This window comes from Leucobacter sp. gxy201 (assembly GCF_051043335.1).
GTDB lineage: Bacteria > Actinomycetota > Actinomycetes > Actinomycetales > Microbacteriaceae > Leucobacter.
The window spans coordinates 335,949-393,472 of sequence record NZ_JAMXWS010000004.1; the positions used below are offsets into that span (position 1 = coordinate 335,949).

48 protein-coding genes and 1 tRNA gene (2 of these 49 cut by a window edge) are annotated in these 57,524 nt (G+C 71.9%); 34 read left to right on the forward strand and 15 right to left on the reverse strand.

All coding sequences use genetic code 11. The features are described 5' to 3' along the window. A protein-coding gene (locus tag NHL51_RS08915; protein WP_434143132.1) for a pyridine nucleotide-disulfide oxidoreductase crosses the window boundary here: on the forward strand, positions 1-1,283 show its 3' portion. The gene continues 94 nt to the left of window position 1, outside the view; only the last 1,283 of its 1,377 coding nucleotides appear in the window; its start codon lies beyond the left edge, outside the window; its stop codon occupies positions 1,281-1,283. 3 nt (positions 1,284-1,286) lie between these two features. Here NHL51_RS08915 and NHL51_RS08920 read toward each other — a convergent pair whose 3' ends face one another. Continuing rightward, positions 1,287-2,213, reverse strand: a complete 927-nt coding sequence (locus NHL51_RS08920; protein WP_434143133.1) for a LysR family transcriptional regulator — start codon at positions 2,211-2,213, stop codon at positions 1,287-1,289. An 82-nt stretch (positions 2,214-2,295) separates the two neighbouring features. On the opposite strand from NHL51_RS08920, the gene NHL51_RS08925 reads away from it, so the two are divergent. Beyond that, complete coding sequence (locus tag NHL51_RS08925) at positions 2,296-3,348, forward strand: YeiH family protein (RefSeq protein ID WP_434143134.1); 1,053 nt, start codon at positions 2,296-2,298, stop codon at positions 3,346-3,348. An 18-nt stretch (positions 3,349-3,366) separates the two neighbouring features. Here the strand turns inward: NHL51_RS08925 and NHL51_RS08930 are convergent, their stop codons facing one another. After that, positions 3,367-4,212 carry a Sir2 family NAD-dependent protein deacetylase gene (locus NHL51_RS08930; protein WP_434143135.1) on the reverse strand — a complete coding sequence of 282 codons (846 nt, stop codon included), beginning with the start codon at positions 4,210-4,212 and terminating at the stop codon, positions 3,367-3,369. 69 nt (positions 4,213-4,281) lie between these two features. Here NHL51_RS08930 and NHL51_RS08935 point away from each other — a divergent pair, with 69 nt between their 5' ends. The 3 genes from NHL51_RS08935 to NHL51_RS08945 are packed head-to-tail and all read left to right on the forward strand — an operon-like array spanning position 4,282 to position 6,896. Further along, entirely contained in the window at positions 4,282-5,523 is a 1,242-nt protein-coding gene (locus NHL51_RS08935; protein WP_434143136.1) for a CynX/NimT family MFS transporter, read from the forward strand. Positions 5,524-5,559: 36 nt separating this feature from the next. After that, on the forward strand, positions 5,560-6,114 hold the full coding sequence (gene pyrE, locus NHL51_RS08940; RefSeq protein ID WP_434143137.1) for an orotate phosphoribosyltransferase: 555 nt from the start codon (positions 5,560-5,562) through the stop codon (positions 6,112-6,114). Beyond that, positions 6,111-6,896, forward strand: coding sequence for a sulfite exporter TauE/SafE family protein (locus NHL51_RS08945; protein WP_434143138.1), 786 nt, complete (start codon positions 6,111-6,113; stop codon positions 6,894-6,896). Before pyrE ends, NHL51_RS08945 begins: the two co-directional genes overlap by 4 nt. Positions 6,897-6,935: 39 nt before the next feature. Here NHL51_RS08945 and NHL51_RS08950 read toward each other — a convergent pair whose 3' ends face one another. Continuing rightward, positions 6,936-7,730 (reverse strand): HAD-IIA family hydrolase, encoded by a 795-nt coding sequence (locus tag NHL51_RS08950; RefSeq protein ID WP_434143139.1) that lies wholly within the window; start codon positions 7,728-7,730, stop codon positions 6,936-6,938. Between the two features lie 66 nt (positions 7,731-7,796). Here NHL51_RS08950 and pgm point away from each other — a divergent pair, with 66 nt between their 5' ends. Beyond that, entirely contained in the window at positions 7,797-9,428 is a 1,632-nt protein-coding gene (gene pgm, locus NHL51_RS08955; RefSeq protein WP_434143140.1) for a phosphoglucomutase (alpha-D-glucose-1,6-bisphosphate-dependent), read from the forward strand. 31 nt (positions 9,429-9,459) lie between these two features. Here pgm and NHL51_RS08960 read toward each other — a convergent pair whose 3' ends face one another. The 5 genes from NHL51_RS08960 to fepB are packed head-to-tail and all read right to left on the reverse strand — an operon-like array spanning position 9,460 to position 14,285. Next, complete coding sequence (locus NHL51_RS08960; protein ID WP_434143141.1) at positions 9,460-10,290, reverse strand: siderophore-interacting protein; 831 nt, start codon at positions 10,288-10,290, stop codon at positions 9,460-9,462. Between the two features lie 10 nt (positions 10,291-10,300). Continuing rightward, positions 10,301-11,176: an ABC transporter ATP-binding protein gene (locus NHL51_RS08965; protein ID WP_434143142.1), complete on the reverse strand. Its 876-nt coding sequence runs from the start codon at positions 11,174-11,176 to the stop codon at positions 10,301-10,303. Positions 11,177-11,186: 10 nt separating this feature from the next. Then, positions 11,187-12,230, reverse strand: coding sequence for a FecCD family ABC transporter permease (locus NHL51_RS08970; RefSeq protein WP_434143143.1), 1,044 nt, complete (start codon positions 12,228-12,230; stop codon positions 11,187-11,189). Then, positions 12,227-13,279: a FecCD family ABC transporter permease gene (locus NHL51_RS08975; RefSeq protein ID WP_434143144.1), complete on the reverse strand. Its 1,053-nt coding sequence runs from the start codon at positions 13,277-13,279 to the stop codon at positions 12,227-12,229. Before NHL51_RS08975 ends, NHL51_RS08970 begins: the two co-directional genes overlap by 4 nt. Positions 13,280-13,283: 4 nt before the next feature. Beyond that, complete coding sequence (gene fepB, locus NHL51_RS08980) at positions 13,284-14,285, reverse strand: Fe2+-enterobactin ABC transporter substrate-binding protein (protein WP_434143145.1); 1,002 nt, start codon at positions 14,283-14,285, stop codon at positions 13,284-13,286. Between the two features lie 87 nt (positions 14,286-14,372). Here fepB and NHL51_RS08985 point away from each other — a divergent pair, with 87 nt between their 5' ends. Both NHL51_RS08985 and pheA read left to right on the forward strand, forming a co-directional pair. Then, positions 14,373-15,869 (forward strand): helix-turn-helix domain-containing protein, encoded by a 1,497-nt coding sequence (locus tag NHL51_RS08985; RefSeq protein ID WP_434143146.1) that lies wholly within the window; start codon positions 14,373-14,375, stop codon positions 15,867-15,869. Between the two features lie 10 nt (positions 15,870-15,879). Beyond that, entirely contained in the window at positions 15,880-16,881 is a 1,002-nt protein-coding gene (gene pheA, locus NHL51_RS08990; RefSeq protein WP_434143147.1) for a prephenate dehydratase, read from the forward strand. A gap of 43 nt (positions 16,882-16,924) precedes the next feature. Here pheA and NHL51_RS08995 read toward each other — a convergent pair whose 3' ends face one another. Next, the gene (locus NHL51_RS08995; RefSeq protein WP_434143148.1) at positions 16,925-17,926 is read right to left on the reverse strand and encodes a diacylglycerol/lipid kinase family protein; all 1,002 of its coding nucleotides are present in this window, start codon (positions 17,924-17,926) and stop codon (positions 16,925-16,927) included. Between the two features lie 52 nt (positions 17,927-17,978). Between NHL51_RS08995 and serS the strand changes: the two genes are divergently transcribed. The 16 genes from serS (at position 17,979) to NHL51_RS09075 (ending at position 40,345) form a co-directional block, all read left to right on the forward strand. Next, complete coding sequence (gene serS / locus NHL51_RS09000) at positions 17,979-19,286, forward strand: serine--tRNA ligase (protein WP_434143149.1); 1,308 nt, start codon at positions 17,979-17,981, stop codon at positions 19,284-19,286. 4 nt (positions 19,287-19,290) lie between these two features. Next, entirely contained in the window at positions 19,291-20,151 is an 861-nt protein-coding gene (locus NHL51_RS09005; protein WP_434143150.1) for an HAD family hydrolase, read from the forward strand. An 84-nt stretch (positions 20,152-20,235) separates the two neighbouring features. Then, positions 20,236-20,326: transfer RNA gene (locus NHL51_RS09010), tRNA-Ser, on the forward strand. A gap of 291 nt (positions 20,327-20,617) precedes the next feature. Beyond that, a complete protein-coding gene (rplK, locus tag NHL51_RS09015; RefSeq protein WP_434143151.1) occupies positions 20,618-21,049 on the forward strand; it encodes a 50S ribosomal protein L11 in 432 nt (143 codons plus the stop codon). Between the two features lie 12 nt (positions 21,050-21,061). Then, positions 21,062-21,751, forward strand: a complete 690-nt coding sequence (gene rplA / locus NHL51_RS09020; RefSeq protein ID WP_434143152.1) for a 50S ribosomal protein L1 — start codon at positions 21,062-21,064, stop codon at positions 21,749-21,751. A gap of 150 nt (positions 21,752-21,901) precedes the next feature. After that, entirely contained in the window at positions 21,902-23,032 is a 1,131-nt protein-coding gene (locus tag NHL51_RS09025; protein ID WP_434143153.1) for a serine/threonine-protein kinase, read from the forward strand. Continuing rightward, positions 23,032-29,070, forward strand: a complete 6,039-nt coding sequence (locus tag NHL51_RS09030) for an Ig-like domain-containing protein (RefSeq protein ID WP_434143154.1) — start codon at positions 23,032-23,034, stop codon at positions 29,068-29,070. Before NHL51_RS09025 ends, NHL51_RS09030 begins: the two co-directional genes overlap by 1 nt. Positions 29,071-29,177: 107 nt before the next feature. Then, entirely contained in the window at positions 29,178-30,176 is a 999-nt protein-coding gene (locus tag NHL51_RS09035) for an AAA family ATPase (RefSeq protein WP_434143155.1), read from the forward strand. Then, positions 30,173-31,594, forward strand: coding sequence for a DUF58 domain-containing protein (locus tag NHL51_RS09040; RefSeq protein ID WP_434143156.1), 1,422 nt, complete (start codon positions 30,173-30,175; stop codon positions 31,592-31,594). The genes NHL51_RS09035 and NHL51_RS09040 overlap by 4 nt, the downstream gene beginning before the upstream one ends. Then, a complete protein-coding gene (locus NHL51_RS09045) occupies positions 31,591-34,008 on the forward strand; it encodes a transglutaminase domain-containing protein (protein WP_434143157.1) in 2,418 nt (805 codons plus the stop codon). The genes NHL51_RS09040 and NHL51_RS09045 overlap by 4 nt, the downstream gene beginning before the upstream one ends. Further along, complete coding sequence (locus tag NHL51_RS09050; protein WP_434143158.1) at positions 34,005-34,856, forward strand: PP2C family protein-serine/threonine phosphatase; 852 nt, start codon at positions 34,005-34,007, stop codon at positions 34,854-34,856. The genes NHL51_RS09045 and NHL51_RS09050 overlap by 4 nt, the downstream gene beginning before the upstream one ends. Then, positions 34,853-35,596, forward strand: a complete 744-nt coding sequence (locus tag NHL51_RS09055) for a hypothetical protein (protein WP_434143159.1) — start codon at positions 34,853-34,855, stop codon at positions 35,594-35,596. The genes NHL51_RS09050 and NHL51_RS09055 overlap by 4 nt, the downstream gene beginning before the upstream one ends. A gap of 72 nt (positions 35,597-35,668) precedes the next feature. Continuing rightward, positions 35,669-37,276, forward strand: coding sequence for a DUF5684 domain-containing protein (locus NHL51_RS09060; protein ID WP_434143160.1), 1,608 nt, complete (start codon positions 35,669-35,671; stop codon positions 37,274-37,276). Between the two features lie 133 nt (positions 37,277-37,409). Further along, positions 37,410-38,888: a protein adenylyltransferase SelO gene (locus tag NHL51_RS09065; protein ID WP_434143161.1), complete on the forward strand. Its 1,479-nt coding sequence runs from the start codon at positions 37,410-37,412 to the stop codon at positions 38,886-38,888. Between the two features lie 151 nt (positions 38,889-39,039). Beyond that, on the forward strand, positions 39,040-39,597 hold the full coding sequence (locus tag NHL51_RS09070) for a PACE efflux transporter (RefSeq protein ID WP_434143162.1): 558 nt from the start codon (positions 39,040-39,042) through the stop codon (positions 39,595-39,597). Between the two features lie 103 nt (positions 39,598-39,700). After that, positions 39,701-40,345 (forward strand): SDR family oxidoreductase, encoded by a 645-nt coding sequence (locus NHL51_RS09075; RefSeq protein ID WP_434143163.1) that lies wholly within the window; start codon positions 39,701-39,703, stop codon positions 40,343-40,345. Between the two features lie 62 nt (positions 40,346-40,407). Here NHL51_RS09075 and NHL51_RS09080 read toward each other — a convergent pair whose 3' ends face one another. The 3 genes from NHL51_RS09080 to NHL51_RS09090 all read right to left on the reverse strand — a co-directional run bounded on the left by NHL51_RS09080 (position 40,408) and on the right by NHL51_RS09090 (position 44,802). Beyond that, on the reverse strand, positions 40,408-40,956 hold the full coding sequence (locus NHL51_RS09080) for a type 1 glutamine amidotransferase domain-containing protein (RefSeq protein WP_434143164.1): 549 nt from the start codon (positions 40,954-40,956) through the stop codon (positions 40,408-40,410). Between the two features lie 136 nt (positions 40,957-41,092). Then, positions 41,093-41,902 (reverse strand): purine-nucleoside phosphorylase, encoded by an 810-nt coding sequence (locus tag NHL51_RS09085; protein WP_434143165.1) that lies wholly within the window; start codon positions 41,900-41,902, stop codon positions 41,093-41,095. A 65-nt stretch (positions 41,903-41,967) separates the two neighbouring features. Beyond that, complete coding sequence (locus tag NHL51_RS09090) at positions 41,968-44,802, reverse strand: aminotransferase class I/II-fold pyridoxal phosphate-dependent enzyme (protein WP_434143166.1); 2,835 nt, start codon at positions 44,800-44,802, stop codon at positions 41,968-41,970. 190 nt (positions 44,803-44,992) lie between these two features. Here NHL51_RS09090 and NHL51_RS09095 point away from each other — a divergent pair, with 190 nt between their 5' ends. From NHL51_RS09095 to NHL51_RS09105, 3 genes are all read left to right on the forward strand, one after another. Further along, on the forward strand, positions 44,993-45,418 hold the full coding sequence (locus NHL51_RS09095; protein ID WP_434143167.1) for a hypothetical protein: 426 nt from the start codon (positions 44,993-44,995) through the stop codon (positions 45,416-45,418). A gap of 88 nt (positions 45,419-45,506) precedes the next feature. Further along, positions 45,507-46,946: an NAD(P)H-quinone dehydrogenase gene (locus tag NHL51_RS09100; protein WP_434143168.1), complete on the forward strand. Its 1,440-nt coding sequence runs from the start codon at positions 45,507-45,509 to the stop codon at positions 46,944-46,946. Positions 46,947-46,968: 22 nt separating this feature from the next. Beyond that, complete coding sequence (locus tag NHL51_RS09105) at positions 46,969-47,358, forward strand: cupredoxin domain-containing protein (protein ID WP_434143169.1); 390 nt, start codon at positions 46,969-46,971, stop codon at positions 47,356-47,358. Between the two features lie 145 nt (positions 47,359-47,503). Here NHL51_RS09105 and NHL51_RS09110 read toward each other — a convergent pair whose 3' ends face one another. After that, a complete protein-coding gene (locus NHL51_RS09110; protein ID WP_434143170.1) occupies positions 47,504-48,826 on the reverse strand; it encodes a class I SAM-dependent RNA methyltransferase in 1,323 nt (440 codons plus the stop codon). Positions 48,827-48,858: 32 nt separating this feature from the next. On the opposite strand from NHL51_RS09110, the gene NHL51_RS09115 reads away from it, so the two are divergent. The 4 genes from NHL51_RS09115 (at position 48,859) to NHL51_RS09130 (ending at position 51,843) form a co-directional block, all read left to right on the forward strand. After that, the gene (locus NHL51_RS09115; protein WP_434143171.1) at positions 48,859-49,446 is read left to right on the forward strand and encodes a TetR family transcriptional regulator; all 588 of its coding nucleotides are present in this window, start codon (positions 48,859-48,861) and stop codon (positions 49,444-49,446) included. 65 nt (positions 49,447-49,511) lie between these two features. Continuing rightward, on the forward strand, positions 49,512-50,336 hold the full coding sequence (locus tag NHL51_RS09120) for an ABC transporter ATP-binding protein (RefSeq protein WP_434143172.1): 825 nt from the start codon (positions 49,512-49,514) through the stop codon (positions 50,334-50,336). Beyond that, entirely contained in the window at positions 50,333-51,067 is a 735-nt protein-coding gene (locus NHL51_RS09125; protein WP_434143173.1) for an ABC transporter permease, read from the forward strand. Before NHL51_RS09120 ends, NHL51_RS09125 begins: the two co-directional genes overlap by 4 nt. Before the next feature lie 128 nt (positions 51,068-51,195). Further along, positions 51,196-51,843, forward strand: a complete 648-nt coding sequence (locus NHL51_RS09130; protein WP_434143174.1) for a Maf family protein — start codon at positions 51,196-51,198, stop codon at positions 51,841-51,843. Between the two features lie 58 nt (positions 51,844-51,901). On the opposite strand, the gene NHL51_RS09135 is transcribed toward NHL51_RS09130, so the two are convergent. Next, positions 51,902-53,581, reverse strand: a complete 1,680-nt coding sequence (locus NHL51_RS09135; protein ID WP_434143175.1) for a PucR family transcriptional regulator — start codon at positions 53,579-53,581, stop codon at positions 51,902-51,904. A gap of 167 nt (positions 53,582-53,748) precedes the next feature. Here NHL51_RS09135 and NHL51_RS09140 point away from each other — a divergent pair, with 167 nt between their 5' ends. Together NHL51_RS09140 and NHL51_RS09145 are read left to right on the forward strand one after the other, a co-directional pair. After that, complete coding sequence (locus NHL51_RS09140; RefSeq protein ID WP_434143176.1) at positions 53,749-55,233, forward strand: CoA-acylating methylmalonate-semialdehyde dehydrogenase; 1,485 nt, start codon at positions 53,749-53,751, stop codon at positions 55,231-55,233. A 107-nt stretch (positions 55,234-55,340) separates the two neighbouring features. Continuing rightward, entirely contained in the window at positions 55,341-56,732 is a 1,392-nt protein-coding gene (locus tag NHL51_RS09145; protein ID WP_434143177.1) for an aspartate aminotransferase family protein, read from the forward strand. A 114-nt stretch (positions 56,733-56,846) separates the two neighbouring features. Here NHL51_RS09145 and NHL51_RS09150 read toward each other — a convergent pair whose 3' ends face one another. Then, complete coding sequence (locus tag NHL51_RS09150; protein WP_434143178.1) at positions 56,847-57,299, reverse strand: VOC family protein; 453 nt, start codon at positions 57,297-57,299, stop codon at positions 56,847-56,849. A gap of 162 nt (positions 57,300-57,461) precedes the next feature. On the opposite strand from NHL51_RS09150, the gene NHL51_RS09155 reads away from it, so the two are divergent. Further along, a protein-coding gene (locus tag NHL51_RS09155; RefSeq protein WP_434143179.1) for a MarR family winged helix-turn-helix transcriptional regulator crosses the window boundary here: on the forward strand, positions 57,462-57,524 show its beginning. Its footprint extends 396 nt past the window's final position; the window shows 63 of its 459 coding nt (coding positions 1-63); its start codon is at positions 57,462-57,464; its stop codon lies beyond the right edge, outside the window.

Sequence of the window (57,524 nt, forward strand, 5' to 3'; positions counted from 1 at the left end):
AGATCGACCTGTTCGAGCAGCTGCCCGCCCCCTACGGCCTGGTGCGCTACGGCGTCTCGCCCGACCACCCGCGCATCAAGGGCATCATCACCGCCCTGCGCCAGGTGCTCGACAGCGGCACGGTCAACTACTACGGCAACGTGCGCTACGGCGTCGACATCACGCTCGCCGACCTCAAGCGGCACTACCACGCGGTCGTGTTCTCGACGGGCGCGATCCGCGATGCCGCGCTCGAGGTGCCGGGCATCGACGCCGCATCGTCGTACGGCGCCGCCGACTTCGTGAGCTGGTTCGACGGCCACCCCGACGTGCCCCGCACCTGGCCGCTCGAGGCCGCGTCGGTCGGCGTCATCGGCAACGGCAACGTCGCCCTCGATGTCTCGCGCATGCTCATCAAGCACGCCGACGACCTGCTGCCCACGGAGATTCCCGACAACGTCTACCAGGGGCTGAAGGCGAACCCGATCGAAGAGCTGCACCTCTTCGGCCGCCGCGGCCCGAAGTACGTCAAGTTCACGCCGCTCGAGCTGCGCGAGCTCGGCGAGGTGCGCGATGTCGACATGGTCGTCGACGAACGCGACTTCGACGTCGACGACTCCTACGCCGACGAGACGCTCGCGAAGAGCAAGCAGGTGCTCGTCATGACCCGCATCATGGACAAGTGGCGCGCCGAGCAGCGGCAGCGGGAGGCCGGCGAGGTCGCGCCCGCGAGCCGCCGCCTGCACCTGCACTTCTGGTCGAAGCCCGTCGAGGTCGTGACCGAGAACGGCCGTGTCGCGGGGCTCAAGATCGAGCGAACCGCGCCCGACGGGGGCGGCGGCATCGTCGACACGGGCGAGTTCGAGGTCGTGCCGATGCAGGCCCTCTACCGCGCCGTCGGCTACTTCGGGTCGCCGCTCGACGAGATCCCGTTCGACGAGAACCGGGGCGTCATCCCGAACGATCGCGGCCGGGTCGTCGACCTCGAGGGCGAACCGATCGCCGGCGTCTTCGCGACCGGGTGGATCAAGCGCGGCCCCATCGGCCTCATCGGCCACACGAAGTCGGATGCGATGGAGACGCTCGAGCAGATCATCGCCGATCGCGCCGACTGGTGGCAGCCGACCGCCCCCGAGCCGTCGGCCGTTCCCGAGCTGCTGCACGCGCGCGAGGTGCCCTACACGACGATCGAGGGCTGGCATCGCCTCGACGAGCACGAGCTCGGCCTCGGCGACGAGGCCGGCCGCGAGCGCATCAAGGTCGTATCGCGCGAGGAGATGACGCGCATCTCGCGCGGAGAATAGCGTTCAGGCGTCGCGCCCGTGCGCTGCCGCGACCTCGACGAGCTGCCTGCGCGCCCCGATGAGGTCGCGCGCATCGCCGCGCCAGATCGCCACGAGGGGTCGGCGCACGGCGGCGGGCCCGATGGGCACGGCGACGATGCGCCCCAACCGGGCGTCGTCGAGCACGGTGAGCTCGCTGAGCACGGCCGGTGCGACGCCGCGTGCGACCGCCGAGCGCACGGCCGCCTCGGTCGCGAGCGACATGAGGGGCGGGGCGGCCTCGGCGCCGAGTCGTTCTCGCACGGCGCGCTCGAACGCCGCGCGGGTGCCGCTGCCGGCCTCGCGGGTGACGAGCGGGGCCCGGGCGAGCTCGTCGACGGGGATCATCGCGCGCCCCGCCCACTCGTGCTGCGGTGCCACCGCGACGACCATGCGATCGTGCCGCACGATGGCGTGAGCGAGACCGCGCGGGGCCTCCGGCTGCTCGATGAAACCGAGGTCGGCGTCGCCGCCCCGCACGAGCGCGATGACCTGCTCGCTGTTCGCGGTGCGCAGCTCGACCTGCACGGTCGTGCGGCCCGCGCCCAGACGGGCGCCGCGCAGCTCCACGATCCAGTCGGGCAGCAGGTGCGCGGCGATCGTCTGGCTCGCGGCGACCCTGAGGGCTGCGGCGCCGCTCTCGCCGCGCAGCTCGGCGATAGCGGCGTCGAGGCGCGCGGCCGCGGCGAGCACTTCGTGCGCCCCGGCGAGCACGGCGTCGCCGGCGGCGGTCGGGGCGACGCCGGCGGGGGAGCGGTGCACGAGTTCGAGACCGATGAGGCGTTCGAGACCGCGCAGTCGGGCCGACACCGCCTGCTGGCTGAGACCGAGGTCGCGGGCGGCCGCCGAGAGGCTGCCCGTGCGCACGGCGCACTCGAGCACGCGGAGTTCGGCGAGGGAGGGGCTGGGCACGAACCCACGATACAACCTCTGCTTGTACCCTCCAAGCGCATACCCGGTATCGGGCGCCCGCGCCGTGCAGCAGACTGAAGGCATGCAATTCGCCCCCGCCGTCACCCTGCCCGCACGACTCCTGCAGCGCGGGGCCGAGGTCTGGCCCGGATTCCTGCTCTGCGCGGCCATCGCGGCCGTCGCGACCGCCATCGGCGCAGCGGCGCCGGTCGTGGGGTCGGCGATCCCTGCCGTCGTCATCGGCGTGCTCATCGCGGTGGTGCGCCGGCCCGCGGGCCGCTTCGCCCCGGGCGTCGCCTACTCGGGCAAGTTCGTGCTGCAGCTCGCGGTCGTGCTGCTCGGCGCGCAGCTCTCGCTCGCGAGCATCGTCGAGGTCGGCGCCGAATCGCTGCCGGTCATGCTGAGCACGCTCGCGGTCTGCCTGCTCGCCGCCTGGCTCATCGGCCGGGCGCTCGGCGTCGACCGCGATATCCGCACCCTCATCGGCGTCGGCACCGGCATCTGCGGCGCGTCGGCGATCGCGGCGACCGCCCCCGTCATCAAGGCCCGCAGCTCCGACATCTCGTACGCGATCTCGACCGTGTTCCTCTTCAATATCATCGCGGTCATCGTCTTCCCGGCCGTCGGCCATGCGCTCGGTATGACGCCGCACGCCTTCGGGCTCTTCGCCGGCACCGCCGTCAACGACACCAGCTCGGTCGTCGCCGCGGCGAGCGTGTTCAGCGCCTCGGCCCTCGGCTTCGCGGTCGTCGTGAAGCTCGTGCGCACGCTCATGATCATCCCGATCACGGTGACGCTCGCGGTGCTCGAGGCGCGGCGCTCGGGCGAGGGCACGGGCTCCGGCGAGGCCTGGAGCGCCCGCCGCATCCTGAAGCTCGTACCGTGGTTCCTCCTCGGCTTCGTGCTCGTCGCCTGCGTCGGCTCGACCGGCGTCCTCTCCGAACCCGTCGTCGACGCCGCGACCCGGGTGAGCGTCTTCCTCGTCGCGACGGCGCTCGCCGGCATCGGTCTCTCGACCGACCTGCGCGCCATTCGTACGGCCGGCTTCCGGCCGCTGCTGCTCGGCGGCATCCTCTCGGTGCTCGTCGCGACGACCGCGCTCGGCGTGATGGCGCTCACGGGCCACATCGGCTGAGCCGGGCGGCCCGGCGGCTCAGCCCAGGGCGCTCGCGAGCGCAGTCAGCGTCTCGCTCGCGCCGCCGTCGATGCGCACGGCGAGGGCGGCCCGCGCGTCGACCGCCGTCGGCCCGCGATTGATGACGGCGAGAGGGATCCCTCGTCGTTCGGCCCGGTTCACGAGCCGGATGCCGGTGTTCACTGCGAGCGAGGTGCCCGCGAGCAGCAGCGCGTGCGCGCCGTCGACCAGGGCCTCGGCGCTCGCGAAGACGGGCCGCGGCACGAGCTCGCCGAAGTAGACGACGTCGGGGCGCAGCACGCCGCCGCACACGGGGCACGACGGCACCGCGACGCCCGCGACCTCTGCGACGAGCGCGTCGCCGTCGGGCGCGATCTCGGCGCCCGCATGCCGCTCGGCGAACCCCGGGTTCAGCGCGTCGAACCACGCGAGCACCTCGGCGCGGCCCCAGCGGCGGTCGCACGCGGTGCAGCGGATCGTCGCCCCGTTGCCGTGCAGCTCGACGACCGTGCGCGAGCCCGCGCGGCGGTGCAGATCGTCGACGTTCTGCGTGATGACGCCCTCGATGCGGCCCGCCGCCTCGAGATGGGCGAGCGCGGTATGCCCGGCGTTCGGGGCGACGTGCGCGGTCGCCAGAGACCCGACCCTGGCACCCGCCCAGAACCGGCGGCGGTACTGCTCGTCGTCCATGAACTGGGCGATGCTCATCGGGGTGCGCGGCGGCGTGCCCGCGCCGCGGTAGTCGGGGATGCCCGAGTCGGTCGAGACGCCCGCCCCCGTGAGCACGGCTACCGGGCCCGCCTCGAAGAGCGCTGCGAGCCGAGCGATGCCGTCCTCCGAGCCGCCGCCGATGCCCTGGTCCATGCGATCCCCTTCCCGCGCTCCACGCTACCGGTGCGCGGGCCCGCGCTGACACGCGATACGCTGGCACTCATGACTTCCGCAGCCCGACCCGCTCCCTCGGGCGGTGATGCACCGCTGCGCATGGGATTCGCGCTCGCCGGAGTGCTGCTGCTCGCCATGAACCTCCGTGCCGGCATCACCTCGGTCGGCCCCGTGCTCGGCGATATCCAGCACGACCTCGGCATCTCCGGCAGCGCGGCCTCCTTCCTCATCAGCCTCCCGGTCGTCGGCTTCGCGATCTTCTCGCCGCTCGCGCCGCTGCTCGCCAGGCGGATCGGCCTCGAATGGACGCTCGGCGGCGCGCTGCTCGTGCTCACCGGCGCGATCGTGCTGCGCTCGGTGCCCATCCCGGGTGCCATCTGGGGAGGCACCGCGTTGCTGGGCGCAGCTGTCGCGACGCTGAACGTACTCATCCCTGCGCTCGTGAAACGGGAGTACCCGCATCGGGTCGGGCTCATGACGGGCGTCTATTCGGCCGCCCAGAGCACGCTCGCAGCGGTGGCTGCAGGGCTCGCCGTGCCCATCGCCGGTGCAAGCCAGTTCGGCTGGCGGCTCTCACTCGGAGTCTGGGCCGGTCTCGGGCTCATCGGCTTCGCCGTGTTCCTGCCGACCCTGAGGCGACGAGTGCGCGTACCCACTGGCTCTCCAGCCGCAGCGGCGCCAGCCCCGCGCACGGGGCCACCGATGTGGCGCTCGGCCCTCGCCTGGCAGGTGACGCTCTTCCTCGGCCTGCAATCCACGATCTACTACACGGTGATCACCTGGTGGCCGACGATCGAACGCGACCTCGGGTACAGCTCCGTCGCGGCGGGATGGCACCAGTTCGCCTTCCAGTGCTGCGGCATCATCGGCAGCCTCAGCGCGGCCGCCCTGCTGCACCGGCTGCCCAGTCAGAGCGCGATCGCGGCCGCCGCCGCGATCCTGCCGATCATCGGCCTCGCCGGCGTGCTGCTGATGCCGCAGCTCGCCCTGCTGTGGGTGGCATTGATCGGGCTGTCGGGCGGGATCGCCATCACGACGGCGCTGTCTCTGTTCGGCCTGCGCACCCGCGACCATCATCAGGCGGCGTCGCTGTCGGGCCTGGCGCAGTCGATCGGCTACCTGCTCGCGGCGGCGGGGCCGGTGGCCGTCGGCGCGATGCACGACGCGACAGGATCCTGGAAGCCGGGGCTCGTGCTCGTTCTTGCGAACGCCTGCGGAATGCTGGTCTTCGGCACCCTCGCCGGGCGCGATCGCTTCGTCGGCGAAACCGGGCGGCCGGCCCAGCGGTGAGTCGGCCGGCGCACCCCGTCATCTAGAATCGGTGACATGACTTCGGCACGCGAACAGCTCATCGACCTCATCACCTCGGAGGCCGTGTTCCACGGCGACTTCACCCTCACCAGCGGCAAGAAGGCGACGTACTACATCGACCTGCGCAAGCTCTCGCTCGACCACCGCGCGGCCCCGCTCATCGGTCAGGTGATGCTCGACCTCATCGGCGACGTCGACGGCGTGGTCGCCGTCGGCGGCCTCACGATGGGCGCCGACCCGATCGCCTCGGCGATCATGCACCAGGGCGTCGCCCGCGGCGAGGTGTACGACTCGTTCGTCGTGCGCAAGGAGCCGAAGGATCACGGCCGCGGCCGCCAGGTCGAGGGCCCCGACCTCGCCGGGAAGCGCGTGATCGTCGTCGAAGACACCTCGACGACCGGCGGCTCACCGCTGCAGGCCATCGAGGCGCTCGAGAAGGTCGGCGCCGAGATCGCGGCCGTCGCCGTCGTGGTCGACCGCCAGGCGCCCGCCAAGGAGCGCATCGAAGCGGCCGGCTACGAGTACCGCTACGCGATCGGCCTCGCGGATCTGGGGCTCGACCCGCAGTGACTGCCGCCGCGGTGCCCGGGCGCGCGCCCGCCGTGTTCCCGCTGATCCTCGTCGGGGTCGCGGGCGGTCTGCTCTCGGGCCTGTTCGGAATCGGCGGCGGCACGATCATCGTGCCCGCGCTCGCCATCTGGCTGTCGATGCCGCAGAAGCTCTCGGCGGGCACCTCGGTCGCGGCGATCCTGCCGACGGCCGTCGTGGGCGCGACGACCTACGCGATCCAGGGGCACGTCGACTGGATCGCAGCGCTCTGCCTCGCGGTCGGCGTCGTCATCGGCGCCCAGATCGGCAGCCATCTGCTCGCGAAGCTGCCGCTCGGCGCGATCCAGTGGGGCTTCATGGCGTTCCTCGCCGTGATCATCGTGAGCCTGTGGTTCGTGGTGCCGCAGCGCGGCGACCAGATCGAGCTCACGGCGCTCACGATCTCGATGCTCGTGCTCACCGGCCTGCTGACCGGCGTCATGTCGGGCATCCTCGGTATCGGCGGCGGCGCCGTCGTCGTGCCCGTGCTCATGTTCTTCTTCGGCGCGGACGACCTCGCCGCGAAGGGCACGTCGCTGCTCATGATGATCCCGGGGTCGATCTCGGGCACGCTCGGCAACCTCCGGCGGAAGAACGTCGACCTGCGCGCCGCGGCCCTCGTCGGCGTCGCCGCCTGCCTGTTCGTGCCGGTCGGAAACCTCTTCGCGGTCGTCATCGACCCGTTCTGGGGCAACGTCGCCTTCTCGGCCTACCTCGCGTTCGTCCTCGGGCAGATGCTCGTGCGCAGGCTGCGGAACCAGTAGAGGCGTCGCCGGTGCGCTCGATCCCTGTCGAGGCCCTGGTTACGCCTCCGGCAGCAGCTCCGCCACCGAACCGAGCACCTCGTCGGGGCGGAACGGGAACTTCTCGATCTCGCGCTGGTCGGCGATCCCTGTCATCACCAGCACGGTGTGCAGCCCGGCCTCCATGCCCGCGACGATGTCGGTGTCCATGCGGTCGCCGATCATGCCCGTGTTGTGCGAGTGCGCGCCGATCTTGTTGAGCGCCGAGCGGAACATCATCGGATTCGGCTTGCCGACGACGTAGGGCGTCTTGCCCGTCGCCGTCGTGATGAGCGCGTTGATCGCCCCCGTCGCGGGCAGCGGACCCTCCGCGCTCGGCCCGGTCGCGTCGGGGTTCGTCGAGATGAAGCGGGCGCCCCGGTCGATGAGCCGGATCGCCTTGGTGATCGCCTCGAACGAGTAGCTGCGGGTCTCGCCGACGACCACGAAGTCGGGGTTCGACTCGGTCATGATGTAGCCGGCGTCGTGCAACGCGGTGTGCAGCCCCGCCTCGCCGACGACGTAGGCCGTGCCGCCGGGCTGCTGCTGCTTCAGGAACGCGGCGGTCGCGAGCGCGCTCGTCCAGATGCGATCCTCGGGCACCTCGATGCCGCTCGCCGCGAGCCGGGCCGAGAGATCGCGGGCCGTGAAGATCGAATTGTTGGTGAGCACGAGGTACGGGATCTCGTGCGACTTCCAATGGGCGAGCAGCTCGGCCGCGCCGGGGATCGCGTGCTCCTCGTGCACGAGCACCCCGTCCATATCGGTGAGCCAGCATTCGATGGCGGAACGGCGTTCGCGTGCGCTTTCAGTCATGCCTCCAGCGTATCGCCGCAGTGTGAACGGCGGGAGTCCTGCGCCGCGCCCTGGCAGACTAGGGGTATGCATGAGAGAGCGGGCAAGCCGGTTCCGGCCGATGAACTGATCGATGTCGAGGCGCTGCTGGCCGCGTACGCGGAAGTCGTGCCCGACCCGTCGGTCGCCGCGCAGCGCGTCGTGTTCGGCACTTCGGGCCATCGCGGGTCATCGCTGCAGGCGTCGTTCAACGACGCGCACATCGCCGCGATCAGTCTCGCGATCGCCGAGTACCGCGCCGAGCAGGGCATCCGCGGCCCGCTCTTCATCGGCTCCGATACGCACCCGCTGTCGGCCCCGGCGGAGGAGACGGCGCGCGAGGTGCTGGTCGCGGCGGGAGTGCAGGTGCTCGCCGCCGCGGGCACGGGCGACGAGATCTTCGTGCCCACCCCGGCGCTCAGCCACGCCATCCTGAGCCATAACCGCGATCGCGCGGCCGATGACCCCGACCGCGCCGACGGCATCGTGATCACACCGAGCCACAACCCGCCGGCCGACGGCGGCTTCAAATACAACCCGCCGCACGGCGGCCCGGCCGACACCGGCGCGACGAACCGCATCGCTGCCCGCGCGAACGAGCTGCTCGCATCGGGCGCCGGGATCGCCCGCGGCTCGGCGGCGGAGGCCGGCCACTACGACTTCCTCGGCGGCTACGTCGAGTCGCTCGGCGAGGCCATCGATATCGACGCGATCAGGCGGGCCGGCGTGCGCTTCGCCGCGCACCCGCTCGGCGGGGCGAGCGTCGCCTACTGGGCGGCGATCCGCGACCGCTACGACCTCGATCTCACCGTGCTCGGCCCGGGCGTCGACCCGCAGTGGGGGTTCATGCACCTCGACTGGGACGGCAAGGTGCGCATGGACCCGTCGTCGGCGCACGTCATGTCGACCGTCGACGAGTACCGCTCGCTGTACCCGCTCGTCACCGGCAACGACGCCGACGCCGACCGCCACGGCATCGTGACGGGCGACGCCGGCCTCATGAACCCGAACCACTACCTCGCGGTCGCGATCGACTATCTGCTCTCGCACCGCCCCGACTGGCCGGTCTCGGCGGGGATCGGCAAGACGCTCGTCTCGTCGGGCATGATCGACCGCGTCGTCGCCGCGCACGACCGCGAGCTGCTCGAAGTGCCGGTCGGGTTCAAATGGTTCGTGCCCGGCCTCGCCGACGGCTCCGTCGTGTTCGGCGGCGAGGAGAGCGCCGGGGCCTCGTTCCTGCGCTTCGACGGCACCGCGTGGAGCACCGACAAGGACGGCATCCTGCTCGCCCTGCTCGCCGCCGAGATCATCGCGGTCACCGGCCAATCGCCGTCGGAGCGCTACCGGGAGCTCGTCGAGCGGTTCGGCGCCCCCGCATATGCGCGCATCGACGCGCCCGCGACGCCCGAGCAGAAGGCGCGCCTCGGCGCCCTCGCGCCCGAGGACGTCACCGACACCGAGCTCGCGGGTGATCCGATCACCGCGATCCTCACGACGGCTCCGGGGAACGGCGCCGCGATCGGCGGTCTCAAGGTGCAGACCGAGCACGCCTGGTTCGCCGCGCGCCCCTCGGGCACCGAAGACGTCATGAAGGTGTACGCCGAGTCGTTCCGCGGCCCCGAGCACCTCGCGCTGGTGCAGGAGGCCGCGCAGGCGCTCGTCGCCCGCGTGCTCGGCTGAGCCGAGCGCGAAGGAGGCGCCGACCCCGTCGTCAGATCGGGAGCGCGAGATCGTCGAGCTCGGTCACCGTGCCTCCCGACGCCAGGACCTTCTCGTACGCGGCGAGCCGTTCAGCGTCGATCTGCGTATTGGTGGCGCCCCGTTTCCAGTAGCCGAAGACCGCGACGTCCTCCTTCGCGAGGCCCGCCTCGGTGCGGAAGAACCGCCGCACCTCGCGCATCTCATCGCGTTCTCCAGCGCCCCAGACCACGGCGGCAGACGGGTCCGCGATGTCGGCGAGCTGGGGGCCGAACCCGAAGCCGGGCCGGATCCGGCGGAGCGGCAGCCCGGGCAGCTGCGGCAGCTCCGCGAACGCCGTCGCGTCGTCGGTCGCGACCCAGCCCCGCCCGGTCAGCGACTCGTCCGCCTGCTGCAGGATCGCGTACAGCGCGGGAAGCGAGGTCGCATCCGCGAAGATCAGAGCCTCCCGTCCGTCGAGGTCGGGGATCGTGAAGTGGGGGCGCGGGCCGCCGAACCGCACGGCGTCCCCGATCTGCAGCGTCTCGAGCCAGCGCATCATCGGGCTCGCAGCACCGTGCCGCACCACGTCGACTTCCACGGTGCCCGCCACGGGGTCGGCCGAGCGCACCGTGTAGACCCGGGAGGTCGCCTCGAAGCGGTCGTCGAGGTAGAACCGCAGCGCCGTGTTCGGTCGCTCCCAGAGCGGCTCTGCGGCGAGGTCGGGGATGCGGAGCACGACCCGGACGAGAAACGGGGATATCTCGTGCAGCTCGTGCACCGCAGCGGTGCCCAGCACCAGGCCGCGATTGTGGTCGTCGGACTGGATCGCGGCGGATCGGTGCAGCGGGGTCTGGGAAGGCATGGGTTCTCCTCTAATCTGTCGGGGTTGGTCGAGCCGCGCGCCGGTCGCGCGGGATGATGAGCGGCCGCCCGGTCTCGGGGTCGGGGATGATTCGCGCGTCGAGGTCGAAGACGGTGCGCAGCAGCTCGACCGTGATGACCTCGTCGGGCGCGCCCTGCGCGACGATCGCTCCGTCGCGCATCGCCACGACATGAGATGCGTACCTGCCCGCGAGATTCAGGTCGTGCAGCACCGCCACCAGCGTGCGACCCTCCTCGTGCAGGCGGGCGCACAGATCCAGCACGTCGATCTGATGGGCCACGTCGAGGTACGTGGTGGGCTCGTCGAGCAGCAGGATCGGGGTCTCCTGCGCGAGCGCCATCGCGAGCCAGGCCCGCTGCCGCTGCCCGCCGCTCAGCTCCTCGACGAGACGGTCGGCGTGAGCGGTCATGCCGACCTCGTCGAGCGCGGCCGCGACGGCGCGCTCGTCATCGCGGCTCCACTGCCGCAGCAGCGCCTGGTGGGGGGTTCTGCCGCGCGCGACGAGGTCGGCCACGGTGATCGCGGCCGGCGTGGTCGGCGCCTGCGCGAGCGTGCCGACGCGGCGCGCGATCTGCTTGGCGCGCAGAGCGGCGAGATCCCTCCCGTCGAGCCGCACCGATCCGCGACTCGGGCGGATCATGCGCGAGAGCGATCTCAGCAGCGTCGACTTGCCGCAGCCGTTCGGCCCGATGATCACCGTGAACCCCCCGGTCGGTACTGCGAGATCCAGTCGGGAGACGACCTCGTGCCCGCCATAGCCGACGGTGAGGCCCCGCGCCGACAGGATCGCGGGCGCGGGGCTGCGGTCGGGCGGGACGGTCGCGTCCGCGATCGGAGGGGAGGCGGTGAGAGCATGTTCAGCCATGAGGGTCCGTTCAGATGCGGCGGGCCAGCAGCCACAGCAGGTAGAGGCCGCCGAGCACGCTCGTGACGAGCCCCACGGGTGTGCGCAGCCCGACATCGAGGTCCTGCGAGAGGAGGTCGGCGCCCGCGAGCAGCGCGGCGCCGATGAGGGCGGAGAGCCCGATCAGCACGCCCGGCACCGGCGCGAGGCGGCGGGCGATCTGTCCGGCGGCGAAGGCGATGAAGGCGATGGGGCCCGTCGCAGCGGTCGCGGCCGCGGCGGCGGCGACCGCGACGATCACGGCGACGAATCGGGTGCGCTCGACCTGCACGCCCACGCCGTGCGCGCTGTCGTCGCCCATCTCGATGAGCGCGAGATCGCGGCCGAGCCGCAGCAGCACCGGGCCGACCACGGCCAGCGCCGCGAGGGTCGCCCAGACGTGCGGCCAACCGCGGCCCGTGAGCGAGCCGGAGCTCCAGAGCTGCGCGAGCAGCGCATCGTCGATGTCGGCGCGCGCGATGAGCAGCGCCGATATCGCGCTGACGACCGCGCCCACCCCGATGCCGACGAGCACGAGACGCAGCCCGCCCGTGATCCCGTCCCGCCGGGCGAGGAGGTAGACGATCAGCGCCGTGATGATGCCGCCCAGCACCGCCGCGACCGCTGTGGCGATCATGCCGCCGCCGATCACGACGATCTGGAACACCGCAGCGGTCGCGGCCCCCGAGGTGAATCCGATGATGTCGGGGGAGCCGAGCGGATTGCGCGAGAGCGACTGGAAGGCGGCTCCGCTCATTCCGAGAAGCGCGCCGACGAGCGCGGCGGTGAGCGCGCGCGGCAGACGTCGCCCCAGCACCGAGCGGGTGAGCGACGGACGCGCCTCACCCGTGACGACCGCCGACAGATCGGAGAAGCCGAGCCGTTGCGAACCGATCAGCAGCGACGCTGTGACGATCGCGAGCAGTACGAGGAGCAGGATCGCGCCGACGAGCATCACCCGGGGCCGCACGCGCAGCGACAGCGGGCCGACGCGCAGCACCCGGCCGCTCGGAACGGGGAGCGCAGCCGCGCTCACAGCGATGCCACCCGTCGCGAACGCACGAGAGCGATGAAGAGCGGGCCGCCGAAGAGTGCGGCTGCGATGCCCGTCTGCAACTCGGACGGCGCGACGATGGCGCGGCCCGCCGTATCGGCGGCCACGAGCAGCGCCGCGCCGACGAGGGTCGCCGCAGGGATGAGGCGGCGGTGCTCGTTGCCGGTGAAGCGGCGCGAGATGTGCGCAGCGCCGAGGCCGATGAAGCCGATGGGCCCGGCCGCCGCCGTGGCCGATCCGGCGAGCAGCACGACCGCGAGGGCGGTTCCCGCTCGACCGGCGGCGACGCGCGTGCCGAGCGCCGCGGCCGTCTCGTCGCCCAGGCTGATCGCGTTGAGCGGGCCGATCAGCACCAGGGCGGCGAGGATGCCGGCCGCGATGAAGGGCAGCACGGTGAGGATCACCTCTGCCCCGCGCCCCTGGAGCGAGCCGACCACCCAGTACCGGTAGGTGTTGAAGGAGGTCTCGTTGCTGATCAGGATCATCTGGGCGACGGCGCCGAGCACGATGCTCACGGCGGTGCCCGCCAGCGCGACCCGCACGGGGGTCGCTGCGCTGCGCCGCGCCGATCCGAGGAGGTAGACCACCACCGCGGCGGCGGCCGCTCCGAGGAACGCGAACCAGATGTAGCCGCTGATGCCCGTCACCCCCAGATAGGCGATGGCGATGGTCACGAGCAGTGATGCTCCCGCGTTCACACCGAGGATTCCGGGGTCGGCCAGCGGGTTGCGGGTGACCGACTGCATGAGCGCGCCGGCGAGGCCGAGGGCTGCGCCGACGATGATCCCGAGGGCGACTCGGGGCAGTCTCGACTGCACGACGACGAGGTGGGCATCGTCGGCGGGATCGTACGCCGTCAGCGCCGCGACCACCGTCGCGGGGTCGATCCAGTTCGAGCCGAGTCCCAGGCCGAGCACCGCCGACACCGCGAGCGTGATCCCCGCGACGGCGATCAGCGCCGCGGTGCCGCGGGCCGGAGCGGGGCGGTGCTCGCTCGCCGCCCCGCTCTCGGCTCGAACCGTCAGGGCCATCGGCTCAGCCCGCGAAGGTGTCGACGAGCAGCTCGACGGTCAGCTTGGCGCTGTAGTAGTCGAGGCGGAACGACTGGGTGCCGAGGGAGAAGACACGATCGTTCGCGACCGCGGGCTGATTGGCGAGCAGCGGATCCGCCACGAAGTCGGCGACCGGATCGCCGCCGCCCATGGCGACCGCGAGAATGGTCTCGGCTCCGGCGAGGCCCGCCGCAGAGTTCTCGCTGGTGACCACGTCGACGCCCCGACCGCTCTGGTCATCGGCGCGGTACTCGGCTGCGACCGGCTCGTAGGTGAAGCCGAGCGATGCGAGGAGCTCGGCCTGGGGGCTGTCGGCGGTGAAGGCCCACGAACCGTCGGCTCCCATGTAGACGAGGGCGGTGACGGGCTGCTCGGGCAGCGAGATCTGCTGCGCCTGCTCGGCGACCCAGTCGTCGTACTCGGCGATGCGCTCGGCGGCCTCGGCCTCCATGCCCGTGATCTCGCCGAGCTCGGTGGTGAGCTCCTGCCAGGTGATGCTGCTGTAGTCGAGCATCACGGTGGGTGCGATCTCCGAGAGCTGCTCGTAGGCGTCGCCCGTGGCGTCGCCGCCGTTCGACGAGCCGATGATGAGGTCGGGCTCGAATGCGTCGACGGCGTCGATGTCGAGGGTGAGGTTCGTGTAGGCGACCTCGACGCCGCGCTCCTCGGCGGTCTCGGCCCACTGAGTGAAGAAGCCCTGGTCGTCGGTGAGCGGGGTCACGGTTGCAGCGCCGGAGGCGACGAGCGGTGCGTCGATCGCCAGCAGGCTTCCGGTGATCGAGGGCGAGGTGGAGACGATGCGCAGCGGCTTCTCGGGGATCTCGGCGGTGCCGAGCTCGTGCTCCACGGAGCGGGGCCAGCCCGCGGTGTCGGCCGAGCCTGTGGCGGTGTCGGATGCGGGGGCGGCCTCGCCGGATGCGCCGCATCCGGCGAGCAGGGCTGCGACAGCAGCGGCGACGATGAGGGCAGACAGGTGTCTCGCCATGCGGGGACCTCCGGGCGGTGTGGGGTTCTGGGCGCGGTCGGATCACCGCGCGGTACTATCAAGTTAGCCAACCCTTGCCTACATCTGTTGATTGAGAACGACACCGTGTTACCACCCCGAGCGACGCGACTTCCGGAGCCCCTGCTGTACGCCGTCCTGCGCGGTTCGGCGAGGATCATCGCGAACGGCGACCGCCACCTGGTCCGGAGCGGGACCGCGCTCTGGGCTCCCGCCGGAACGACGGTCGACGTGCGCGCTTCGTCGGAGGCGATCGTCGTCCCCGTGCCCGCCGCATCGACCGGACCCGTTCGGCCCGCGATCGTCGACGTGGCTCCGGCGCACCTCCCCGGCCTCCTCCACGAATTCGCTCGCGCGCTCGGCCACCTGGATGCGGCGCACGCGGACGCGGCCCGCTCCGAGCCGGGCGTGCGGGTGCGCGACGCGACGCGGAGCTGCGTCGGCCACGGCCTCTGGGCCCCGCCCGCCCCGGCGTCGCCCGAACTCCAGGACCTCGCCGAGATGCTGGCCGACGACCCCGACCTCGATCTCGCGAGCGCGGTCGAAGCCGCCGTCACCGGGTGGAGCGTGCGCACCGCGCAGCGCCGCTTCGCGGCCGAGACGGGGCTCACATTGAGCGCTTGGGTGCGCCGTGCGCGGGCCAGAACGGCGGCGGAGCTGCTCGCCGAAGGGCGCGACATCGAGTGGGTGGCCCACCGGGTCGGGTATCGCAGCAGCGCCGCGTTCGTGCGCGGCTTCGCCGAGGTCGTGGGAACGACCCCGGGGCGATGGCGTCGCTCCCCGGACGCCGAGGAGCCCGTGTCCGAACTCGTCGTCTCCCCGGCGTGGCGTCGTCGGGCCCACCGCACCTGGGCCCGCGTGAACGGCGGGCACGTCGCAGTCTGGGTCGCCATCGGATCCGCAACGATCGCGATCGGCGGGCGTGAGCTGCGCCTCCGCGCCGGAGAGGCCGTCGTGCTGCCCGCGGGAGTGCGCAACGACATCGGCATCGAGCCGGGGTCGCTGCTGCTCCCCGTCGGGTTCCGCTCCGGGCGCACCGGGGCGATCGGCGTGCCGATCGCCGCCGCCCAGGTGGGCGGCATCGACTCCTGGCACATGGTGTCCGCCATGCTCGACGCATACACCGACCGGGGCGGCGCAGACCCCTCGCGAGGATTCGACGCGGTGCTGCGGGGGTCGACGCGTGCCGATGTCGGAGACGACGACACGGGGCTCGCCGCGCTCGCGAGCCTCATCGCCCTCGAGCCCCATCTCACCATCGAAGCAGCCGGGCGCCGACTGGGGCGAGACGAGCGAGACCTGCACAGAATCGTGCGCGAGCGCAGCGGTGAGAACCCGGCCGCGTGGTCGCGGATGGTGCGGATGACCCGGGCCCGCAGCCGCCTCGGGCTCGGGGAGACGGCGACCGAAGTGTCGCGGGAGCTCGGCTACGCGCACCTTCCCGCATTCTCGCGGGCCTTCCGCGCGGCGCACGGGACCGCCCCTGTCTCGGTCGGATGCCGGGCACCCTCGGCACTGCTCCCCGTCCGTTCGGCGCAGCGCGTGCTCGCACCGCACGAGCGGTAGTCTGGTGTGCATGTCGCCCAGCCCCGAAGCACCCCGTCGCTACTCGTACCTCGGGCCGGCCGGCACCTTCACCGAGGCCGCGCTGAAGCAGGTGACCGAGGCCGAAGGGCAGGAGTGGAACCCCGTCTCGAACCTCGGCGAAGCGCTGAACGACGTCGTCACCGGCTTCAGCGACGCCGCGATGATCGCGATCGAGAACTCGATCGACGGCGGGGTCACGGTGGCGCAGGACGCGCTCGCGACCATCCCCGGGCTGCGCATCGTCGGCGAATACCTCGTGCCCGTGAACTTCGTGCTCGTCGCCCGACCCGGCACGCGCCTCGAAGACATCGCCGTCGTCTCGGGCCATCCCGTCGCCTACGGGCAGTGCCGCGCCTGGCTCGACGACCAGGTGCCCCGCCACCAGCACCTCCCCGCCGCCTCGAACGTGCAGGCCGTGGTCGACCTCTTCGAATCGAACGCCGAGATCGACGCGGCGATCGCCCCGCCCGGCATCGAGGCGCACCACGACGTCGAGGTGCTCGCCTCGGGCCTCGCCGAGAACCCCGACGCGGTCACCCGCTTCGTGCTCGTCAGCCGCGTGGTGGCGGTCGGCGAACCGACCGGGGCCGACAAGACCTCGCTCATCGTCGAACTGCCCGAGGACCGGCCGGGCGCGCTGCTCGACCTGCTCGAGCAGTTCGCGACCCGCAGCGTCAACCTCACCCTGCTCGCCTCGCGGCCGGTCGGCGACCGCATGGGGCGCTATCGCTTCGTGATCGACGCGGAGGGGCACATCAAGGACGAGCGCGTCGCCGACGCGATCCTCGGCGTGAAGCGCTTCAGCCCCCGCGTCGTGTTCCTCGGCTCGTACCCCCGCGCCGACCGCGTCGCCGCGACCTACCGCGATGCGCACGACGACGACGCCTTCCGCGATGCGCGCGACTGGCTGCGCGAGACGATCGCGGGTGCAGGTGCGCCTGCGAGCTCCGGTGCAGCTGCCGGCGCCGACGCGCCTCAGCCGGGGGAGTAGCCGGAAGCTCGGCGATCCCTGGCGGGACCGTGCGCCCGGGGCTTCAGGTCGCGGGCGTCCATTCGGGCAGCACGCGCACGATGAGCCCGCCCGGATCGACCGTACCGTTCACCGCCACCGCGAGCCCGAAGCCGTCGCCGTCGAGCTGGATCGGCTCGGGCTGCGGCACCGACAGCATGTAGTCGCGGGCGCGCAGGTAGTTCACCGACTTCGTATCGTTGACGAGATCGATGATCATGCGGCCCGCCTTCGACTTGCGCAGCACGCCGTTCTCCCAGCCGATCTTGTTCCAGATGCGCAGCCACGAGAACGGGCCGAGCGGGCGAAGCGCGACCACGTCGAGCATGCCGTCGTCGATCTCGGCGTCGGGGATGAGCAGCACGCCCCCGGGCAGCAGCCCGCAGTTGCCGATCATGACCGTATACACCGAGAGCGGCTTCGCCGGCTCGCGATTGACCGAGTAGTGGATCTTGAGCGGGCGATCCTTGATCATCGTGCGCAGCCCGGCGTCGACGTACGCCAGCCAGCCGACCCGCTTCTTCAGCCTCGACTTCGTCGCGGTGATCGTGCGGGCGTCGAGCCCCATGCCCGCGAGCACGAGGAAGACGTGGGTGCTCTCGGTCTCGTCCTCGCGGATGATGGTGAGGAGCCCGAGATCGACCGGACGGTTCTTGCCCGTGAACGCCGCGCGCACCGACGTCTCGATGCTGCCGAGCGGCATGCCGAGATTGCGGGCGAGCAGATTGCCGGTGCCCTGGGGTACGACCGCCATCGGCACCCCGCTGCCGCGCATGCCCTCGGCCACCGCGCGCACCGTGCCGTCGCCGCCGGCGGCGAGCACCACGCTCGCGCCGTCGGCGACCGCGCGCCGCGCCGCCGAGAGGCCCGCATCGTGCTCGGCGGTTTCGTACCACTGGGTCGGCGCCCACCCGAGCCGCGTCTCGTGCCGCGCAACGGAGGCCTGCAGCGCCGCGAGGTCGGTCTTGAACGGCTGGTAGACGACGGCAGCGTTCGGAAGGGCGCGCTCCACCGGTGTCGTCGTCATGGATCCCAGAGTAGCGGGGCAATCCTGCGGCCTCACCGGTAAGGTGAGGGGGGTGATCGATCCTGTTTTGCTCCGCAACGACCCAGAGGCCGTGAAGCGCTCGCAGCGCGCTCGAGGAAATGACGAGTCCGTCGTCGACGCGGCGCTCGCCGCCGACGCGGCCCGGCGCTCGGCGCTGACCGAGTTCGAGACGCTGCGCGCCGAGCAGAAAGAATTCAGCGGCCGCGTGAAGTCGGCGCCGAAAGACGAGAAGCCGGCGCTCATCGCGCAGGCGCAGGAGCTCTCGGCCCGCGTGAAGGCCGCCGAAGCCCGCGCCCGCGAGGCCGACGCCGAGTTCGAGACCGCCGCGCTGCGCATCGAGAACATCGTCGTCGACGGGGTGCCCGCAGGCGGCGAGGAGAACTTCGTCACGCTGCGCGAGGTCGGCGCGAAGCGCGAGTTCGACTTCGAGGCGCGCGACCACCTCGAGATCGGCGAGCTGCTCGGCGCGATCGACATGGGCCGCGGCGCCAAGGTATCGGGGGCCCGCTTCTACTTCCTCCGCGGTGTCGGCGCGCGTCTCGAGCTCGCGCTCATGAACCTCGCGCTCGACCGCGCCCTCGCGAACGGCTTCACTCCGCTCATCACGCCGACGCTCGTGAAGCCCGAGATCATGCAGGGCACCGGCTTCCTCGGCGAGCACGCCGACGAGGTCTACCACCTGCCCGCGCAGGATCTCTACCTCACCGGCACGAGCGAGGTCGCCCTCGCCGGCTACCACTCCGACGAGATCGTCGACCTCGCGGCGGGCCCGCTGCGCTACGCCGGCTGGTCGACCTGCTACCGCAGCGAGGCCGGCTCGCACGGCAAGGACACCCGCGGCATTCTGCGGGTGCACCAGTTCAACAAGCTCGAGATGTTCGTCTACACGACGCCCGAGGAGGCCGAGGCCGAGCACGAGCGCCTCGTCGCCTGGCAGGAGGAGATGCTGCAGATGCTCGGCCTCCACTACCGCGTCATCGACGTGGCGGCGGGCGACCTCGGCTCGAGCGCGGCGCGCAAGTTCGACATCGAGGCCTGGGTGCCGACGCAGGGCGCCTACCGCGAGCTCACCTCGACCTCGAACTGCACCGGCTACCAGGCGCGGCGCCTCGCGACCCGCTACCGCACCGAGACCGGCAAGACGGCCCCGGTGGCGACGCTCAACGGCACGCTCGCGACCACGCGCTGGCTCGTCGCGATCCTCGAGACGCACCAGCGAGCCGATGGCAGCGTCGTCGTGCCCGAGGCGCTGCGGCCGTACCTCGGCGGGCTCGAGGTGCTCGAGCCGCTCGCCGGGGCCGGAGCCGGGGCCGGTGCCTCGGGCGGGGCGCAGGGCTGACGGCATGCTGCAGAGGGTCTCGCCGGCCGAACGGCACATCATCGCGCTCGATCTCGACGGCACGGTGCTCGACCACGACTTCCTCGAGGGCGGCCCGAACGACGGCTACATCTCGGAGGGGCTGGCCGGGGCCATCCGCACGCTGCACGAGGCGGGCCACGAAGTCATCATCGCGACCGGCCGCTCGGTCGACGCGACGCTGCCGATCGTCGAGCGCCTCGGTATCCGCCCCGACTGGGTGATCGCCGCGAACGGCGCCGTGACGCTTCAGCGCGACGCGCTCGGCGACCGCGGCTACCGGCGCGAGTACGTCGAGGCCTTCGACCCCTCCGACGCGCTCCGGCGCCTGCGCACCCGCCTCGTCACGGCGCGGTACGCGGTCGAGCTCGCGTCGGGCGGGTTCCTCTTCACCGAGCCGATCCCTGCCGGCACCCTGCCCTCGCGCCAGCGCCAGGTCGCGTTCGACGAACTGCTCGGCGTGCAGGCGTCGCGCGTCGTCGTCGTGTCACCCGATCATGCGCTCGAGGAGTTCCTCGACATCGTCGAGTCGCTCGGCCTCACCCACGTCACCTACTCGGTCGGCATCAACTCGTGGCTCGACATCGCTCCCGACGGCGTGACGAAGGCGAGCGCGCTCGAGGTGCTCGCGACTCGGCTCGAGATCGACCGGTCGCGCGTCTTCGCCGCGGGCGACGGGCACAACGACGTCGACATGCTCGAGTGGGCCGGCCGCCGCGGCGACTCGGTCGCCATGGGGCAGGCCGCACCCGAGGTGCAGGCCTCGGCCCGCCGCGTGACGGCGTCCGTCGCCGAGGACGGGCTGCTCATCGCGCTGCGCGAGCGGTTCCCCGAGCTGCTCGGTTAGGCGCGCGGACGACCGGGGATCGGCGATCCCTGACGACGCTCGCCCGTGTGCGCGGCCCGCTCCGACCTTGCTAAGCTTTCCCGCGGTGGGTTGTCCGAGCGGCCGAAGGAACTTGTCTTGAAAACAAGCAGGCGGTAACCCCGTCTCAGGGGTTCAAATCCCCTACCCACCGCCAGTCTTCCGCTCACGCGGCCGCGAATGCGGGATTTGGTGCGTAATCCGTCGATGATTGTGCACCAAATCCCGCATTCGCCGTTGCTGCGGGCGCAGGGCACGGGCCGCGGCACCCGGCACCCGGCACCCGGCACCTTGCAGCCCCGCGGCGCAGCGCGTATGCTTATGTGGTTTGCGTCCGCGCGCCCGAAAGCGCGAGCACGCGCGACGCGAACACGCACCGCCCCCCCGGAACGGCCGGGGACGCGGGAGAGCACGCGCATCGGCGCGGGTTCGAGGAAAGGAAACAATCATGGCAAAAGCCAAGAAGGTTACCGGTCTGATCAAGCTTCAGATCGCAGCCGGCGCCGCCAACCCGGCACCCCCCGTGGGCCCCGCCCTGGGTCAGCACGGCGTCAACATCATGGAGTTCTGCAAGGCGTACAACGCGGCCACCGAGTCGCAGCGCGGCAACATCGTCCCCGTCGAGATCACCGTCTACGAGGACCGCTCCTTCACCTTCGTGCTGAAGACCCCTCCGGCAGCCGAGCTGCTGAAGAAGGCCGCAGGCGTTCAGAAGGGCTCGGGCACCCCGCACACCGTCAAGGTCGCGAAGGTCACCGCCGAGCAGGTTCGCCAGATCGCCGAGCAGAAGAAGGCCGATCTGAACGCGAACGATATCGACGCAGCAGCGAAGATCATCGCCGGCACCGCCCGTTCCATGGGCATCACGGTCGAAGGCTAAGGGGTACAGCACATGGCACAGAAGTCGAAGGCGTACCGCGCCGCTGCCGAGAAGATCCAGGCAGACAAGTTCTACACTCCCGCCGAGGCCGTCGCCCTGGCGAAGGAGACCGGCTCCACCAAGACCGACTCGACCGTCGAGGTCGCCGTCAAGCTCGGCGTGGACCCCCGCAAGGCCGACCAGATGGTGCGCGGCACCGTCAACCTGCCCCACGGCACCGGTAAGACCGCACGCGTCATCGTGTTCGCAGTCGGCCCGGCCGCCGAGGCGGCCATCGCAGCCGGCGCCGACGAGGTCGGCGGCGACGAGCTCATCGAGAAGGTGGCCGCAGGCTACACCGCATTCGATGCAGCGGTCGCGACCCCCGAGCTCATGGGCAAGGTCGGTCGTCTGGGCAAGGTGCTCGGCCCCCGTGGTCTGATGCCGAACCCCAAGACCGGCACCGTCACCCCCAACACGGCCAAGGCCGTCGAGGACATCAAGGGCGGCAAGATCGAGTTCCGCGTCGACAAGCACGCCAACGTGCACTTCATCGTCGGCAAGGCCTCGTTCTCGGCCGAGCAGCTGAACGACAACATCACCGCCGTTCTCGACGAGATCGTGCGTCTGAAGCCGTCGTCGTCGAAGGGCAAGTACGTCACGAAGGGCGCCGTTTCGACGACCTTCGGACCGGGCATCCCGCTCGACGTCAGCGCGCTCTAAAGCGTCATCCGAGAACCCCCGTCTCATCGAGGCGGGGGTTCTCGCTTTGCTCCAGGGATCACCGCCGCCGATCCCGTGCGAATACCGCCCCCCGCGTGTCGTAGCATTGGATCATGTCTTCGAGCCAGGCCGAACCCGCGGTGCACCGCCTTGGCTAGCGCTGCGACGGTCGGCCCGCCGCGGATCTCGGGTTTCAACTATGTGCGCCCCCTCGGGTCGGGCGGTTTCGCGCAGGTGTACCAGTACGAGCAGGACATGCCGCGCCGTGTGGTCGCGGTGAAGGTGCTGACCGAGGATTTCACGACCCCGAGCTCGCGCTCGGCGTTCGAAGCCGAGGCCGATGCGATGGCGCGTCTGTCGAGCCACCCGTCGATCGTCTCGATCTTCGCGGCGAGCGTGTCGAGCGACGGGCACCCCTACATCGCGATGGAGTACTGCCCCGAGTCGTTGCGCAATCGTTCGAAGGGCAACCCGAGCCCGTTGCCCGAAGTGCTCGACGCGGGCGTGCGTCTCGCGGGCGCCCTCGAGACCGCGCATCAGGCGGGCGTGCTGCACCGCGACATCAAGCCGTCGAACGTGCTGATCGCGACGACCGGCCGCCCGAAGCTCGCCGACTTCGGCATCGTGTCGCTGCGCGGGCAGATGCGCGGCGAGGGTACGAGCCGGGCGATGTCGATTCCTTGGGCGGCGCCTGAGGTCGTGACCGAGCAGACGAGCGGCACCGTCGCGAGCGAAGTCTGGTCGCTCGGTGCGACGCTCTACACCTTCGCCGCGGGCCGTTCGCCGTTCGCCCGCCCGGCGGGGTCGCACGAGACCGAGTCGCAGCTCGTCGGCCGCATCAAGCGGGCGCGGTACGCGCCGGTGCCGGGCGCGCAGGGCTACGAGCCGTTCGATCAGGTCATCGCGCGCGCCCTCGCCCAGCAGCCGGCGCAGCGCTTCGGGTCGATGCGCGAGTTCGGAGAGGCGCTGCAGCAGCTGCAGCGGCACTACGGCTTCGACGTGACGCCGCTCGACGTGGTCGGATCGGCATGGGTGCCGCCCGCGGTGACGACGAGCGAAGCGCGCGGCCCGGTCGTGTCGTCGGTGCACGGGGGCGGCGGCGGGCCGTCGCGCGCCGAGAAGCGCGCGGCGCTCGATGCCCGGTTGCGGGCCGGGGAGTCGCCGAGGCGCGAGCGCAGGGCCGGCGCGCCGGTGCTGAAGCCGGTGCTCATCGGTGCCGCGTCGGCGGTGGCGGTGCTCGTGGTCGCAGGGGTCGCGTTCGCGTTCGCGGGTGGCTTCTGATGGCGGCGGCGAGGCCCGAGGCGCGGCAGCGGCGGGCGCGGGCGAACCCGGGCAAACGGGTGAAGCCGGGGCGGCCGGCGGCGCAGGGAGCCGCGGGTGCAGCGCCCCGCAGCCGCGTGATCAGTTGGATCGCGGGCGGGGTGTCGCTCGCGATGATCGGCACGATCGCGGTGCTGGCGTCGGGCTACGACGCTCGAGAGACGCCGCGCGAGGAGCCGTCGGTCTGGGCGGTGCGCAGTGCGGGGCAGTATGCGCGCGTGAACACGCTGACCGCCGAGATCGACACGGTGCGCAAGGTCGATGAGCCGAGCGGCGTACTGCAGTCGGGGGCCAGCGGCGTGGTGCTGAGCCACGGCGGCGGGCGCGCCTGGGTGATCGACCCGGCGCTGCCGGGCGACCTGGTCGATGCCGGAGCCCCGAGCGAGAGCGCGCCCGCAGAGGGCGCCGAGGCGACGCCGGCGGTGAACGACGAGGGTTCGGGCGCCGCGGCGGGCCCGGTCGCGATGCGCACCCCCGACGGCACGCGCGACATCCTGTCGTCCGACGACGGCGTGGTCTTCCGCACCGAAGACGGGCGGGTGTACTTCAGCGCGTACTTGCAGGCGGGCGACGACGCGACCGGCGAGGAGCCGCGGCTCGGCGACCCGGTGCAGCTCGACCCGCTGGCGCACGAGAAGCAGGCTCAGGAGGCGCCGGCCGAGGGCGACGCCGATGCGGCGGCGGGCGCGCAGTCGAAGGATTACCACGCCGATGCGGTCGCGATCGACGCCGACGGTCGTATCTCGATGTATTCGAGCGCGGAGCAGGCGGTGCGCGGCTACGACATCGATCGCGGCGCGTTCGAGCGCGGCATGAGCGAGGTGCCCGAGGGGGCCCCGACCGAGAACCTGCAGTTCACCACGGTCGCGGGCGAGTGGGCGATGCTCGACGGCGAGACGGGCGATCTCTGGCGCGAGGGATCGGCCGACCCCGTCGCGCTCGCCCTCGAAGGCACTGCGCGCCTGCAGGCGGCCAGCCCGAAGCGGGCCGGCCCCGAGGTGCTGGTGGCCGACGAGGGCGGGCTCTGGTCGGTGGTCGACGCCGCCGCCGAGCGCGCCGACACCGCCGACGGGGTGCCGGCGCAGCCGATCGCGCTCGGCGAGGTGCGGCACGCGGCATGGATCGGCGCGTCGGAGGGGCGGCTGTGGTCGTCGGACGCGGAGAGCATCCCGCTCGAGCTCGACGGCAGCGTGAAGCTGCCGGGCGACCCCGAGGTCGCGATCCGTTCGAACGGCTCGAGCGCGCTCGTGACCGAGGTGAAGACGGGCATGATGTGGACGGTGCCCGACGGCACCCTGATCCCTGTCGACCAGTGGTCGCTCGCCGACCCGCCGCGCGAGCAGGAGGGCGTCGTGGTCGTCGACGACGTGACCGAGCAGGTGCCTCCGGTCGCCGTCGCCGATGCGTTCGGCGTGCGCGCCGGCGAGCAGGCGCCGCTGCCCGTGCTGCTGAACGACTTCGACCCGAACCGCAAGGACGTGCTGACGATCGTGCCCGAGGGGCTCGGCGAGGGCCTGCCCGAGGCGTTCGGTACCGTCTCGATGCTGCCCGACGGCCAGTCGCTCGTCGTCGCCCCGTCGCCGGCCGCCTCGGGCTCGGCGACCTTCAGCTACCGCATCACCGACGGCGTGCTCGTCTCGGAGCCCGCGAGCGTCACCCTGACCGTCGCAGACCCCGGCACGAACACCGCCCCCGCATGGTGCCCCGTCGAGGGCTGCCAGCGCGAATGGCCGAGCCCCGAGCTCGCGCCCGGCGGCACCCTCGTGATGCCGATTCTCGAGGGCTGGGTCGACCCCGAGGGCGACCCGATGATGCTCGAGTCGGCGCGGCTCGCGAACCCCGACGACCCGGCGCGCGTGCTCGTCACCGCCGACGGCCGCTTCGCGATCCGCCACGTCGACCCCAACGCCCCCGACAGCGACATCTCCGTGATGCTGCGCGTCGCCGACGCGCACGGCGAGGCGACCGAACGCGAGCTGCGCGTGCAGGTGCGCAGCAATGCCCGCGCCGAGCTGCTGCCCATCGCGGCGACCGCCGAGGTCGGCCGCACGATCGCGGTCCGCCCGCTGCCCCGCGTCGTCGGCGGCTCGGGCTCGGTCGTGCTCGTCGACGCCAGCGTGCTGTCGGGCAGCGCCACCAGCGCGGTGAACGCCGGCGCGGGCACCGTGTCGGTGACGGCGCGGGAGGCCGGCTCGACCGTGATCGCGCTCACCCTGCGCGACACCGTCACCGACGCCGAGATCACGGGCAACGTGCGCGTGACCGCCGTCGAGGCCCGCACGAAGCTCGGCCTGCCGCCGCTGCACGCCTTCGTACGCCCCCTCGCCGACTCGACGGTCGACGTACTGGCCGCCGTGCCGTCGGCGAACAGCCGCGAACTCGTCGTGCGCACCGCGAACGTCGTCGACGGCGAGCTGCGCGCCGACGTCATCGAGCATGCGACCGTGCGGGTGGCGGGCAGCACGCCCGATGGCGCGCCGGGCCGCATCGGCGCGGCCGATATCACGATCGCGGAGGGCGACGACGTCGCGGTCGGCAGGCTCACCGTCTTCCAGGTGCCCGACACCGGCTCGCTCGGCGCGATCGCCGTCGCCGACGCCGCCACGGTGCGCGCCGGCGACATCGCCGACATCCGCGTGCTCGACAACGATGTGGCGCCGCCCGGCCAGCGCCTCGTGCTGCACCCCGAGATCAGCGGGTCGGGCACGTCGGGCGAGCTCGCCTTCGCCTCGGGCAACACGCTGCGCTACCTCGCCCCGCAGACCCCGGGCACCTACACCGTGAGCTACACGACCTACAGCGCGAGCTCGCCCGAGGCGAGCGACGTCGGCCAGGTGCGCGTGACGGTGCTGCCGCGCGAGGGCAACCGCGACCCGCAGCCGAGCACGCTCACGGTGCGCGTCGCGCCGGGCGAGCGGGCGACCGCGCAGGTGCCGCTCTCGGGCGTCGACCCCGACGGCGACCGCGTGCGCCTCATGAGCGTCGGCGCTTCGGACGACCCGCAGCTCACCGCGACGCTCGCCCCGCGCAGCTCGGCCGTGCAGGTCTCGGCGTCGACGAACGCCGACCCCGGCACGCGCGCCATCAAGTACACGGTGCGCGACGTCTTCGGCGGCAAGGCCGAGGGCACGCTGCGCGTCATCGTCACCGAGGCCGACCCCGCGGGCGGCGCCCCCGTCACCTACAGCGACTACGTGCGCCTCGAGAAGGGCGTCGCCGACCCCGCGACGGTGCGGCCCCTCGACAACGATGTCGACCCGGCGAACGGCCGGCTCGAGCTCGTCGAGGTCGTGCCCAACGTGCCGGGCGGCGCGGAGTCGCCCGAGTACCGCGATCTCGCCGCGCGGCTCGACACCTCCGATATGAAGCAGGGCCGCATCGCGGTGCGCGGCGGCGCCGAGCTCGGCACGGTGTCGTACCGTTACACGGCGCGATCGAAGGCGACGACGAGCACGGCCGACGGCCTCATCGTCGTGCAGACGTCGGCCCGCGTCGGCCAGCAGGCGCCGATGGTGCGCGACACGGTGCTCTCGGCGAAGGATCGCGCGGAGCTCGAGCGCGGCGGCGTCGATGTCGTCACCGACCGGGTCACTTGGGCCGGCGGCGATGTGCGCACGCTGAAGATGGCGGTCTGGGGCAGCGCGGCCGAGAACTTCATGGCCGACGGCAACCGCATCACGGGCACGTACCGCGCCGAGGGCGACCGGGTGCCGTTCAAGCTCTCGGGAGTCGACGCGACCGGGGCCGAGGTGTCGTCGTTCGGCTTCCTCGTGATCCCTCCGCTCGACGAGCTGCGCCTCACCTTCAAGCCGGGCCTGAAACCGATCAAGGTCGGCGAGGGCAAATCGGTCGACATCGCCCTCGCCGACATCATCGATCTCGCGAGCGGCGACCGCGCCGAGTTCCAGACCGGCGCCCTGCCGACCCAGCGCGGACAGGCGAGTTGCGAGGCGAGAAGCGCGACGTCGCTCACCTATTCGGCGGGCAAGGAGGCGCCGTGGGCCGACACCTGCGTCATCTCGGTGAAGCTCGCCGAACAGCAGGCGTGGACCCAGCTGGCGCTCCCGATCGAGATCGTGCCCGACTCGCCCGTCGTCGAGCTCGAGACGCTGACGCGCACGGTGCAGCCGGGCCTCTCCGAGACGATCGATCTCGCCGACATGGTGCGCTGGCAGGGCGGCCGCGAGGGCAAGGTCGGCGACCTCGCGTTCTCGGTCAGCGGCGGAGGCGGCGCCTTCGAGGTCGCTCCCGGCGGGCGGCAGCTGACGGTGCAGGCGCGCGCCGACGCCGTGCCCGGCACGCAGGATGCGCTGATCGTCGCCGTGACCGGCGCCGGTGAGAGCCGGGCGCCGCTCACGCTGCGCGTCGGCGAGGCTCCGCGCGATACGCCGCGCGGTGCGACCGTGCAGCTCAGCTGCACCGTCGGCTCGAACTGCCAGGCGCAGCTCATCGGCGCGCCGGGCGAATACGATCCCTTCCAGGGCAAGAGCGGCGGCGGGCTGAAGCTCGAGGGCGTCAGCGCCGGATCGTGCGCCGTCGCCTCGTTCCAATCCACGGGCGAGGGCGTCGCCGTCGCCTGGCCGAACGGCGCGCAGGGCCCCGGCGGCACGTGCACCGCGAGCTTCACGGTGCGCGATGCGCAGAACCGCGTCGGCCAGGGCACGATCGAGCTCGACGCGCAGGGCATCCCGCGCCCGCCCGTCGGCGTCACCGCCGTCAGCGCGGGCGCCAGCAGCGTCACCCTGTCGGTGCAGCTGAGCGGCGAATCGTCGTACCCGGCGACCACCGGCGTGCAGCTGCTCTCGGACGGCGGCGGCAGCGTCGGCAGCTGCGCGCTCGCCGGCGGCCAGGCCACGTGCACCGTCACGGGCCTCACACCCGACGTGAAGCACACCTACACCGCCCGCGCCGTGAACGCGGTCGGCGAATCGGCGCCGAGCGCGAACGGCGCGCAGACCTGGGCGTACATCCCGCCGCCGCCGCCGAGCCTCTCTGCCGAGACGGTGCGCTGGCCCGAGAATACCGACCCCAGCACGGGCAAGGTGCGCGCGCGCATCGGCCCGAGCAAGTCGCCGACCGTCGTGCTCTCGATCGACGGCGCCGAGACCGCTATCAGCGGCGACGGCGTCTACGTGCTGGGCGCGAGCGAGCACACCTTCAGCGTGATTTCGGCCGACAGCCCCGGTGCGATCCCGCCCGGCTACACCGGCGGCGACGGCGGTCGCGGCACCGCGAGCACCGCGACCGTGCGCGCGATCGGCGCGCCGACCACCGGTGGGGCGACTCTGACGGTCGGCGGCGACAACAACACCGAGTACACGATCACGACCGATGGCGGGTGGACGGCGAACGGGGCTCCGGGCGCTCTCGAGTTCACCTACACGATCGACGGGAAGCGGAGTTCGAAGAGCTCGGGCTCGCTGAAGGCGAACCAGACCTACAACGCCTCGGTCTCGGCGCGCACCGATTACGGCACGACACCGGAGATTGCGACGAACGCCGTCACGACCGGTACGAAGCTCGAGACGCTCACGGGCACCTACCGCGTCAGCAACTCGGCGAGCGTGAACGGGTGGACCATGGTCTACGGCGAGACGGGCAGCCCGAGCTACACTCCCGACCCCGGCCTGTTCCCACGGACCGACATCACCTACAGCGGCGTCTCGCCCGGGTCGCCGGTCGGCACCGTGGTGCAGTGCCCGCGCGGCACGACCGTCAACTGCTCGGACCCGGGCCAGGTGACCGCCGCCACCCTCGAGCCGCTCTCGATCACGCTGACCGCGTGCGTGCCGTGGGACGGCACCACGGTGCCGACGAGCAACGAGATCGCCCCGCACATGTCGCTCGTCGGCGCACCCGGCGGCGCCGTCGTCTACAGTGCGGCGGCGAACGGACGCATCACGGTGCAGTGGGGCGGGCTGCGCGGCGACGCCGTCTTCCAGGGCGGTCTCTGCGCCCCGACCCCGCCGACCAGCCCCGACCCGCCGACGACGCCATGACGCCGAGCGACGCCGTGGCCCGGCCTGAACGCGGAGCGATCCCTGGAGAGACCCCCGGGGGCCCGGCGGCCGACAGACATCCTCGCACCCGAGAGAAGGAAGCACCCATGACATCCGAGCCGAAGCTCACCGCCGACGCCGCGGGCCCCCTCACCGAAGAGCGCGCGCGCTGGGCGAGCGATGCCGTACGCACCGCGGCCGACGCGATCGAGCACGCCATCCAGGGCAAGCGCCGCGTCATCGAGCTCGTCGTGGCGACGATGACGGCCGGCGGCCATGTGCTGCTCGAAGACGTGCCGGGCACGGGCAAGACCGCCCTCGCGCGCGCGCTCGCGAAGTCGATGCACGGCACCTCGTCGCGCATCCAGTTCACGCCCGACCTGCTGCCCGGCGACGTGACCGGCATCACGGTGTACGACCAGAAGCAGGGCGTCTTCGACTTCCACGCCGGCCCCATCTTCGCGAACGTCGTGCTCGCCGACGAGATCAACCGCGCGAGCCCCAAGACGCAGTCGGCGCTGCTCGAGGTCATGGAGGAGCACCAGGTCACCGTCGACGGCAACACGCACCCCGTGCACGACCCGTTCCTCGTCATCGCGACCCAGAACCCCGTCGAGCAGGCCGGCACCTACCGGCTGCCCGAGGCGCAGCTCGACCGCTTCATGGTGAAGACGTCGATCGGCTACCCCGACGACGCGGCCATGATGCGCATCCTGCAGCACAGCGGCAGCGCCCCCGAAGTGCCGACCGTCATGAACGTCGGCACACTCACCCAGCTGCAGCAGTTCGCGCGGGGCGTCTACGTCAGCCCGCTCATCGCCGAATACATCACCCGTCTCGTCGAGGCCACCCGCCGCGCCTCCGAAGTGCGCCTCGGCGCGAGCGTGCGCGGTGCCCTCAGCCTGCAGCGCCTCGCCTCGGCCTGGGCGCTCGTCGCCGGCCGGCCCTACATCACCCCCGACGACGTGCGCGAGCTCGCCATCCCGGTGCTCGCGCACCGCCTCGTGCTCGAGGCCGAAGCAGAGTTCGACGGCGTCACCGCCGAGGCCGTCATCGGCCAGATCCTGCTCGACACCCCGATCCCGCAGGAGAACGGCACCGCGTGACCCAGGAGAACACCCGCAGCCGGCTCTTCCGCACCGGCAAGCGCGGCGGCACCCGGGGCAGTCGCGGCACGCAGGGCAGCCGCGGCACTCGCGGAACGCGCGGCACCGGCGGCACCGGCTACGGCGAGACGCGCACGCGCACCCGCGGGCTCGACAGCTCGCAGCTGCGGCGCGTCCGCCTGCGCCGGTGGTGGCGTCGTACGAAGCGCCGCATCGGCCGGGCGCAGCGCTCGGTGACGCACGCCGTGACCCCGCTCGGCTGGTTCGCGATCGTCGTCACGGCGGTCGGGTTCGTGCTCGGCATCACGGCATCGTGGATCGAGGCCTGGTTCGTCGCGATCGTCGGCGCCCTGCTGCTCCTCATCGCGCTGCCCTTCCTCATCGGCAACCGCGCCTACAGCGTCGGTATCGTGCTCGACAAGCAGAGCGTCGTCGCGGGCGGTGAGGCGCACGTGCGCCTCCACGTCGAGAACCTCGGCGCCCGCCCCGCACTGCCGGCCGTCGCCGAGCTGCCCGTCGGCCCCGCCCTGCGCGAGATCACCATCCCGTTCATCGGTCCCGGCCAGAGCATCGACCTCGACGTCGTCGTGCCGGCGCCGCAGCGCGGTGTGATCCGCGTCGGCCCGCTCACCGTCGCCCGACGAGATCCGCTCGCCCTGCTGCGCCGCGAGGTCACCTGGCCCGAGAAGCACCTGCTGTACGTGCACCCCGCGACCGCGCAGCTGCCGCCGAACTCGGCGGGCCTCGTGCGCGACCTCGAGGGCGTCTCGAGCCGCCGCCTCACCGACTCCGACCTCTCGTTCTACGCCGTGCGCGAGTACGCGCCCGGCGACGCGATGCGGCACATCCACTGGAAGTCGACCGCGAAGACCGGCACGCTCATGGTGCGCCAGTACGAGGAGTCGCAGACCGCGCGCGTGGCCGTGCTGTTCGACGCGCGCCGCGAGGAGTACCGCAGCGACGAGGAGTTCGAGCTCGGTGTCAGCGTCGCAGCCTCGCTCTCGGTGCAGGCGGTGCGCGAGCGGCGCGAGCGCTTCGTCGTCTCGGCCTGGGCGCCGGGTCGCATGCGCCCGAGCATCGACGGCCTCGAAGAGCTGCCCTCGCGCGACCCGCAGCAGCTCTTGAACGCCTGGTCCGAACTCGAGGCGGCTCCCGAGGGCCTGCCGTTCGAGGCGCTCGCCCGCGGCCTCGCCCACTCGCGCCGCCCGCTCTCGATCGTCGCGATCATCACGGGCGCCGAGGCCGACACGACGCGCATCCGCCGTGCGGCGGTCGCGTTCACGCCCGACGTGCACGTGCTCGCGGTGCGCTGCGAACTGCACGCCGAGCCCCGGGCGCAGCGCATCGACCCGCTCACCATGTTCACGGTCGGCGCGCTCGGCGACCTGCCGCAGATGATGATCAGGACGGCGCTGTGAAGCCGGGCGTGCGCATCATCGGGGGAGTATCGGCGTCGGCCGTCGCGCTCGCCCTCGGCGTGCTCGCCGCCTGGCCGATCTACCGCAGCGGCTGGCTCTGGCTCGTCGCGCTCGTCGCGCTCGTGCTCGGCGCCGGGATCGCCTGGGCGCGCGAGCGCTGGCGGCTCTCGTTCCCCGTGCTCGCGGCCCTCGTGCTCGGCGCCTTCGTCGTGACCGTCGTACCGGTCGCCGTGCCGCAGTCGCTCGCGAGCGGCCCGCTGCGCGGCCTCGTGAACGGTCTCGCCGCGGTCGCGCTCGGCTGGAAGCAGCTGCTCACCCTCACCCTGCCGGTCGGCACCTACCAGACCGTGATGGTGCCCGCCTACCTCGTGATGCTCGCGACCGCGCTGCTCGTCGTCTTCATCGCAGCGCGCCGCGGCCGTTGGCCCGTGCTCGCCGCCGTGCCGCTCGTCGCCCCCGTCGCGTTCGGCACGGTCTTCGGCGCCTCGGCCGTCAGCCCGTCGCTGCGCCTCGGCCCCCTCGTCATCGCCGCCCCGCGCGAGATCGCGCTCTGGCTCGCCGCAGTCGCGCTCGCCGCCGCCTGGATCGTGTGGACCGCGGGCGCCGAACGCCGTGCGGCGCTGCGCCTCGGCCGGCTCGCGAGCGAGCGCGGCATCACGGGCGGCAAGGCCGCCCGGGTAGGCATCGGCGCCGGCATTCTGGTCGCCGCGCTCGCGGTGGGTCTCGCGGTCGCCCCGCTCGCCGATGACGGCGCGCGCACGGTGCCCCGCGATCGCATCGACCCCGAACTGGTGGTCAGGGACCGCCCGAGCCCCCTCGCCGCCTATCGCAATGCGAAGCGCGACGCCGCCCTCGACGCGCCGCTGTTCAGCGTCGCCTCGGACGGCGAGCTGCCCGAGCGGCTGCGCCTCGCCGTGCTCGACGCGTACGACGGCGTCGACTTCCACGTCAGCGGCGATGCCGCGGGCCGCTTCACCCGTTTTCCGAGCGGCGACCGCGTCTCGCGGCCCGCGCAGGTCGAGATCGCCGTCGGCGCAGGCTACGACGACATCTGGGCGCCGACCGCCGAGCTCGCCGACCCGCCGAAGTTCACGGGGCCGCGCTCGGCCGATCTCGCAGACGCGTTCTACGTGAACCGGCGCACGGGCGCCGCCATCGCGGTGCCGCGCGAGGGGCAGTCGCGCATCGGGCTCGGCGAGGGCGACGGCTACATCGCGCGGATGGAGACCGCCGCCCCGAACCGGGTGATCGGCGGCCCCGTCTCGAACGGCCCGCTCATCGACCTCGACGAGGTGCCGGCGCTCGCCTCGTGGATCGAGCGCCAGGGGGTGCCGGGCGACGCCCAGGGCCTCGAACGGCTCATCGGCATGCTGCGCGACCGCGGCTACCTCAGCCACTCGATGACCGAGAGCGCCGGCGACCGGCTGTGGCTGCAGCGCCTGAACGAACGGTACGGCACGGCGTTCGAGCCGAGCGCGGGCGGCCATTCGATCGCCCGGATCGAGGAGCTCTTCACGCAGCTGAACACCCAGCAGATCGCGGCGGGCGAAGACCCGAAGGAGTCCGATCTCGTCGCGGCCATCGGCGATGACGAGCAGTTCGCGACGGCGGCAGCGCTCGTGGCCCGGGCGCTCGGCTACGACTCCCGCGTCGTGGTCGGGCTGCGGCTCGCGGGCGAAGAGGTGCCCGGCACCCCGTTCTGCGCCGACACCTGCACGGGCGAGAACCTCGCCGCGTGGGTCGAGGTGCGCGGCGCCGACGGCGCATGGGCCGTGCTCGATGCGAGCCCGCAGGTCGAGCACGAGCCGCAGCGCCTCGAACAGGGCGAGCAGCTGCCCGAGTTCCCGACGACGCCCGAGGAGCGCGATGCGCAGGAGGTCGACCCGCCGGTCGGCTCGGGCGACCAGAGCGGCGACAGCGGTGAGAGCGACCGCGTGAACGACGGGCTCGGCTGGTTGACGGTGCTGAAGAACGTCGGCCTGTCGCTCGCGGCGCTCCTGCTCCTGCTGCTGCCGTTCCTGTTCCTCCCGTTCATGAAACGGCGCAGGTCGGCACGGCGCCGGCGCGAGACGGTGCCCGAACTGCGCGCGCTGGGCGCGTGGGAGGAGATGGTCGACCGGGCCCGCGACGCGGGCGTGGAGATCCCTGCAGACGCGAGCCGCGGCGAGATCGCGCGGCGGCTCGATACGAAGCCCGCGAGCTGGGCCGCGGCCGAAGTCGACCGGGCCGTGTTCTCGCACGCCGGGCTCGATGCGGCCGGCGCCGAGACCCTGTGGCAGGCTGTTGATGCCGACAGCGCCGAGCGCGCGGCCGGCCTCACGCGCCGCGCGAAGCTGCGAGCGGCCTATTCGCTGCGATCGTACAGAATTCGATTCGGGCGTCGAGCGCGCCCGACGGAAAGTGAGAACTCATGATCGACACGCCTGCAACGGGCGAGCACCCGCTCGTGTCGGGGCTGCCGACGCCTCCCGTGATCGAGGCGACCGCGCGCACCGACGTCGGGCTGCGCCGGCAGGTCAACGAGGATGCGATGCTCGCCGAGCACCCCGTCTACATCGTCGCCGACGGCATGGGCGGCCACGACGCGGGCGATCTCGCGAGCCGCGCTGCGGTCGCGGCGTTCCAGGGTCTGCCCGGCATCGCCGGGAACCTGGGCGTCGCCGACGTCGACGCCGCGATCGACGCCGCGCGGGCCGCCGTCGCGGCGGTCGCGGTCGGCACCGAGCGCGGTGCGGGGTGCACGCTCACGGGCGCCGTGATGATCGAGCACGAGGGCGCACCGCACTGGTACGTCGTGAACATCGGCGACTCCCGCGTGTACCAGTTCAGCAGCGCGGGCCTCACGCAGATCACCGACGACCATTCGCTGCACGCCGAACTGGCCGCGGCCGGTCGGGCCGAGGCCGCGGAGACGCCGCGCAATGTGATCACGCGGGCGCTCGGCTCGGACGATACGCGCCACGACGGCTGGCTGCTGCCGGTCGTCACCGGATCGCGCATGCTCATGTGCTCGGACGGGCTCACGACCGAGCTCGACGACGAGGAGATCCGGGCCGTGCTCGCGGTCGGCGGCCGGTCGGAGGCTGTGGCCGACGAACTCGTGCGCCGCGCGTTGGAGGCCGGCGGGCGCGACAACGTCACCGCGATCGTGGTCGACACGATCTCATCGGGCAGCGCCGGCACCGGGCCGATCGAGCTCGTCGGCGACGACGAGGCGGACACGTTGGAGACCATCGAGGTGACGAGGCCGGTGCGGTCGTGAACGACGCGGACGGGGCCATCGACGGGCCGGCGGACACCGGGCCGGCGGACGCCGAGGCGACGCGGGTCGTCCCGTCGCGTGTGCGCCGCGAGGCGACCGATACCGAGGCGACGCGGGTCGTCCCCGCGCGGGTGCGCCGCGATACGACCGGCGCGGAGGCGGCCGAGACCGATGCCGGGGCGACCGTGACCGACGCCGAAGGGACCGGGACCGACGCCGAGGCGACCCGCATCGTGCCCTCGCGGGTGCGCGGGGCCGACCCGGGTTCGGACGGCCCGACGTCCGCACCCGGCCAGTCCGCACTCGGCGAGTCCGCACCCGGCAGCTCGTCGGGCGCGCAGACGCGATCTCGCTCGACGGAGCGGTCTCGGTCGCGGTCGGCGTCAGCATCGCGCCGCGGCATCCTCGAGCGCGCGGTCGGCACCACGGGCCCCGGCCCGGGCCCGGTGCCCGAGCCCGAGATCGCGCTGCCGGCGGGCCTCGGGTCGCCGACGGTGCCCCGCGCGTACGGCGCCCGGCAGATCCCTGTCGGCGGTGCCGAGCATCCGGATGCCGTGCAGCAGCGGCTGGGCGCGGCCCCCGAACCGGGCGGGGCCGGGCCCGGGTCTGCGCGTGAAGGGCTGCCATCGGTGCTGAAGCGTTCGGCCCGCGATCGTGCGGTCACGCTCGTGGCCTACGGCGCCGTCATCGCGATCTCGGCGGCGGGCCTGTGGGCGATCTCGCGGGTCGTCTGGGGCTGACCGTGGGCCCGCGGATGATGCGAACGCGTGCGGGATCGCGCGTTTTCATGGCAGAGTTATATGGCTGGACTGATGAATCGTGCGCGAATCGCGTACATCGAGCAGGGGATGCAGAACGACATGAGCAGTAGTGCGGGCTTTGACCCCATCATGATCCTGGTGCTGTACGGAATCTGGGCGGTCATCGCGATCGCGTTCTACGTCTGGTACCTGTGGTCGCTGTCGCGCCTCTTCCCGCGCATCGATCTGCCGTCGTCGCACGGCTGGATTCCGGTCTGGAACCAGTGGCAGCTCGTCGCCCGCGCCGGCCTGCCCGGCTGGCTGGTGCTCTTCGCGCTCGTGCCCGGCCTCGGCATCGTCGCCTTCGTCGTCCTGATCATCGCGATGAACCGCATCAACAACGAGTACGGCAAGGGCGCGGGCTTCACGGTGCTGGGCGCCCTGCTCGGACCCGTCTGGGCGATGCTGCTCGCGAATCACATCGATCAGACCGGCCACGGCGTCGTGCGCCGCAGCACCGCGAACTCGCAGGCCTACGCGCCTCCCGGGTACGCGCAGAACCAGCAGTACCCGCAGGGGCAGCAGTACGCGCAGCAGCAGCCGTACGTGCAGGCCCCGGCGGGCGGCTACCAGCAGCCCGCCGCCTCGCAGGCCCCTCAGCAGGCGGCTCCTCAGCAGATGCAGTCGAACACCGAAGCGCTCTTCGGAGCCCCCGCGCCCCGGCACGACCTGCCGCCCGTGCCGCCGCAGGCCCCGCCCGCGCAGCCCGCCGCCGATTCGGGCGCGGTGCGCATCACGCCGGCGGCTCCGTGGGAGACCCCGGCGCAGCCTGCTCCGAATATGTTCCAGGCGCAGCAGCAGGCCGAGCAGGCCGCTCAGCAGCAGGCCCAGCAGGCTCAGCAGGGATCGTCGTGGGGCTTCAGCAACACCACGGAAGACGCGTTCGAGCGCCTCGCCGCCCAGGGCGCCGGGCCGCGTGCGGAGACCCCGCTCGGCTACGTCGAGCCGCCGCGCCCGTTCTCGTGGCCCGAGCAGCAGGCGCCGGTCGAGCAGGCACCGAGTGAGCAGGCACCTGTCGCGCAGGCGCCGGTCGAGCAGGCTTCCGCCGTGCAGGCGCCTGTCGAGTCGACTCCCGCCGAGCAGGTTCCCGCCGAGCCGGCACCGGCCCCCGAGGCCGCGGCCGCCGACCACGCCGTCCCCGAGCAGTTCGTGCACGAGGAGCCGGAGTCGGAGCACACCGAGACCGCGTCGAGCACCGCCCCGGCAGCCCCCGCAGAAGTCGAGGCTGCCGCAGTGCAGGCGCCGGCCGCGAGCGCGCCCGAAGACGATGACGACGACCGCACGGTCGTGGTGCCGCGCCGCAAACGCTGGGGCCTCGAATTGCCGAGCGGCGACATCGAAGAGCTCTTCGGCGACGACGTCGTGATCGGTCGCCGCCCCGAGAGCGACGAGGGCGTCACGCTGCTGAAGATCGCCGACCCGACCCGCACGCTGTCGAAGTCGCACGTGCGCATGCGCCGTACCGGCGACGACTGGACGATCGAGGACCTGCAGTCGACGAACGGCGTCTCGGTCGACACCGGCGCGGGCGCCGAGGTGATCGAGGCCGGTCGCGAGGTTCCGGCCACCGATCACATGGTCATCGGCACGCTCGAGGTCACGCTGCGCGAGGTCAAGTAGCTCAGCAGTCGGAAGGATTCGTGGTGTGGAGCCGAATGCACCACCACTGGGACTCCAGTAGTGCAGACGGCTCCACGCGATTCCCTCCGGCCCCGCTGTGAGCGCGGTCAGTCGCTCGGCCTACGCTGAAGGTATGAACGCCGAACCGGCCCCGCTGCCGCGCCTCACCAGCGAGTTCGCGCACGAGCTGCCCGAGCTGTCGCTCCCGTGGAGCGCGGCCGAGTTCCCCGATCCGAAACTGCTCGTACTGAACGAGCCGCTCGCCCGCGAGCTCGGGCTCGACCCCGTGCTGCTTCGCTGCGAAGCGGGCACGGCGTCGCTACTCGGCGCGCGCCTCGCCCCGGGCAGCGAGCCGGTTGCCCAGGCCTACGCGGGGCACCAGTTCGGTTCGTACGCGCCGCGCCTCGGCGACGGGCGCGCGCTGCTGCTCGGCGAGATCGTCGACGCCGGGAACCGCCGACGCGACCTGCATCTCAAGGGATCGGGCCGCACGCCGTTCTCGCGCGGCGCCGACGGCTTCGCCGCGGTCGGCCCGATGCTGCGCGAGTACCTGATGGGCGAGGCGATGCATGCGCTCGGCATCCCGACGACGCGCGCGCTCGCGGTGCTCGGCACGGGCGCCCGCGTCATGCGCGACGAATCGCTCGACCCGCTCCCGGGCGCCGTGCTCGTGCGCACGGCTTCGAGCCACCTGCGCGTCGGCAGCTTCCAGTACGCGCGATCCCTCGAGAAGAGCGACGTGCTGCCGCGCCTCGTCGACTTCGCCATCGACCGCCACTGCCCCGAGGCGGCGGGCGCCCCGCAGCCCGCACTGCGCCTGCTGCGGCACGTCGTCGAGGCGCAGGCCCGGCTCGTGGCGCAGTGGATGCTCGTCGGCTTCGTGCACGGCGTCATGAACACCGACAACATGACGATCTCGGGCGAGACCATTGACTACGGCCCCTGCGCCTTTATCGACGCCTACGACCCGGCCGCGGCCTTCAGTTCGATCGACTGGCGGGGCCGCTACGCCTACGGCAAGCAGCCCGCGATCGCGCTCTGGAACCTGACTCGGTTCGCCGAGACGCTGCTCGTGGAACTCGCGGATGACGGCGATACGGCCATCGAACTGGCGGTCGGCGAGCTCGACCGCTTCGACGCGCTCTACGCCGCCGCCTGGGGCCTCGGCATGGCCGCGAAGCTGGGCGTCGCGCACGCGGGCCCCGCGGTGTCGGCCGAGCTGCACGAGATCGCCGCGGGCCTGCTCGCCGAGCTGCAGCAGCATCGCATCGACTACACGAACGCCTTCCGGGCGCTCGCCGGTGCCGCGCGGGGCGATGAAGGGGCCCTCCTCGCGCTGTACCCGGGCGAAGCCGCGCCGGGCGAGTGGTACGGCCGGTGGCGCGCGCTCCGGCCCGATGGCGATGCGATGGACGCGGTGAATCCGCTCTACATCCCGCGAGGCCGCGTGGTCGACGACGCCCTCGGCGCCGCGACCGAGGGCGACCTCGGGCCGTTCGAACAGCTGCTCGACGCGGTGATGCGGCCGTACGAGGCGCGGCCCGGGTACGAGCGCTTCGCCGAACCCGCGCCCGCGGGCGCCCCGCGCTTCGTCACTTATTGCGGCACATAGTCTCTCGCAGAACAACTGTTTCGGTTGCGTACTTGACATTTCGCTACTGAAAACGCTGTGATATTGTATTTTTATCGCTGTTTCGGTTGAGTGAGTGTCGGGTTGAAGATGACTCGGCCGTCGTTGCAGCGTGTGAGTTGGAGTGATACCCGTGACCTCCCCAGGCCACACCTCGGGCGCCGATGCGCCCACCACCGCCCCCATCCACCTGCCGACGCGCGCGGTGCACGAGCCTCGCCCGGGCGCCCCATCGACGCGAAGCCGCCGCGGCCGGATTCGCGTCTTCCGCGGTCGCCCCGTGCTGCGGCGCGTCGTCTTCGTCGCCGGCTACGAGGGGCTCAGCGTGCTCTTCACTGTCGTGGTGCTCAGCGGGCTGCTCGGCCACGGCGGTGGCGACTCGACGGTCACCGCGATCCTGCTGTCGACCGTCGCGACCGGATGGAACTACATCTGGAACACCGTGTTCGAAGCGTTCGAGCGCCGTCGCGGCGTGACGGGCCGCAGCGCCCTCGCCCGCGCCGTGCACGCGGTCGGCTACGAGGGCGGCGTGCTCGTTTTCACGATTCCGCTCGTCGCCCTCATGCTGCACGTCGACCTGATCGCGGCGGCCCTCATCGAGACCAGCCTCCTCGTGTTCTTCCTCGTGTTCACCGTCGCCTACACCTGGGTGTTCGACCGCGTCTTCGGGCTGCCCGACTCCGTGAGCTGAGCCCGAGCCACGGGGCGCCGCGTCGCCGCAGCGCTGGCCGCGGTGAGGCTGCGCGCTCAGCGAAACCGCTGGTGCCCGCGAGCGCCGTGCGTAGAGTGGAGATATGGCACGCATCATTCTCTTCGGCGGACACGGCAGGATCGCACTGCTCCTCGAGCCCCTGCTCACGGAGCGCGGCGACGAGGTCACGGCGGTGATCCGCAACCCCGAGCACGCGGAGGAGGTGCGGCGCGCCGGCGCCGTCCCGCTCGTCGCGGATGTCGAGCATCTCGACACGTCGGCGATCGCCGAGCTCATCTCGGGGCACGACGCGGTCGTCTGGTCGGCGGGCGCCGGCGGCGGCGACCCCGCGCGCACCCGCGCCGTCGACCATGCGGCCGCCGTGCGGAGTATGGACGCCGCCGAGCAGGCCGGGGTGCGACGCTACATCATGGTGTCGTACTTCGGATCCTCGCCCGACCACGGCGTCGCCCCCGACCACGCGTTCTTCGCCTACGCCGCGGCGAAGGCCGCAGCCGACGAGTACCTGCGCGCGGGCGCGCTCGACTGGACCGTGCTCGGGCCGAGTACGCTGACCTTCGAAGCACCGACGGGCCGCATCGACACGGCGGCCGCGGAGCCGGGCAGCGTGTCGCGCGCGAACGTCGCCGAGACGATCGCTGCGACCCTCGCCGACGACGGCACGGTGCGCCGCACGATCCGCTTCAACGCCGGCGAGACGCCGATCGCCGAGGCGCTGCGCCGGTAGCGGTCGCGCGAGCACCCCTGCGGGGGCCGCCGGCAGCGCGGGCTCCCGGGCAGCGGAACTTCTCAGACGGTCTGGCCGGAGTGCGGACCCTCGGCGATCTCCTCGACGAGCTTCGCGTTGAACGCGGGCAGATCCTCTGGCGTGCGGCTGGTGACCAGGCCCTGGTCGACCACGACCTCACGGTCGACCCACGTCGCCCCGGCATTGCGCAGGTCAGTGCTGAGGCTCGGGTACGAGGTCACGGTGCGGCCGTGCAGCACATCGGCGTCCGCGAGGATCCAGCCGCCGTGGCAGATCGCGCCGACCGGTTTGTGCTGATCGAAGAACTCCCGCACGAGCGCGACCGCGGCCTGATCCATGCGCAGCTTGTCGCCGTTCGCGACGCCGCCGGGCAGTACCAGGGCGTCGTAGTCGGCGGCCCGAGCGTCAGCGCTCGAGCACGACACGGGTACCTCGTGCCCGAGCTTGCCTCTGATCGTGCCGGACTGGGGCGAGACGATATCGATGTCCGCGCCGTGCTCGCGCAGCGCGGTCAGCGGCTCGGTCAGTTCCGAATCCTCGAAGCCGTGGGTGGCGAGCAGTGCGACGCGTTTTCCGGTGAGATGGGTCATGGCGCTCCTCCTGAGACGGGTGGCGATGGGGTGTGCGCCTCCCAGCCAAGCCTCCGGATCCCGCGCGCAACAGCCCGTTGCGCTCCGCCGCACGCCGCGTTACTCTCAGCGATCGCGCGGCCCGCGCCGCGCCGGCCTACAGCACTGCGACGAGCCGGCGCAGCAGCTCCGCGAGGCGCGGCTCGGCCTCGCGCCCCGCCTCGATCACTTCGGCGTGGCTCAGCGGCGTCTCCTGGATTCCGGCCGCGAGGTTCGTGATGAGCGACAGCCCGATGATCTCCATGCCGGCTTCGCGCGCGGCGATCGCCTCGATCGCCGTCGACATGCCGACCATGTCGCCGCCGATGATGCCTGCGTACCGCACCTCGGCCGGCGTCTCGTAGTGCGGCCCGGGGAACTGCACGTAGACGCCCTCGGCGAGCGCGGGCTCGATCTCGCGCGCGGCGCCGCGCAGTCGGGCCGAGTAGAGATCGGTGAGGTCGACGAAGGTGGCGCCCTCGAGGGGAGATGCCGCCGTCAGATTGATGTGGTCGGCGATGAGCACGGGCTGCCCCGGGCGGTAGGCCGGGTTCACCCCGCCGGCGCCGTTCGTGAGCACCATGGTGCGGGCGCCCGCGGCTGCTGCCGTGCGCACGCCGTGCACGACGGCGCGCACCCCGCGGCCCTCGTAGAAGTGGGTGCGGGCGCCGATGACGAGCGCGTGGCGCCCGTCGGGCAGCGCGATCGAGCGCAGCGTGCCCGAGTGTCCGGGCACCCCCGACGCGTGGAACCCGGGCACTTCGGCGGCGGGCACGACCGAGACGGTCTCGCCGATCGCATCGGCGGCCTTGCCCCATCCGCTGCCGAGGGTCAGGGCGATGTCGTGCCGTTCGACGCCGCTGCGCTCCGCGAGCACGCGGGCCGCTGCGGCGGCGAGGGACTGCGGATCCTGCTCAGAAGCTGTCATGCGTCCCAGCATACGGCGGGCGATGCCGCGGGCGACAGCACCCGCCGCACCGCCGGCCGGACCGGTTATCCCTCGGGCCGCGTCTCGGGCCGCGTCTCGGGCGAGGCCTCCGGCTGAACCGCCGGCGGCCTCTCGGCCTTGAGGATGCGGTAGCCGCGACGCGGGTCGTAGCCGTGGATCTCGCGGGTATCGAGCACCGCCATGAAGTCGAGCACCTCGGCGGTGACGACCTGCCCCGGCACCAGCACGGGGAAGCCCGGCGGGTACGGCGTGACGAAGCCGCCCGAGACGGGGGCGTCGCCGGCCGCGACCCGCTCGCGCAGCTCGTCGAGCTTCACGTGCTCGACCGAACCGCGCCGCTGCCCGCGGAAGAAGGCGGGGCGGATGTCGCCGTCCGGCAGCCCGGCACCCGACGCGTACTCGGGTGCGAAGCGGCTGAAGTCGGGCATCGGCGGCATCTCCTGCGCGCCGTCGTCCACGAGCTCCGGGCCGAGTTGCGCCTGCTCCTCCTCGAAGCGCTCCGCGAGCTTCACCAGCACCTCGATGAGATAGGCGATCGCGCTGCGCGTCGTCCCGATATTGGTCATGAACAGTACGGTGTTGCGGCTCGTCTTGTTCACCTGGATGCCGTAGCGGTTCATCAGATGCTCGTGCTTGAACGTGTCGCCGTCGACGCCCGTGCGGGTGATCTCGACGGTGACCCGGCTCGGATCGATGACGAACTCATCGGCGGCCCACGCCTTCCACATGGCGCCGAATCCGTCGCGCAGCGGCATCGCGCGCGATTCGCCTCGGTGCTCGGCAGGGATCAGCTCCGACGCCGACAGTACGCGGAACGTGCGGCGCAGCAGCGGGTGCCGGGCGATCGCCTGCGACAGGCTCGTCGCGAGGTCGAGCTGCTGCTGCACGAGGTCGAAGCCCTCGAGCTCGACCTGGCGCCGCCCGAGGTCGAGCGAGGCGAGGATCTGGTAGTTCGGCGACGTCGACGTGTGGGTCATGAACGCCTCGTGGAACGCCTCCTCGGCATCGCGCACCCAGTCCTGGTCGTAGACGTGTACCATCGATCCCTGGCGCAGCGCCGTCAGCGTCTTGTGCGTCGAGTGCGTCGCGTAGACCCTGATGCGGGCCTCGGGGCTCGGGATCAGCCGTTCCGAGAGCCACACCTCGTCGCTCGCGGGCGTCCCGTCCTCGCCGTAGAGGCGCTGCTGCTGCTCGCGGTACGCCGCGGCGTGCGCGGCGGTCTTCAGACGCGCCTCGAGGTGCTTCGCAGACGCCATCGCCGTACGGCGGCGAGTGATCGGGTGGAAGGCGGCGAACGCGAACCAGGCCTCGTCCCACAGGAAGACGAGATCGGGTTTGATCGCGAGGCACTCGGCCATGACCCGTTCGGGGTCGTAGACGATGCCGTCGAAGGTGCAGTTGGTGAGCGTGACGAGGCGCACCTCGTCGAGCCGGCCCGCCGCGCGGTAGTCGAGCAGCATCTGCTTGATGCGGTGCAGCGGCACCGCGCCGTAGAAGGCGTAGTCGTCGAGCGGGTAGGCCTCGAGGTACGCCGGGCGCCCGCCCGTCAGCATCATCGCGTGATGGTGCGACTTGTGGCAGTTGCGGTCGACGAGCACGACGTCGCCCGGCGCGACGAGCGCCTGATGCACGATCTTGTTCGCGGTCGAGGTGCCGTTCGTGACGAAGAACGACTGCTTCGCCCCGAAGGCGCGCGCCGCGAGATCCTGCGCCTTCTTGATGGCGCCGGTGGGGGCGAGCAGCGAGTCGAGGCCGCCCGAGGTGGCGCTCGTCTCGGCGAGCAGCAGGTTGAGGCCGTAGAAGTCGGCGAGATCCTTGATCCACTTGGAGTTCACGACCGAGCCGCCGCGGGCGACCGGCAGCGCGTGGAAGACGCCGACCGGGCGGCGGGCGTGGTCCTGGATCGCCGAGAAGAAGGGGGTGTCGTAGAGGTGCGAGACGCGGCGCAGCAGCGTCAGGTGCAGTTCGAGCTGATCCTCGCGACGGAAGACGCGACGGAAGCGGCGAGTGAGGGCGCCCGCGAGCCCCTCGATGTGGGCGCCGGCGACGAGGTAGAGGTCGAGTTCGGGCCGGAGGGTCGCGAGGGCGTCGGCGAGGCCGAGCACCCGCTGCACGGCGGCGAGGGAGCTGTGCGACGAGGTCGGGTGCGAGTGCGCGGATCGCTGCGCCAGCCCGATCGATTCGCGCAGGTCGCGGCTCAGCGACTGCGACGTGCGATCGCTGAACCCCGGCCGCACGATGCAGGCGAGGATCTTCGGGTTCGTGAGCACCGCCGCGATCGCGTCCTCCGCCGAAGGCACGACGACGAAGTCGTAGACGAAGGCGTCGGCCTGGCCGCGCAGGCGCAGCCCCTCGGCGTGCAGCGCGTCGCGGTCGGCCTCGGTCGTCTCATCGACGACGAGCACCTCGAAGCGCGGCCGCGTGTCGACATCGGCGATCGCCTCGGCGCGCTCGGCCTCGTCGAGCACCTCCTCGCGCGACTCCTCGGCGATCGCTTCGCCGCGGATGCGGTTCACGACGCGGCCGATGCGCTCGAGCGCGATCTGGTAGTCGCCGTCTTCCAGCAGCTCGCGGATGCCGCGCACGTAGCGCTGACCGAAGCCGGCCCAGTACATCTCGATCGTCTCGAGCGCGCGCAGCGAGCGGTACGCCTCGCCGTCGTGCGCGAGCACGCTGTCGGAGTCGCCGCCGAGCGCGATGCGCTTCACCGCGAAGCGCAGGTACTCCCACGCGTCGCTGCGCAGGCGCCAGGTGCTCGTCGGCATGCCGGGGTCGCGCTCGAGCGCGCCGCCGACCGCGGCGGCCTTCGGCGCGGGCTGCGGCGCGAGCGGCGGCACATGGCCGGTGAAGAGGGAGTGCTCGGAATCGATACTCGTCATTGAACGCTGTCCTTCGTCGTCGCCGGTCTGTCCGGGCGCGGGGCCTGTGGCTCCGATCATAAGACCTGGGAAATGCCTCCTATTGCATCTGTTACGCCGTGCGGAACCCCGGCGGGTGGCGACCCCCACGTCTGATGATTTGCCGAAAGGTCAGCCGATATTGGTAAGGATGCCCTAATATGGTGACGTGATGCCTTTCGAGTTCGAACACGCCGCCCCCATGGGCGACCTCGTGCTCGCCGTCGGCTCCGTGCGCGACCTCCCCGAGATCCGCGCCTGGCTCGCAGGCCTCCCCGCCGACGCGTACGGCCAGGTGCTCATCGAGAGCTGCAGCGGCCTCGCCGACGCCCTCGAACCGCTCGCAGCCCCCGCCGGCGTCGCCGTGAACAGCGTCCCGTTCGGTCTCGAACCGGGGGAGGGGCTCGCACGCGCGGTCACCGCCTGGCTCGACGAGTGGGTGTGGGCCGAAGCCGACATCGACCGCTCCGTGCAGATGCTCGCCTGCGACGACCCGTCGCCCGCGATGCGCGAGTGCTGGAGCCGCGTCGACCGCAAGATCGCGCGCAGGCGCTTCGCGATCGGCGCGACCGCGACGCCGGTCGACGCCACCGCCTGAACCGCGCGGCCGCGCAGGCCTGCGACGGCCGGCTCCCGAGTCGCGCAATCGCTCGAACGGCCCTGCCATCGTCACTAGACTGTGAGGCATGGCGAAAGCGTATGAGCGTAAGCATCGGATCGTCGTTCTCGGCGGTGGCCCGGGCGGGTACGAAGCGGCGCTCGCCGCGACCCAGCTCGGAGTGGACGTGACCCTCGTCGAACGCACCGGCGTCGGCGGTTCGGCGGTGCTCACCGACGTCGTGCCGTCGAAGAGCCTCATCGCGACGGCGGGCGGCGCGCAGGCCGTGCGCGACTCGGGCAAACTCGGCGTGCAGGCGTTCGTGCCCGGCGGCGACGGCAAGCCGGTGCGCCCCCAGGTCGCCGTCAACCTCGCCGCGGTGAACAAGCGGTTGCTCGCCATGGCGGGCGCGCAGTCCGACGATATGCACCGCACGCTCGAGGGCGCCGGAGTGCGCCTGGTGCAGGGCGACGGTCGTCTCGACGGCCCGAACGCCGTGCTCGTATCGACCGCTCCCGGCATCGAGGGCACCGACTTCGACCGTATCGAGGCCGATACGATCGTCGTCGCCGTGGGCGCGAGCCCGCGCGAGCTCGACTCGGCGAAGCCCGACGGCGAACGCATCCTCACCTGGAAGCAACTCTACGAACTGCCCGCGATCCCCGAGCACCTCATCGTCGTCGGCTCGGGCGTGACCGGCGCCGAGTTCGCGAACGCCTACCGCACCCTCGGCGCCGAGGTCACTCTCGTGTCGAGCCGCGAGCAGGTGCTCCCGGGAGAGGACCCGGATGCGGCGGCCGTCATCGAACGCGAGTTCACCCGCCTCGGCATGAACGTGATGTCGAAGTCGCGCGCCGACTCGGTCGTGCGCCAGGGCGACGGCGTGCTCGTCACGCTCGCCGACGGGCGCACCGTCGAGGGTTCGCACTGCCTCATGGCCGTCGGCTCCGTGCCGAACACCGATGGCCTCGGCCTCGAGGAGGCCGGCGTCGAGCTCACCGACAGCGGCCATATCCGCGTCAACAAGGTCGCGGCGACCTCGGTGCCCAACATCTACGCCGCGGGCGACTGCACCGACTTCTTCCCGCTCGCCTCGGTCGCGTCGATGCAGGGGCGTACCGCCATCATGCACGCGCTCGGCGACGTCGTGCGCCCCATCGACCTGCGCAACGTGGCGGCGAACGTCTTCACCTACCCCGAGATCGCGACCGTCGGCTGGAACGAGCGCACCCTCGCCGAGGCCTCCGACCTCGCCCAGCACGTCACCCATACGATCCCGCTGAGCATCAACCCGCGCGCCAAGATGATCGGCCTCACCGAGGGCTTCGTGAAGCTCTTCGCCTGGAAGGCTTCGGGCACCGTCATCGGCGGCGTCATCGTCTCGCACCGCGCCAGCGAGCTCATCTTCTCGCTCGCGCTCGCCGTCGAGCACCGTCTCACGGTCGACCAGGTCGCCTCGGCGTTCGCGGTCTACCCGTCGATGACCGGGTCGATCACCGATGCCGCCCGGGCGATGCACCGGGTATAGCGGGCGCATAGGAATGTTCCACGTGCAACTTCTCGCGGGGCGCCTGCTGCCGGCCCGCGCGCTCGCGGCGTTCGGCGCGGTCGTCGCCCTGTGCGCGATGCTCGCGCTCGCCGGCTGCGCCGCGGGTAAGCCCGAGGTCGTGCCCTCCGACGACGAGGTGAAGGCCGCCGTCACGGTGCGCGTGATCGACAACGAGTTCGTGCCCGCCGAGGTGACCATCGCGCCCGGTCAGGCCGTGCGCTGGGTCTTCGAGGGCACCATGGAGCACGACGTCGTCGCCGAGGACGGCAGCTTCGTGAGCGGGCTGACGACGGAGGGCAGCTACACGCACGTCTTCGGCGAGGTCGGCGAGAACCCGTACGATTGCTCGATCCATCCCGAGATGACGGGAACGGTCACGGTCGCCGAATAGCCGGCGAGGCTTTCCGGGCCTTCCGGGCCTGCACCCGCTCCCGACGCCCAGCACTCGGGGCGCGCGTGCCCGAATAAGTGCGCAATCCTCGCGGAATTCTGCACTTTTCCGGGCAATCGCGGCCCGAGCCGCCGAGCCGCCGGGCCTATTCGCGAGTGAAGACCGCCAGCGACTCGAAGTGGTGCGTGTGCGGGAAGAGGTCGAATGCGCGCAGCGTCTGCAGCTCGTAGCCCGACTCGCGCAGCGACTTCGTGTCGCGGGCGAGCGCGACGGGGTCGCAGGCGACGTATACGACGTTCGTCGGCGAGAGCTCGGCGAGCTGCGCCATCACGTCGCCGCCGGCGCCCGAGCGGGGCGGGTCGAGCACGATGGTGCCGCGGCGCAGGCGATCCCTGACCGGGGCCGCGGCCTGCAGCAGATCGGCGAGATGCCGGTCGACCTTCGCGGTCAGCGCGAGCGCCCCCACGAGCTCCGAGAGGTTCTCGGCGGCGTCATCGGTCGCGCCCTCGTCGGCCTCGACGGTCGTCACCTTCAGGCCCGGGCCTGCGGCCTCCGCCATCGCCGCCGCGAGCAGGCCCGCGCCGCCGTAGAGGTCGAGATTGCCGGCCGCAGGGTCGAAGAGCCCGTCGTCGATCAGCTCGCCGATCGCGTCGCGCACCGCGTCGAACAGCACGGTCGGCGCACCGCGGTGCACCTGCCAGAAGCCGCCGGCGCGCGCGATGAAGCCGCGATCCTCGACGAGCTCCTGCACCGTGTCGCGGGCGCCGGCGCGATCCTTCGCGCCGATCATGCCGAGCAGCATGCGGGGGTCGTCGCCCGCCGGGTCGACGAGGTCGACGGTCGCGACGTCGAGCATGGGCTCGCCGAGCGGGGCGATACGGTTGATGTTCTCGGTGGCGAGCGGCAGGGATTCGACCGGGATGACCCGCCGGCTGCGCGCCCCGTACGGGCCGACGAGGCCGGTGGCCGGGTCGACGTGCAGGCGCACGCGGGTACGGTAGCCGAGGCCGTTCGCCTCGTCGTCGCCGCGCACGGGCTCGACCATTTCGGCGAGGGCGTCGGCGAGCTCTTCGCCCTCCTCCGCCGCGAACTCGATGCCGCCGAAGCGCTGCATCGAGTCGGTGAGCACGCCGGCCTTGAGCGCGCGCTGACGGGCGAGGGCGATGTGCCCGAACTCGGCGCCGCCCGGGCGCTCTTCGGGGTCGCGCTCGACCGAGGCCTCGGCCCAGACGTGGTCGCGACGATCGGCAGAGGCGTCGAGCACCTCGGTGACCGTCGCGCGGGCGAACGACTTCTTCTTCGCATCGGTCACCCGGGCGCGCACGCGCTCGCCCGGAATGGCATCGGCGACGAAGACGACTCGGCCGTCGTGGCGGGCGACGCTCACTCCGCCGTGGGCCATGCCGGTGACGTCGAGTTCGATCTCCGAGCCGATCTCGAGAGGGGCGGTGCTGCGCTGTGCTGACATGGGTTCTATTCTCGCATCGCTAGGGTGTGATCATGACGAATCCGAGAGGGCGGGGCCGGCCGAAGGGCCGCTCCGACGCGCGGAGGCGCATTCTGGCTTCGGCCGCCGAGGAGTTCGGCGAGCACGGCTACGAGGGGGCGACGATCCGTTCGATCGCGGCCCGCGCCGGCGTCGATTCGGCGCTCGTGCACCACTACTTCGGCACGAAGGCCGACCTGTTCGCCGAGGCGGCCGAGGTGCCGCTGCGCCCCGACATCGCGGTGCCGCAGATTCTCGCGGGCCCGCGCGACGGGGCGGGGGAGCGCATCGTGCGCTACGTGCTCGAATCGTTCGAGGACGACGCGGTGAGAAAGCGCGGCGTCATGCTGCTGCGCACCGCCGTCGGCGGCAAGCTGGGCGCTCCGCTCATCACCGGGTTCCTGGCGCGCGAGCTGCTGCCGCGGGTCGCGCGGCATCTCGAAGGTCCCGACGCGCAGCTGCGGGCCGAGCTCGTCGCCTCGCAGATCGCGGGGCTGCTCATGACGCGCTACGTACTGCGGCTGCAGCCGATCGCCGATGCCCCGATCGATGAGCTCGTGGCTCGGATCGGCCCGACGGTGCAGCGGTACCTCTTCGACTGAGCGATCACTGCACGGGCCGGCGCCGCAGTCTTGACACCCGGGGCATCGCGATTTAAATTCATTCCATGATGAATAAATCGGCGGTCGAGCTCGCGGGCGTCGCCGTGCGCCGCGGGCGCCGCGCCGTGTTCGAGGGCCTCGACCTGACGGTTCGCGCGGGCGAAGTCACCGGCGTGCTCGGGCCCTCGGGCTGCGGCAAGTCGACGCTGCTGCGCACGATCGTCGGCGCGCAGGCCGGGGTCGACGGCGACGTGCGCGTGCTCGGCCTTGCCGCGGGCGCGAAGCCGCTGCGCTCGCGGGTCGCCTACGCGACGCAGGCGGCGTCGGTGTACGACGATCTCACGGTGATGCAGAACCTGCGCTTCTTCGCGCGGGCGCTCGGGGCTCCCCGGGGCGACGCCGAACGCGTGCTCGAGCTCGTCGGCCTGAACGCCGAGGCGAAGCAGCGGGTCGAGAGCCTGAGCGGAGGGCAGCGCAACCGGGTGTCGCTCGCCGCCGCCCTGCTCGGGGCCCCCGAGGTGATCGTGCTCGACGAACCGACCGTCGGCCTCGACCCCGTGCTGCGGGCCGAGCTGTGGAGCCTCTTCGAACGCCTCGCCGGCGCCGGCGCCGCCCTGATCGTGAGCAGCCACGTCATGGACGAGGCGCTCCGGTGCGATCGACTGCTGCTGCTGCGAGACGGCGCGATCATCGCCGACACGACCCCCGACGAGCTGCTCGCCGCGACCGGGGCGGGCGATCCCGAATCCGCGTTCCTCGCGGTCATCGACGCCGAGGGCCTCCCGGCAGGGCAGGTCCAGGGATCGTCGCCCGCGGCGTCCCCGGAAGCGCAGGCGCCCGGTGCCCCGGATGCGCCGCGCCGCGGCCGCCACGGCGGAGGCGCATCATGAACCCGGGGCGCATCCTCGCCGTCGCGGGGCGCGTGCTGCGCCAGCTGCAGCACGACCCGCGCTCGATCGCGCTGCTGCTCGTGGTGCCCGCGCTGCTCGTCGGCCTCTTCGCGTGGCTCTTCGACGACCAGGCCGGCGTGTTCGATCGCATCGGCGGGCCGATCCTCGCGCTCTTCCCGTTCGTGCTGATGTTCGTCGTGACGTCGGTGACGACGCTGCGCGAGCGCCGTTCGGGCACCCTCGAACGCCTCATGACGACCCCGCTCGGCAAGGCCGACTTCATTCTCGGGTACGCCCTCGCCTTCGGGCTCATCGCCGTCGTGCAGGCGATCGTGACGGTGGGCTACGCGGTCGTCGTGTGCGGGCTGAGCATCGACGGGCCGGTCTGGCAGCTCGGTCTCGTCGCCGTCTGCGACGCCCTGCTCGGCACGGCGCTCGGTCTCCTCGCGAGCGCGTTCGCGCGCACCGAGTTCCAGGCGGTGCAGTTCATGCCCATCGTCGTGTTCCCGCAGATCCTCGTCGGCGGCCTGCTCATGCCGCGCGACGCGATGCCCGAGGCGCTGCAGCGCGTCTCGGACTGGCTGCCGCTGAGCTACGCCGTCGACGCGGTGAACGCCGTGACGGCGGGCGATGACGGGTGGGGTCTCTGGAAGCCGGTCATCGTGATCGTCGGCGTGTCGCTCGCCTCGCTCGCGGTCGCTGCCGCGACCCTGCGCCGCCGCACCCCGTAGCGATCACCGATCTCTGGTTGCACCGCCGCGAACCGTGGAGCCTGATGCACCACCGGGAACGGTCGGGCAGTGCATACGGCTCCACGACTCGCTGAGCACGGGGCAGTCGACCGCCCTAGACTCGACGCATGCGCCTGATCCTCGCCTCGACGTCGCCCGCCCGTCTCTCCGTGCTGCGGGGCGCCGGTATCGAACCGGTCTGCTTCGCCCCCGAGGTTGACGAGGAGGCTGCAGTCGCCGCCCGCGAGACCGAGCTCGGCCGCGCGCTGACTGCGCCCGAGCTCACCGAATACCTGGGGCGGTTGAAGGCCGAGGACGTGGTGCGGCGCTACGGCCCCGAGGGGTCGGGCGAGCTCGACGGGCTCGTGCTCGGCGGCGACTCCATGTTCCTGCTCGACGGCGAGATCCTCGGCAAGCCGCACCTGCCCGAAGTCGCGCTCGAGCGCTCGAAACGGCATCGCGGCCGCACCGGCGTGCTGCACTCGGGGCACTGGCTGATCGACTGCACGGGCGGCGAGGTGCGCGGCGCGGCCGGCTCCGTCGACACCGCGACGGTGACGCTCGCGAGCGATATCCCGGATGCCGAGCTCGAGGCCTACGTCGCGACGGGAGAGCCGCTCGAGCTCGCGGGCGGCTTCGCGATCGACGGGCTCGCGGGCGCCTTCATCGAGCGCATCGAGGGCGCGCCGAGCTGCGTCATCGGGCTCTCGCTGCCGGCGCTGCGCCGCCTCGTGATCGGGCTCGGGCACGACTACCCGGAGCTCTGGCAGAGCTGACCGATCGGCTCGTGGACGCCGTGCAGACCCTGCGACCGTGCGTAGGACGCTCGACGGTCTACCCGCGCGCGAGCAGGGCCACGGTGAGCGTCGCGATGACCGTGCCGTCGGCGAGGTCGACGCTCAGCAGATCCTCGATCAGGGCGAGGCGCTGATAGAACACGGATCGCGAGAGCCGCGCCCGCTGCGCCGCGAGCGAACGGTTCGTCGGCTGCTCGAGGTAGGCGCGCAGCACGACGAGCAGGTCGCCGCTGTGGCCCGGGCCCGCCGCCGCGTCGTGCTCGATCAGGGGGCCGAGGGCGTCGTGCGCGAACTCCTGCACGTCGGGCATCGACGAGATGCGGCGCACGAGGTAGGCGAGCGCCTGCTGCTCGGCCTGCTGCACCGTGACCCGCCCGACCGTGGCCGAGGGGTCGAGCATCCCCGCCGCGCGCACGCGTTCGAGCGATGCGACCAATGACCGGAGGCCGCTGCCGATCGACCCGAGTGCGAGATGCGCCCGCCACGGCGCAGGTGTCGTCGAGGGCAGCAGCATGTCGATCTCGCGTGCGAGCCGGGCCGCGAGCGGGGGAGTCGGGTGCGAGCCGAGCGCGGGCGCGACGCGAGGGTCGCCCTCGGGGAACGAGAGGAGCGCGAGGAGCGGCGGGCTGCGGTCGAAGCCGACGGTCGCGCCCGTGCCGGGGTCGCTCGAATCGGGCATGAGGATCGCCCGGCCCTCGGGAGCCACCGCCCGGCGGAGCGCGGTCTCGAGCACCGCCCGCTCGAGCGACGAATGCGCCCCGAAATCGCCGGCTCCGCGCAGCGTCGCCCCGACGAGCCGGCGCCCCTCGATCGGCAGACCCGCCGCCGTGAGCTGCACGGCCAGCTCGCTGTCGCGCCGGTAGCGGCCGCTCAGCAGGATGTCGAAGAGCTGCTTCGAGCCGAGGCGCAGCCATTGGTCGCCCTCGGTATCGGCGAGCCGGCCGAGCGCGAGCGCGAACGCCCCGAGCTCGAGCACCGTGCGCCGCCCGGCGGGGTGCGCGGGCCCGGGCAGCGACGACAGGCGGCCCCACCGCTTGCCCTGCGCCTCGACCGGCACGCTCGCCGAGCCCGCGGGCAGCGCCTCCTCGCGCGGCCCGAAACCGGGGCGCGCCCCGGCTGCCCATGGCGCCAGCACGACCTCGGGGTCGGCGTCGCGGGCCGACCACGAGACCACCTGGCCCGATGAGTCCTCGAGCACGACCGGCGCGTCGAGCGTCTTCGACAGTCGCTCGATCACGTAGTCGACCGGGCTGCGGTTGAGCCCGAGCTCGGTGAGCATCGCGTGCACCTCGGCGCGCGCCGCGAGCGCTTCGGTCTGCGCCTCGAGCACGCGCTGGTGCACGCGCTGCGTGATCTGCACGAAGCGCACCGGCCGGTGCAGCACGATGAGCGGGATCGCGTGCGCTCGGCACGCCGCGACGAGCTGTCGCGGGGCCGCCGAGAAGTACTGGCCGAGCTCGAGGATGAGGCCCGCGGGCCCCGACCCCACGAACTCCTCGGTCAGGGCATCGAGCGAGGCCGCGTCGGTGGGCCAGCCGGCACCGGTGGCGAGCAGTAGCTCGCCGCCGTCGAGCAGCGGGAAGGCGCTCATTCCCGCGACGACGTGGGCCCAGCGCACCGGGCGGTCGAGGCCGGCGCTGCCGGCGACGAGCTCCGGGTCGCCCGCGCTGAGCTCGGGGAGCGAGAGCACGTCGTCGACGCGCAGCCGGTTCTGCATCAGGGCCCTCCATCGGTCGCTCGAGCGGGCCTCGCCCGCTCCCGTACAAAGTGTATGGCAAACGGCCACAATTGCGATGGTGTGCGTCTGGCCTCGCCCGGTAGCCGCTGAAATACTGAATCCCAGACGGAGCGGTCGGCTCCGACATCTTGATCGAAAGGAACATGATGGCACGCATTCCTCACCTGATCGGTGGCGAGAAGGTGGACGCGGCGGAGCGTCTGCAGCCGGTGTACAACCCCGCGACCGGCGAGGCCCAGCACGAGCTGAGCATCGCTTCGGTCGCAACCGTCGACGAGGCCGTCGCGACCGCGAAGGCGGCGCTGCCGGCGTGGCGCGCGACCAGCCTGACGAAGCGCGCCAACGTGTTCTTCAACCTGCGCCAGTTGCTCAAGCAGCGTTCGCCCGAGCTCGCAGCGCTCATCACGAGCGAGCACGGCAAGGTGCTCTCGGACGCGGGCGGCGAGATCGCGCGCGGTCTCGAGAACGTCGAGTTCGCAGCTGGCCTCCTCCACCTCCTCAAGGGCGAGCGCGATGAGCAGGTCTCGACCGGCATCGACGTGCACTCGGTGAAGCAGCCCGTCGGCGTCGTCGCGGCCATCACCCCCTTCAACTTCCCGGCGATGGTGCCGCTGTGGATGGTCTGCAACGCCATCGCCTGCGGCAACACCGTCGTGCTGAAGCCGTCCGAGCGCGACCCCTCCGCCCCGCTCTTCATCGCCGACCTCTTCCACGAGGCCGGCCTCCCCGCCGGTGTGCTGAACGTCGTGCACGGCGACAAGGTCGCGGTCGATGCGCTGCTCGACAACCCCGATGTCAAGGCGGTCTCGTTCGTGGGCTCGACCCCGATCGCCCGCGCGATCTACACCCGTGCCTCGGCCAACGGCAAGCGGGTGCAGGCCCTCGGCGGCGCGAAGAACCACATGCTCGTCATGCCCGACGCGGATCTCACCGTCACCGCCGACGCCGCCGTCTCGGCCGCGTACGGTTCGGCCGGCGAGCGCTGCATGGCCGTCTCGGTGCTCGTCGCCGTCGGCGACATCGCCGATCGCCTGATCCCCGAGCTCAAGACCCGCATCGCGGCGCTCAAGATCGGCGACGGCACCGACCCCGCATCCGAGATGGGCCCGCTCGTCACCCGCGAGGCCAAGGAGCGCGTCGAGTCGTACGTCGCCGGCGCTGCCGCCGAGGGCGGCGAGGTGCTCGTCGACGGCCGCGAGCAGCAGTTCGAGGGCGACGGCTTCTTCACCGGGGTCAGCCTGATCGACCACGTGAAGACCGACAGCAAGGTCTACCTCGAGGAGATCTTCGGCCCGGTGCTCGCCATCGTGCGCGTCGACAGCTACGAGGAGGGCGTGAAGCTCATCAACGAGCACCAGTTCGGCAACGGCACCGCGCTCTTCACCCGCGACGGCGCGACCGCCCGCCAGTTCGAGTTCGAGGTCGAGGCCGGCATGGTCGGCATCAACGTTCCGGTCCCGGTCCCGGTCGGTTCGTTCTCGTTCGGTGGTTGGAAGGATTCGCTCTTCGGCGACACCCACATCTACGGCCCCGAGTCGATCAACTTCTACACCCGCTCCAAGGTGGTCACCACCCGCTGGCCGAACGCCGACCAGTCGCGCGTCGACCTCGGCTTCCCGAGCAACCACTAGCGATCCCCGCATACACGAAGCGCGGTGATAATGGAGTCGGGGCCGAAGAATCGGTCCCGACTCCGCCGCGCTTCCGCGACAGCTCACAGTTCTAAGGAGAAACAACCATGGCCGACTTCATCGACCTGAACGGTGCCGAGCAGAGCTTCGGCGATTCCGAGGCGCAGCGCAAGGTGCGCGCCGAGGACAAGCAGTACGTCTTCCACTCGTGGTCGGCGCAGAACAAGATCGATCCGCTGCCGATCGCCAAGGGCGAGGGCGCCCGTTTCTGGGATTACGACGGCAACGAGTTCCTCGATTTCTCGGCGCAGCTCGTCAACCTCAACCTCGGCCACCAGCACCCGGGCCTCGTCAAGGCGATCCAGGAGCAGGCGGGCCGCCTCGCGACCATCCAGCCCGCCGTCGCCAACGACGTGCGCGGCGAGCTCGCCAAGCGCATCGTCGAGCACTCCTTCGAGGGTGCCCGCTCGGTGTTCTTCACCAACGGCGGTGCCGACGCCAACGAATACGCGATCCGCATGGCGCGCCATCACACCGGCCGTCAGAAGGTGCTCGCGCGCTACCGTTCGTACCACGGCTCGACCGCGACGGCCATCACCATGACCGGCGACCCCCGCCGCTGGAACAACGGCGTGCTCGACGCGAACGTCGTGCACTTCTTCGGCCCCTACCAGTACCGCTCGGAGTTCTACTCGGAGACCCCCGAGCAGGAGACCGAGCGCGCGCTCGCGCACCTCGAGCACACGATCGAGCTCGAGGGTTCGAACACCATCGCCGCGATCATCCTCGAGACCGTCACCGGCACCAACGGCGTGCTCGTGCCGACCCCCGGCTACCTCGCCGGCGTGCGCGCGCTCTGCGACAAGTACGGCATCATGATGATCTGCGACGAGGTCATGGTCGGCTTCGGCCGCATCGGCGAGTGGTTCGGCTACCAGGCCTTCGACGTCACCCCCGATCTCGTGACCTTCGCGAAGGGCGTCAATTCGGGCTACGTGCCGCTCGGCGGCGTCGTCATCTCCGAGGCGATCCACAACACCTTCGGCGACCGCGCCTTCCCGGGCGGCCTGACCTACTCGGGGCACCCGCTCGCCTGCGCCGCGGGCGTCGCGACCTTCGACATCTTCGAGGAGGAGGGCATCCTCGAGCGCGTGCGCGACCTCGGCGAGCGCGTCGTCGGCCCCCGCCTCGCGGAGCTTGCCGAGAAGCACAAGTCGATCGGCGAGGTGCGCGGTCGCGGTCTCTTCTGGGCCATGGAGCTCGTCGTCGACCGCGAGACCCGCGAGCCCCTCGTGCCGTACAACGCGGCGGGCGAGGCAGCGGCGCCGATGAACGCGGTGGTCGCCGCCTGCAAGCAGGCCGGTCTCGTGCCGTTCGTGCACTTCAACCGCCTGCAGGTCGCACCTCCGCTGGTCATCAGCGAGGAAGACCTCATCAAGGGTCTCGACATCATGGATGCGGCCCTCGACGTGGCCGACGGCTACTACACCGGCAACTGATCCGGATCCAGCCGCCGACCGGCTGCAGGCCCCGATCCCTCGAGCGATATTCGCCAGGGATCGGGGCCTGCGCCGTCTCCGCGGGCATCGCGCCGCGGGGCCGTTCGCCGGGTGCTACACCTCGGGCACCGCGTCGGGGCCCGCGCCGTGCTCGTCGAGATACGCTTCGGGGCCCTGCTCGGCGGCCTGCGGCTCCATGAAGTTGAACTCGATGATGTTGCCGTCGGGGTCTTCCATGCTGCGCTGGTACATGAAACCGTAATCCTGCGGCTCGCCGTTCTCGCTGCCGCCGGCCGCGAGCCCGGCCTCGACGGTCGCATCGACGTGGGCGCGGGAGTCGCGGGTGAGCGCGACGATCACCTGCGCGCTCGTGCGCGGGTCGACGATCTGCTTGTCGGTGAACTGCGAGAAGTGGGCATGGGTCAGGATCATGAAGTACGTGCGTTCGTCCCAGACGATGCACGCCGCGTTCTCGTCGGTGAAGAGCGGGTTGATCTCGCAGCCGAGCGCCGTGTAGAAGCCCTTGCTGCGCTCGAGGTCGGTGGTGGTCAGATTGACGAAGATCATGCCGGGCTCCTGGGGGTCGGGTCTCTCGGGTCGGCCGGGTGGCCGGATGGAACCCAGAATCGCAAGCTCCGGCCCCCGGGTCAATGCGCAATCGCCGTGAGAGAGTCGTCCTCGTACAAAATAGATAGGGATACGATGTAATCGGTGCTAGGATTCATGAACATGAGCGGAACAAATGCGGCAACCTCATCGGATATCGATGCGATCGCCCTCGCGCTCACGCGC

Bases quoted from the DNA above. Each gene is read 5' to 3' on its own strand.
- NHL51_RS09080 (WP_434143164.1), bottom strand. From the start codon at position 40,956: ATGACCCATCTCACCGGAAAACGCGTCGCACTGCTCGCCACCCACGGC.
- NHL51_RS09060 (WP_434143160.1), top strand. From the start codon at position 35,669: ATGAATCGTGCGCGAATCGCGTACATCGAGCAGGGGATGCAGAACGAC.
- pheA (WP_434143147.1), top strand. From the start codon at position 15,880: ATGTCGCCCAGCCCCGAAGCACCCCGTCGCTACTCGTACCTCGGGCCG.
- NHL51_RS08960 (WP_434143141.1), bottom strand. From the start codon at position 10,290: ATGCCTTCCCAGACCCCGCTGCACCGATCCGCCGCGATCCAGTCCGAC.
- NHL51_RS09125 (WP_434143173.1), top strand. From the start codon at position 50,333: ATGAACCCGGGGCGCATCCTCGCCGTCGCGGGGCGCGTGCTGCGCCAG.
- fepB (WP_434143145.1), bottom strand. From the start codon at position 14,285: ATGGCGAGACACCTGTCTGCCCTCATCGTCGCCGCTGCTGTCGCAGCC.
- NHL51_RS09150 (WP_434143178.1), bottom strand. From the start codon at position 57,299: ATGATCTTCGTCAATCTGACCACCACCGACCTCGAGCGCAGCAAGGGC.
- NHL51_RS08925 (WP_434143134.1), top strand. From the start codon at position 2,296: ATGCAATTCGCCCCCGCCGTCACCCTGCCCGCACGACTCCTGCAGCGC.
- NHL51_RS09075 (WP_434143163.1), top strand. From the start codon at position 39,701: ATGGCACGCATCATTCTCTTCGGCGGACACGGCAGGATCGCACTGCTC.
- NHL51_RS08930 (WP_434143135.1), bottom strand. From the start codon at position 4,212: ATGGACCAGGGCATCGGCGGCGGCTCGGAGGACGGCATCGCTCGGCTC.
- NHL51_RS09090 (WP_434143166.1), bottom strand. From the start codon at position 44,802: ATGACGAGTATCGATTCCGAGCACTCCCTCTTCACCGGCCATGTGCCG.
- NHL51_RS09140 (WP_434143176.1), top strand. From the start codon at position 53,749: ATGGCACGCATTCCTCACCTGATCGGTGGCGAGAAGGTGGACGCGGCG.
- NHL51_RS08965 (WP_434143142.1), bottom strand. From the start codon at position 11,176: ATGGCTGAACATGCTCTCACCGCCTCCCCTCCGATCGCGGACGCGACC.
- NHL51_RS09065 (WP_434143161.1), top strand. From the start codon at position 37,410: ATGAACGCCGAACCGGCCCCGCTGCCGCGCCTCACCAGCGAGTTCGCG.
- rplK (WP_434143151.1), top strand. From the start codon at position 20,618: ATGGCAAAAGCCAAGAAGGTTACCGGTCTGATCAAGCTTCAGATCGCA.
- rplA (WP_434143152.1), top strand. From the start codon at position 21,062: ATGGCACAGAAGTCGAAGGCGTACCGCGCCGCTGCCGAGAAGATCCAG.
- NHL51_RS09100 (WP_434143168.1), top strand. From the start codon at position 45,507: ATGGCGAAAGCGTATGAGCGTAAGCATCGGATCGTCGTTCTCGGCGGT.
- NHL51_RS09005 (WP_434143150.1), top strand. From the start codon at position 19,291: ATGCTGCAGAGGGTCTCGCCGGCCGAACGGCACATCATCGCGCTCGAT.
- NHL51_RS08950 (WP_434143139.1), bottom strand. From the start codon at position 7,730: ATGACTGAAAGCGCACGCGAACGCCGTTCCGCCATCGAATGCTGGCTC.
- NHL51_RS08935 (WP_434143136.1), top strand. From the start codon at position 4,282: ATGACTTCCGCAGCCCGACCCGCTCCCTCGGGCGGTGATGCACCGCTG.
- NHL51_RS09135 (WP_434143175.1), bottom strand. From the start codon at position 53,581: ATGCAGAACCGGCTGCGCGTCGACGACGTGCTCTCGCTCCCCGAGCTC.
- NHL51_RS09120 (WP_434143172.1), top strand. From the start codon at position 49,512: ATGATGAATAAATCGGCGGTCGAGCTCGCGGGCGTCGCCGTGCGCCGC.
- NHL51_RS08995 (WP_434143148.1), bottom strand. From the start codon at position 17,926: ATGACGACGACACCGGTGGAGCGCGCCCTTCCGAACGCTGCCGTCGTC.
- NHL51_RS09115 (WP_434143171.1), top strand. From the start codon at position 48,859: ATGACGAATCCGAGAGGGCGGGGCCGGCCGAAGGGCCGCTCCGACGCG.
- NHL51_RS09145 (WP_434143177.1), top strand. From the start codon at position 55,341: ATGGCCGACTTCATCGACCTGAACGGTGCCGAGCAGAGCTTCGGCGAT.
- NHL51_RS09035 (WP_434143155.1), top strand. From the start codon at position 29,178: ATGACATCCGAGCCGAAGCTCACCGCCGACGCCGCGGGCCCCCTCACC.
- pgm (WP_434143140.1), top strand. From the start codon at position 7,797: ATGCATGAGAGAGCGGGCAAGCCGGTTCCGGCCGATGAACTGATCGAT.
- NHL51_RS09095 (WP_434143167.1), top strand. From the start codon at position 44,993: ATGCCTTTCGAGTTCGAACACGCCGCCCCCATGGGCGACCTCGTGCTC.
- pyrE (WP_434143137.1), top strand. From the start codon at position 5,560: ATGACTTCGGCACGCGAACAGCTCATCGACCTCATCACCTCGGAGGCC.
- NHL51_RS09085 (WP_434143165.1), bottom strand. From the start codon at position 41,902: ATGACAGCTTCTGAGCAGGATCCGCAGTCCCTCGCCGCCGCAGCGGCC.
- NHL51_RS09030 (WP_434143154.1), top strand. From the start codon at position 23,032: ATGGCGGCGGCGAGGCCCGAGGCGCGGCAGCGGCGGGCGCGGGCGAAC.
- NHL51_RS09050 (WP_434143158.1), top strand. From the start codon at position 34,005: ATGATCGACACGCCTGCAACGGGCGAGCACCCGCTCGTGTCGGGGCTG.
- NHL51_RS09110 (WP_434143170.1), bottom strand. From the start codon at position 48,826: ATGTCAGCACAGCGCAGCACCGCCCCTCTCGAGATCGGCTCGGAGATC.
- NHL51_RS09130 (WP_434143174.1), top strand. From the start codon at position 51,196: ATGCGCCTGATCCTCGCCTCGACGTCGCCCGCCCGTCTCTCCGTGCTG.
- NHL51_RS08975 (WP_434143144.1), bottom strand. From the start codon at position 13,279: ATGGCCCTGACGGTTCGAGCCGAGAGCGGGGCGGCGAGCGAGCACCGC.